The 47,800-nt window shown below is 42.8% G+C and carries 32 protein-coding genes; 19 read left to right on the top strand and 13 right to left on the bottom strand.

Annotated elements, in window-relative coordinates:
- The first annotated feature begins 46 nt into the window (after positions 1-46).
- The 5 genes from OGM63_RS09965 (at position 47) to OGM63_RS09945 (ending at position 10,986) form a co-directional block, all read left to right on the top strand.
- Positions 47-613, top strand: coding sequence for a hypothetical protein (locus OGM63_RS09965; protein WP_263745359.1), 567 nt, complete (start codon positions 47-49; stop codon positions 611-613).
- A gap of 313 nt (positions 614-926) precedes the next feature.
- On the top strand, positions 927-1,577 hold the full coding sequence (locus tag OGM63_RS09960; RefSeq protein ID WP_263745358.1) for a DivIVA domain-containing protein: 651 nt from the start codon (positions 927-929) through the stop codon (positions 1,575-1,577).
- A gap of 2,070 nt (positions 1,578-3,647) precedes the next feature.
- Positions 3,648-4,511: a DUF11 domain-containing protein gene (locus OGM63_RS09955; protein ID WP_263745356.1), complete on the top strand. Its 864-nt coding sequence runs from the start codon at positions 3,648-3,650 to the stop codon at positions 4,509-4,511.
- The gene (locus tag OGM63_RS09950; protein ID WP_263745355.1) at positions 4,508-8,599 is read left to right on the top strand and encodes a hypothetical protein; all 4,092 of its coding nucleotides are present in this window, start codon (positions 4,508-4,510) and stop codon (positions 8,597-8,599) included. The genes OGM63_RS09955 and OGM63_RS09950 overlap by 4 nt, the downstream gene beginning before the upstream one ends.
- A gap of 119 nt (positions 8,600-8,718) precedes the next feature.
- Complete coding sequence (locus OGM63_RS09945; RefSeq protein WP_263745354.1) at positions 8,719-10,986, top strand: OmpA family protein; 2,268 nt, start codon at positions 8,719-8,721, stop codon at positions 10,984-10,986.
- A gap of 145 nt (positions 10,987-11,131) precedes the next feature.
- Here OGM63_RS09945 and OGM63_RS29795 read toward each other — a convergent pair whose 3' ends face one another.
- Positions 11,132-11,383 (bottom strand): hypothetical protein, encoded by a 252-nt coding sequence (locus tag OGM63_RS29795; RefSeq protein WP_375340474.1) that lies wholly within the window; start codon positions 11,381-11,383, stop codon positions 11,132-11,134.
- A 484-nt stretch (positions 11,384-11,867) separates the two neighbouring features.
- Here OGM63_RS29795 and OGM63_RS09935 point away from each other — a divergent pair, with 484 nt between their 5' ends.
- A complete protein-coding gene (locus OGM63_RS09935) occupies positions 11,868-15,479 on the top strand; it encodes an SdrD B-like domain-containing protein (protein WP_263745352.1) in 3,612 nt (1,203 codons plus the stop codon).
- A gap of 321 nt (positions 15,480-15,800) precedes the next feature.
- Positions 15,801-16,340 (top strand): hypothetical protein, encoded by a 540-nt coding sequence (locus tag OGM63_RS09930; RefSeq protein WP_263745351.1) that lies wholly within the window; start codon positions 15,801-15,803, stop codon positions 16,338-16,340.
- Positions 16,341-16,619: 279 nt separating this feature from the next.
- Here OGM63_RS09930 and OGM63_RS09925 read toward each other — a convergent pair whose 3' ends face one another.
- Entirely contained in the window at positions 16,620-18,596 is a 1,977-nt protein-coding gene (locus OGM63_RS09925; RefSeq protein ID WP_263745350.1) for a serine/threonine protein kinase, read from the bottom strand.
- A gap of 160 nt (positions 18,597-18,756) precedes the next feature.
- Here OGM63_RS09925 and OGM63_RS09920 point away from each other — a divergent pair, with 160 nt between their 5' ends.
- The gene (locus tag OGM63_RS09920; protein WP_263745349.1) at positions 18,757-19,242 is read left to right on the top strand and encodes a hypothetical protein; all 486 of its coding nucleotides are present in this window, start codon (positions 18,757-18,759) and stop codon (positions 19,240-19,242) included.
- A gap of 352 nt (positions 19,243-19,594) precedes the next feature.
- Here the strand turns inward: OGM63_RS09920 and OGM63_RS09915 are convergent, their stop codons facing one another.
- Positions 19,595-20,539 carry a DNA cytosine methyltransferase gene (locus OGM63_RS09915; RefSeq protein WP_263745348.1) on the bottom strand — a complete coding sequence of 315 codons (945 nt, stop codon included), beginning with the start codon at positions 20,537-20,539 and terminating at the stop codon, positions 19,595-19,597.
- A gap of 816 nt (positions 20,540-21,355) precedes the next feature.
- Here OGM63_RS09915 and OGM63_RS09910 point away from each other — a divergent pair.
- On the top strand, positions 21,356-22,771 hold the full coding sequence (locus tag OGM63_RS09910; protein ID WP_263745347.1) for a DUF2252 domain-containing protein: 1,416 nt from the start codon (positions 21,356-21,358) through the stop codon (positions 22,769-22,771).
- An 83-nt stretch (positions 22,772-22,854) separates the two neighbouring features.
- On the opposite strand, the gene OGM63_RS09905 is transcribed toward OGM63_RS09910, so the two are convergent.
- Positions 22,855-23,166, bottom strand: a complete 312-nt coding sequence (locus OGM63_RS09905) for a hypothetical protein (RefSeq protein WP_263745346.1) — start codon at positions 23,164-23,166, stop codon at positions 22,855-22,857.
- A gap of 136 nt (positions 23,167-23,302) precedes the next feature.
- Here OGM63_RS09905 and OGM63_RS09900 point away from each other — a divergent pair, with 136 nt between their 5' ends.
- From OGM63_RS09900 to OGM63_RS09880, 5 genes are all read left to right on the top strand, one after another.
- On the top strand, positions 23,303-23,896 hold the full coding sequence (locus OGM63_RS09900; protein WP_263745345.1) for a hypothetical protein: 594 nt from the start codon (positions 23,303-23,305) through the stop codon (positions 23,894-23,896).
- A gap of 120 nt (positions 23,897-24,016) precedes the next feature.
- Positions 24,017-25,774, top strand: a complete 1,758-nt coding sequence (locus OGM63_RS09895) for an OmpA family protein (protein WP_263745344.1) — start codon at positions 24,017-24,019, stop codon at positions 25,772-25,774.
- Positions 25,775-25,787: 13 nt separating this feature from the next.
- The gene (locus OGM63_RS09890) at positions 25,788-26,285 is read left to right on the top strand and encodes a Rab family GTPase (protein WP_263745343.1); all 498 of its coding nucleotides are present in this window, start codon (positions 25,788-25,790) and stop codon (positions 26,283-26,285) included.
- Positions 26,286-26,660 carry a hypothetical protein gene (locus tag OGM63_RS09885; protein ID WP_263745342.1) on the top strand — a complete coding sequence of 125 codons (375 nt, stop codon included), beginning with the start codon at positions 26,286-26,288 and terminating at the stop codon, positions 26,658-26,660.
- Positions 26,661-26,790: 130 nt separating this feature from the next.
- Positions 26,791-27,921: a sensor histidine kinase gene (locus OGM63_RS09880; protein ID WP_263745341.1), complete on the top strand. Its 1,131-nt coding sequence runs from the start codon at positions 26,791-26,793 to the stop codon at positions 27,919-27,921.
- Between the two features lie 188 nt (positions 27,922-28,109).
- On the opposite strand, the gene OGM63_RS09875 is transcribed toward OGM63_RS09880, so the two are convergent.
- The 3 genes from OGM63_RS09875 to OGM63_RS09865 are packed head-to-tail and all read right to left on the bottom strand — an operon-like array spanning position 28,110 to position 28,816.
- Positions 28,110-28,313, bottom strand: coding sequence for a chlorophyll a/b-binding protein (locus OGM63_RS09875; protein ID WP_263745340.1), 204 nt, complete (start codon positions 28,311-28,313; stop codon positions 28,110-28,112).
- A gap of 43 nt (positions 28,314-28,356) precedes the next feature.
- Positions 28,357-28,560 (bottom strand): chlorophyll a/b-binding protein, encoded by a 204-nt coding sequence (locus OGM63_RS09870; protein ID WP_263745339.1) that lies wholly within the window; start codon positions 28,558-28,560, stop codon positions 28,357-28,359.
- A gap of 52 nt (positions 28,561-28,612) precedes the next feature.
- Complete coding sequence (locus OGM63_RS09865) at positions 28,613-28,816, bottom strand: chlorophyll a/b-binding protein (protein ID WP_263745338.1); 204 nt, start codon at positions 28,814-28,816, stop codon at positions 28,613-28,615.
- Positions 28,817-29,287: 471 nt separating this feature from the next.
- Between OGM63_RS09865 and OGM63_RS09860 the strand changes: the two genes are divergently transcribed.
- Positions 29,288-32,401, top strand: coding sequence for an MFS transporter (locus OGM63_RS09860; RefSeq protein WP_263745337.1), 3,114 nt, complete (start codon positions 29,288-29,290; stop codon positions 32,399-32,401).
- A 194-nt stretch (positions 32,402-32,595) separates the two neighbouring features.
- Here the strand turns inward: OGM63_RS09860 and OGM63_RS09855 are convergent, their stop codons facing one another.
- Positions 32,596-33,627: a hypothetical protein gene (locus OGM63_RS09855; RefSeq protein WP_263745336.1), complete on the bottom strand. Its 1,032-nt coding sequence runs from the start codon at positions 33,625-33,627 to the stop codon at positions 32,596-32,598.
- A gap of 530 nt (positions 33,628-34,157) precedes the next feature.
- Between OGM63_RS09855 and OGM63_RS09850 the strand changes: the two genes are divergently transcribed.
- The 3 genes from OGM63_RS09850 to moaA all read left to right on the top strand — a co-directional run bounded on the left by OGM63_RS09850 (position 34,158) and on the right by moaA (position 39,872).
- Positions 34,158-37,235 (top strand): CHAT domain-containing tetratricopeptide repeat protein, encoded by a 3,078-nt coding sequence (locus OGM63_RS09850; RefSeq protein ID WP_263745335.1) that lies wholly within the window; start codon positions 34,158-34,160, stop codon positions 37,233-37,235.
- Between the two features lie 171 nt (positions 37,236-37,406).
- Positions 37,407-38,357: a trypsin-like serine peptidase gene (locus tag OGM63_RS09845; RefSeq protein WP_263745334.1), complete on the top strand. Its 951-nt coding sequence runs from the start codon at positions 37,407-37,409 to the stop codon at positions 38,355-38,357.
- A gap of 528 nt (positions 38,358-38,885) precedes the next feature.
- On the top strand, positions 38,886-39,872 hold the full coding sequence (gene moaA / locus OGM63_RS09840) for a GTP 3',8-cyclase MoaA (RefSeq protein ID WP_263745333.1): 987 nt from the start codon (positions 38,886-38,888) through the stop codon (positions 39,870-39,872).
- Between the two features lie 248 nt (positions 39,873-40,120).
- Here moaA and rpsD read toward each other — a convergent pair whose 3' ends face one another.
- Positions 40,121-40,729, bottom strand: coding sequence for a 30S ribosomal protein S4 (gene rpsD / locus OGM63_RS09835; protein WP_263745332.1), 609 nt, complete (start codon positions 40,727-40,729; stop codon positions 40,121-40,123).
- 147 nt (positions 40,730-40,876) lie between these two features.
- Between rpsD and OGM63_RS09830 the strand changes: the two genes are divergently transcribed.
- Positions 40,877-41,536, top strand: coding sequence for a hypothetical protein (locus OGM63_RS09830; RefSeq protein WP_263745331.1), 660 nt, complete (start codon positions 40,877-40,879; stop codon positions 41,534-41,536).
- A 38-nt stretch (positions 41,537-41,574) separates the two neighbouring features.
- Here the strand turns inward: OGM63_RS09830 and hetR are convergent, their stop codons facing one another.
- The 4 genes from hetR to OGM63_RS09810 form a co-directional block, all read right to left on the bottom strand.
- Complete coding sequence (hetR, locus tag OGM63_RS09825) at positions 41,575-42,474, bottom strand: heterocyst differentiation master regulator HetR (RefSeq protein WP_263745330.1); 900 nt, start codon at positions 42,472-42,474, stop codon at positions 41,575-41,577.
- A 746-nt stretch (positions 42,475-43,220) separates the two neighbouring features.
- Positions 43,221-45,449 carry an EamA family transporter gene (locus OGM63_RS09820; RefSeq protein WP_263745329.1) on the bottom strand — a complete coding sequence of 743 codons (2,229 nt, stop codon included), beginning with the start codon at positions 45,447-45,449 and terminating at the stop codon, positions 43,221-43,223.
- A gap of 457 nt (positions 45,450-45,906) precedes the next feature.
- Complete coding sequence (locus tag OGM63_RS09815) at positions 45,907-47,100, bottom strand: RNA-guided endonuclease InsQ/TnpB family protein (protein ID WP_263745328.1); 1,194 nt, start codon at positions 47,098-47,100, stop codon at positions 45,907-45,909.
- Between the two features lie 170 nt (positions 47,101-47,270).
- On the bottom strand, positions 47,271-47,800 hold a 530-nt coding region (locus OGM63_RS09810), incomplete at its 5' end, for an inorganic phosphate transporter (RefSeq protein ID WP_263745327.1).

The following is a 47,800-nucleotide window of genomic DNA, read 5'->3' as shown; positions in this document are numbered from 1 at the left end:
ATAATACGGAGATCGGGGTAACCTAGCGTTACGTGGGCACGGAGAGGTGCATAAGAAACAGGGAAAAGGGGGACAAGGGAGACAAGGGAGACAAGGGAGACAAGGGGGACAAGGGAGACAAGGGAGACAAGGGAGACAAGGGAGACAAGGGAGACAAGGGAGACAAGGGAGACAAGGGAGACGAGGGAGACAAGGGAGACGAGGGAGACAAGGGAGACAAGGGAGACAAGGGAGACAAGGGAGACAAGGGAGACGAGGAGGCAAAGTGCCCCCAGCTTCGGCGATGGGAATTGATGTTACCTTATTGGTTGCTCCCACAAGTTCAACCCAAAGAAAATTGCGCGATCGCTCGTTCTTCTCAAGGATTTATTTATTTGGGAGCGCGTCACCGGCGTTACGGTTAAGTGCGATCGCGCTCTTCAATCAAGAGTGTCAGATTTACTTAAACAAATTCGCGGTGTTACTGACGGGAGCAAGCTCGGTGTTGGCTTTGGCATTTCCCACCAGCCCGAAGAAGCTCAAAGGCTGTGCGCTCTTTCGGGCTAGGGTGCAGCCATTGTTGGTAGCGCTTTTGTCAAACGTTTGGCAGAAGGCAACTCAAAACAGAGATTAAAGGCGATCGCGCTCGTTTTGTCAAACCCTCAAGCAAAGCATCCAGACTTCTAACAATTAGCAGCACAAATACTCCTGTTTGCTAAAATCGTTAAAAAAGTTAAAGTGCAAAGTTTTTTTGCCCAGACTTAGTAGACAATTTAACCGATATGTTCTTGAATGTTAACAGCATATATCAAGCTGTAAAAAAAATAGCTGATACATCCGCTTATGGTTTGAGTATTATGTAAACTTGAAGAGGTTATAAATAATGAGTGTGAGAGTGAGTCAGTCACAAATGGTTATAATTACGTCGCAGTTGAGGGGGAGAGGCGATGAGTGAAAGTATGGCGTTTATCGGTGGAGTTGCTGTAGCTGGTCTAGCAGCGCTCGTATTGCTCAAAGGGACAGGTACTCCAAATCTACAACCTAATATTGCTGTTGCCCCGCAAATCCCAGCTACTCTAGTCGCACCGCAAATGATGCAGCCAGGACAATATCCTCCTTATGGGCAACCATACCCGAATCCTGCGCCGATCAATCCCACCGGGACCGAAGAGTTCAGAATGCAAATGGAACGGCAAAAAAGTCAATTTGACGTGCTACAGCGAGAAAACGACCAGCTCAAACAGCAAATTCCCCAACTTCAATATCAACTCGAAAATTATAAAAACCAAGCTCAATTAAGCGTCAATAACCAAGCCGCTCAACAAGCAGCATTGAAGCAGCAGACTGAAACTCCTTGGTCGTCTTCACCCATAGTTTGGGCAGTGGCAGGTATGACTCTAACGATTGGTGGTGGTGTTGTTGTAGCTGGTGTGTTGGCTTTGTTCTCACCACAGCAGCGTTCTAGCCGGACTGTACAAGTAATTCATCCTTATAATGGTCCAACACCGCCACTGGCTCCTGTACGACGGGCTGAGTTTCTTCCCCATCGTGTAGAAACCCGACGAGTTGAAGCCACAGAATACGACGAAATGCATTGAAATTGAAGTAGTGGTAAGCACAAAGCAATACCCTATGGTAACATCGCTTTCAAGGAGCTAGGGTGAGAGTTATCTTGGGTAAAACCAATCAATTCTCGCCTGGAACTTTTGTCTATTAGTTATTTAAGCTTAACTTTAATTGGGTAAAATTTTCCTATGATAAAATGATGAGCCATAGAAAGTTTATATAGTTATTGATTACTGGGCAAAGCGATTGTTGCAAAATATTAATCAGGCGATCGCACTTTACCGAGGAGGGGGAAAGGGCTTTTTTCAGAGGAGAAAAGGGAAAGGGGAACAAGCAATTTTAAGTATTTTTACTAAGTTGAAAATAACTCCGTCCCTTTTCCCTTCTTCATGTATGGAGAAGTAAAAAATTAGCGTCCACAATTGAAACCCCTAAACTTATTTATGGGGTTTCCCTTTTCCCCTCTTTTTCATCAGTTTCCTAATTATGTCAATAAAATTACTTCAAATATTAAACTACTAGTAAGATAAATGCGTTATGAATCTAATCCTTGCAGTGTATGATTCATCATTGCAACCATACAAACCAAGACAAAAGCCCGATGGTCTTTGAGAATTGCCAGAGACTAACTGATTAGTATCATCTTTTATCAGCTTTATTATTCTCTCAAAAAATATACTGATACGTACAAAACTCCTAATAAAAAGTACTGAATAAATTTTTCATCCCTGATGAATTAAAGATGATTTGTGGGTATTATCACTTAAGTATTAGCAAAAAATAGTGATTCGGCAGCTTTCGTATATTGGCTAGTAGATTATTCATTACAAGATATTGATCGGGTAGTTCAGGTCAAAGGAGACAGGGAGACAAGGGAACAAGGGGAACAATTCTTCTTTCTCCCCATCCCCCCAGGGCAAACGTCCCTACTTTCGCGGAAATTAAGTTGCTATTGCAACTTGCCATTACTTAGTATCTATTTAGCGAATTTGCTCACTTTGCTTCATCTTCAGGTGAAGGGAAAATAAATTGAGACAGATTTTGAGCAGTTTAATGATACAGCACTTCCCGACGGTTTATATTTTGCAGCTTGATTTTCATGCAATTGCTGCATTGAGAGCATCATACGTGCGTTCAATAAACTAACCAGATTATCCAGAAATGTGAATTTATTGGCAACAACCTGGTAGAATCACAGAATCATCAGTTGTGTTTACCTATTGGCAGCAATTGCCAATACTTTTTATTCTGTTTTGAATTTGAAGTAGATATATTTAGCTTGGCAGTTACTGTAAAAGTAACAAATTTTGTTTTTAAAATTGACACAGCTTTGATAACATGCTCTAATCACAAAAAAATAGAAATGTTTTTTTAGGAGTAGTTAGCAAAGCGTAATTGTATTAGGGTGCAGTAAATACAAGCAGTTAGTAAACGGCAAGTTTTCTGGGTGCTTGCTATTGCAGTGAATTTCGGCGAAAAAGATATATAACCTACCAAAAGGAGGAAATTTTACAATATTTTGCTTCCTGAAGACTGAATTGAATTCCACTAAATCGACAACATTGCCCCGCAAGATCAAGGAAAAAAGAGCAAGCGGAGACGATACGGCTGTTTTTGCCAATTGATATTGCAAATACAGTTATGGATGGTATTTTTCATGCGTTGCACTGAAATTTGGGTAATACTTTTGTGATTTCAGTTTCACAAGTATCAGTATTGCTAATATCATCGCAGCAATAATCGCAGTTATTTAATAGTTAAATCTGAAAATAGAAACGGCGATCGCATGTCAAATCATTCATTATGTGTTTGTGAGATTGACACATTTTTCAGAATATGCTCTCATAACAAAAAAAGCTAATTTAAAGATTGTGTAAAAGGAATTGTGAAAAAACTGCAATGTATCAAAGTAAAAAGACCGTTGATAAAGATTTAGTGATACGATGCTTGCGTCTAAAAAAATTTGAAAAGTCCAGAAAAGAGTTAGATTTTTCTACAAAAACCTAACTCCATAACAATCCTCCGCTATTGCTTGATGCCTTACAATGACATCTATAAATTCATGGTTGAGGCATAAAAGCCTCTTTTTTACGTTTTCTACATTGAGTATATTTACTTACGGAATTATACCTGTTATTGCCCAAACAGGAGTAATCAGGAATACCGCAGGTGCTGGCGCAGACAATCTTCCACAAGTTCGCTCAAACGAGGTAACTTTAAGTGCCGGACAAGCAGCTTTGGAGATTATCAAAACAGGTGACAGAGCAGCAGCCGAACCGGGCGAAACACTAGTTTACCGCCTTGCCATTAGAAATGCTGGTAGGGCAGCAACAAGACAGGTATCGGTTACGGACAGACTCCCCTTAGGAGTGCGATTGATCAACAGATCGTTGAAAGGTTCTATCGGCGATCGGCAAGTCACCTTAACCGTTGACCGTGGTTCAAATCGGACAGTGACAATTAATGCGAGTGAGGGACTGCAACCAAACGAAACCTTAGTTGTAGTATATGCGGCTGAAGTAACACCAGATGCAGTTCGAGGAGATGGTAGAAACTTAGCACAAGCCAGAGCCGGAAATTTGACAAGCAACCAAACCAGCTATCGGATACGGATTCGACCGGGTATTCTCTCCGATTGTGGCACCTTAATTGGTCGCGTGTTTGTCGATAAAAACTTTGACGGCGAACAGCAACCGAACGAACCAGGAGTACCGAACGCCGTGATTTACATGGACGACGGCAATCGCATCGTCGCCGATGCCAAAGGACTCTTTTCCTTGCCAGGTGTTATATCCGGTTATCGTTCGGCAACACTGGACTTGAGTAGCTTACCAGGTTATGCTCTAGCACCTAACGCCTACTTTATTGAAAAAAATAGCCAGTCACGCATGGTGAAATTAGCACCAGGTAGTTTGGCACGAATCAATTTTGGGGTTACGCCTGCCTTTTCAGGAGGTAAGCGATGAAAACTAGAAAAACTAGAAAAAATTGTGTAAATTTTGCCAAAGATTTGGGTATGAGGCGGAATATAGGACAACTGTGCACTAGGGACTCTTTACTGGGGACTGGGAAAGAAATTCTTTTAAGATTTGGTTGGGGTCTGAATCCTCATGTAAATCTTGCCTTACCCCAGTCCCTAATCTTGCCTGTATTTTTAGCGATCGCCGCACCATTTTTCTCCAGCAGTGCTTATGCTTCCACTAACTTAGGCGAATCTTTGCGTATTGGGACATCTGCCGAAACCTCGACCGCAGTCGAGGAAACAGGAGGACAAGAGGACTCCTTGGGAGACAAGGAAGACAAGGGAGACAAGGGAGACAAGGGAGACAAGGGAGACAAGGGAGACAAGGGAGACAAGGAAGACAAGGAAGACAAGGAAGACAAGGAAGACAAGGAAGACAAGGGAGACAAGGGAGACAAGGGAGACAAGGGAGACAAGGGAGATAAGGGAGACAAGGGAGACAAGGGAGACAAGGGAGACAAGGGAGAATTTACTTCTTCATCTGGGTCATCTTCACAGACTCCTCTACTCCTCCTTGGACCGACTCCTCGACTCCTCCCATCCCTAATCTCGCAAATTTCTCAACTTTCCCCAGAACCAGGCGGATTTCCTCAAGATCCGGCAACTCAGTTTCAACAAAATCCGGCTTCCCCAATTCAACAGACAGTTCCTCCACCGTCGCAACAAACACCGCTAGAAGCACCCCCAACGACTCAGGAAGTCTTACCGAGCAGTACACCGCAGACTATTGGTGATCGCAAAGCACAGATTGAAATTACACCTGTAGGCGATCCGCGAGTTCAAGCTGATGGACGCTCTACCATCAAATTTTCTGGGCAAATTACCGACGATAAAGGTCAACTCATCACCAAAGACGTGATGGTGACATTGACCACCACGGCAGGTAAATTTGTTGGGGCAGACCAAGACAAAGACCAACCAGGATTTCAAGTTCGGGCGATCGGTGGTGAATTCGTCGCCACTTTGCAATCAGATATCAAACCCCAACAAGTCCGGATACGGGCAGGGGTAGATAAAATTAAGACCCGAAATCGTTTTAGACAGCTACCACCCCAAGCGATCGGGCAACCATCAATCCCGTATACAGGTGAAACCAATACAACCGGCGAAAGCCAACCATTTCCCCAACAAAACGATAGCTCTTTATTTGAACTAATTGGCAGCCAGCCATTAGAAGCTTATACCCAAATTGAATTCACAACTTATCTGCGCCCATCGTTGGTGACAGGGGTAATCAATTTGCGGATTGGACAGCGGGGAACTGATTATTTCGGTAGTTATAGCGATTTTCTCGCACCAGGTCGGACTGGCGGCACTCAAGTTGATTTCTATAGTGCGGTGTTTGCCACAGGTAAAGTGGGAGATTGGTTATTTACCGGCGCGTATAACAGTCAACGTCCGCTCAATCAAGATTGCGAAGGCAGAAATCGCCTCTTTGGTGGAATTCAATTTTGCGAACAACAATATCCCGTCTACGGTGATAGTTCCACTTTCACCTCCACTGCCCCCTCCATAGATAGCTTCTACGCCCGCTTTGAGCGCAGTTCTTCAGTGCCTGGGGCAGAGCCAGACTACTTCATGTGGGGGGACTACAACACCCAGGAATTCAACCGCTCCTCGCAGTTGTATACGGCAACCTCGCGCCAATTACACGGCTTTAAGGCTAACTACAACTTTGGCAACTTACAAGTAACTGGTTTGTATGCCAATAACATTGAGGGTTTCCAGCGCGATACCTTCGTCCCCAACGGAACTAGTGGAAATTATTTCCTCTCCAAACGGTTGATTGTTCCGGGAAGTGAAATTGTTTATGTAGAAGCAGAGGAAATTAATCGCCCAGGTACAGTAGTTCAGCGCCAACAGTTGTATCGCGGACAAGATTATGAAATAGAGTACGATCGCGGAACACTTTTGTTTCGCCGTCCCATCCTCTCAACAGACCTGAATCCCTTTGGGGCAACTTTGGTTAGACGAGTCGTCGTCACCTACCAAAATGATGGCGGTCAAGATTCCAAGCTTTACGGGGGACGACTGCAATATAATCTCTCTAATGATTTGGAAAGCAAGACTTACATTGCTGGTTCTTATTTAAGAGAAGACCAAGGCGCCCAAAATTTTCAGTTGTATGGAGCAGATTTCTTAGTTTCCTTGGGGAATTCAGGTAGGATTGTTGGGGAATTTGCCCGTTCTAACAACGATTTGCTTACCGGGCAAGAAGCCACAGGTAATGCTTATCGCTTAGAAGCATTTGGTAATATTGCCCAGAGAATCAGCGCGAGTGCTTATTATCGAGGAGTTGACCCAAACTTCGCAAACAACGCTACCTTTAGTTTTTCACCAGGACAAACACGTTATGGTGGGTCGTTGTTGGCAAGGGTGACTGATACCACCAGCTTTACTGTTGGTTACGACTTTGAAGAAAACTATGGTAGGTCTGCTGGCAGGATTGTAGACTTTTTTGACTTATTCGATCCGCAGCCACAAACCCGTTCTGGGGACAGAGTTAGTAATGAGTTGAGAACCTTCCGCGCCGGCATTTTGCAAAGATTGGGAACGGCGGATCTGAGTGTAGAGTATGTGAACCGATCGCGTGAAGATAGGGTGAGCAATCGCTTTAGTGGCAATGCGAATCAGTTAGTATCTCGCCTAAAATTACCTCTAACTCAATCATTGACCTTTCAGGCGCAAAATGAACTGAATATAAATGGCTCTGACCCACTTTATCCCAACCGCACTACCTTAGGCTTTGATTGGAAGGCTTTACAAGGCGTGACAGTGCGACTTGCTCACCAATTCTATGATGATAGCGAGTTACTTCGTGGTAACTCCTTCACCACGTTGGATACGATTTTTGATCGCAAGTTAGCAGAAGATACGGCAATTACAGGTCGCTATTCGGTACTATCTGGTTTTAATGGCTTCCAAGGTCAGGGAGCCGTAGGATTAGATCAGGGCTTTCGGGTTGCCCCCGGATTAAAGGTGAATGTTGGATACCAGTACATATTTAGAAATGTCTTTAACGCCACCGCTGCCGGAAACCGCAACGAACAGTATTACGCTGTTGGTCAAACTGCTTCTTCACTGGGACTGTTCGCTGGGTCAGTGTATAGTTTAGGATTTGAATATACTGATAATCCTGATTTAAAAGCAAGCACTAGATTTGAATATCGTGATGGCGACGAAGGCAACAATCTAGTTATTTCCGCCGCTGCTTCTGGCAAACTTACACCCGCTTTAACTGCACTGGTTCGCTTTCAACAAGCAGGTGAGGCAAACGTCTTTCTGCCTTCAAATGCTGGTATTGTCAGCAATGGAGTCAGATTTCAAGAACTTGGCGACACGGCGAACTTGAGATTTGGTATAGCTTACCGCGACCCCAGCAACGATAAATTCAACGCCTTGCTCAAATATGAGTGGCGGCAAAACTTTGACTCAATTCCGGAAGCGCAATTGACCGGCACCACCGCCACAGGGCATATCTTCTCTGCTGAAGCTATTTATGCCCCAAACTGGCGCTGGGAGTTTTATGGCAAATTCGCTCTACGTAATGGTGTCACTTACTTAAATGGGGATAGATACGACGGTACAGTTAACTTGGCGCAGATGCGGGCAAGTTACAGACTCGGTTATCGCACTGATTTGGCAGTAGAAGGACGCTGGATTGGGCAAAACTCCAATAGCGGCACTGATTACGATGAATTTGGCGTAGCTGTGGAAACTGGGTATTATTTAACACCTGACTTGCGGGTGGGTCTGGGCTACAGCTTTGGTAGCATCGATGACCGGGACTTCACCGGCTATAGGTCTCAGGGCGGTATTTATGTCAATATCAGCTTGAAGTTGAATGAACTTTTGGGCGGTTTTGGATTGCAAAAACCCGTACCCAAACAGCAACAAGAGTCGGAAGTCGGACCTACGGCTAGCAAAAATAATAATTCTCAAAGCAAGTTGATTAACCGTCTGAGGCAGACTCAAGCGCAAAAATCACCCGAAAGTAAGCTGGTTAGCCGTCTCAAGGGACGCTTGGATTAGGGACGCTTGGATTAGAGGCAGATAAAGTAGATGGGGAAGACAAGGGAGAAACTTTTCCTTGTCCCCTTCCAGTCCCCAGTTTCCATTTGCGAGGTGTACAGGAGTGAGTAATGTCTGTTATGAAATTTCGTTTATTGTTGCTGATTAGTCGTATGGCTTTAGTTGTGAGTCAAAAATTCTCCCAACCCCGAATCAATAATCATCAATTAACAATTCTTTCTGTTTTATCTTTTAGCTATTGTCTTTTAACTTCAGGGGTTGCATTGAGTCAAACAGCAACTCCACCTTCCTCTTTGCGGGTGGTGGTGAATAGTAACTCTGATGGGAATATTCAGGCTGATCAACAATTGACATTGCGAGAAGCGATCGCTCTAGTTAATGGTACGCTATCAGTCGAACAACTCAGCAGTAGCGAAAAAGCTTTAGTTCAACCAGAAACTAGCGGCACTTCGCGCATTGAGTTTAATTTGCCCAATGGCGCAACAACGATTCAATTGCAGCAACAATTACCCGATTTGTCAAGTCCGGGATTGATAATTGATGGTGCGACGCAACCGGGATATGATGCTGCGACTTCAGCCACAGCAGAAATTGCCATTCCGGTGCCGGTAGTGACAATAACTCCAGCGACAGATAAAGAAATATTTCGCGGCTTGACTATTGTTGCCGATGGTATAACAATTCGCGGCTTAAGTATTTATGGTTTTAATGCTAGTCCGGTTAAGCAGCAGTTAGGCAACTTATTAATTTATGATGGGATTCCCAAGCCGGTGACGCTGACGACACCACCGGGGGATATTGTTATTTCCCATCGCTTTCCACCTCCCAATACCAAACGACAGCAACCACCTAATAGTAGTTTTCCTTTTTATGACCGAGATGTCCCACCCAAGAATGTTGTCATTGAAAACAACTGGTTGGGACTGACAACTGATGAAAAGATGCCACCAATTACATCCGCTTTTGGGGTTTATGTTTTTAATTCCCAAGGAGCGACAATTCGCAAAAACCGAATTTACTATCATGATGGGAGCGCCATTATTACCTCAGTTCGTGGTGAAAATACGGTAGTTGAACAAAACATCATCGTGGGGAATGGCATCGACGGTATGCCCGATGCCTTGCGGTTTGAGGGTGTGGTTACAAAGTCGCAGATTATAGGTAACTTGATTTGTGCCAACGATGGGGCAGGGGTGTATTTATTTAAACCAGAAGGTGATGTGTTATTACAAAATAACAAAATCACTTATAACGGTAGACGATTGCGACGGGCAGCGGTTTATGTGATGGGAAGCAATCATCAAATAATTGGTAACGAGATTGACCATCAAACAGGCCCTGGGGTAGTGGTGTCAGCGTTTCCTGATACTGAACGGAATATCATCCAAGATAACTTATTTACGGCTCTGGAAGGTTTGAGTATTGACCTCAACACAAGAAGAAATCTTGATGTCAGCGACTTTCAACGGGGAGATGGTCCCAACCCCAAGCGCGATTCAGGCAATCGACGCCGCGATACAGGAAATGGAGCGATTAATGCACCAGAATTTACCGCAAGGGCATTTTTACCGAGTGGTAACGGTGTGACTTTGCAAGGGAAAGCTGACCCAGGTTCACAAGTAACAATATATCGTTTAGGAGATTATCAAAGAGGAAAAAAAGCGCTTTATGAACCAGGTTATGGAGCGTTGAGTCAGGTGTTGGCGACGGTGCCTGTAGACAACAAAGGCAATTTTAGTGTGACGGCGACAAACTTGCAAGCCGGAGAAATGGTGAGTGCGATCGCCACCGATCCGAAATATGGGACATCGGAACCTGCGATCGCTGCCGTAATTGGCACTCCTGGGACACCAACCAACCTGACACCATCTTCTCAACCAACGCCGGTGCAGCCACCCCAGTGTACATCAAGACCGACGCCACCCCCACCACCAGAACCCCCAGCACCACCACCAGAAACACCACCAGAACCGTTACGGATACGTGTACCGCGCAACGTTCACTTTGCCTTAGATAAATCCTTTATTAGTCCAGCGAGTGCGCTGGTTTTGGATCGGGTAACGCAGGTGTTGAAGCAATATCCGGTGATTGTGATTGAAATAATTGGTCACACCGACCCCCGTGCTAGTGACGCCTATAACCAAGCATTGGGTAGACGACGGGCATTAGCTACGAGAAATTACTTATTGCAGCAAGGTATCGCTCCAGAACGCATGACCATTCGTTCTCAGGGTGAAAGCCAGCGTGTAAGTGATGGTAGTGGTCGGGTGGATTATGCACGCGATCGCCGTGCGGAAATTATTTTCAGAGACATTAGAGGGATCGACATCATTATTGAAGGACAAGAACAAGACTTACAAATCGAACCATCTAGAGGTAGAAGGTAACGCAAAAGCATGAAGTATGAAGTATGAAATTAAATCATCAATAAAGCGATCGTGCGTCAAGTCTGGGGGGGGGAAATTTTTCTGTCAGACTTGACTTGACCCTCTCAGGTCTCTTGACACTGAGAGTGTCAAGAGATTTTCACTCTTAAAGGTTAGCCAAAAGCCCACTAGCGAGTCCTCCTAAGACTCTCTGGTTACTTTTACGAAGAATGTTTGCTGCACCATTGCAATCTGCATTAACTAAGAAACCATGTTGAGTAGGATACAAACCACGCTTAACCCGTTTTCCACAGAAGTGATGTTCTTGAAGATTATCGGCATTAAAGACAGGGATAGTATCACCATCAAGAAAACTAGCCTTACTGGTGTAAAATTCTTTTTGCTCAACGTACTTAATCCCATACAGTTCACAGAGAGCTTTGAGTTGAAACCTAAAGCTCCTGTGGGGAATTTGGACAAAGTTTTAATTGTTACCAGAGCCAATATTGATTTCCGGCTTCATGCCAACATTAAAGCCTACTACCAGCTGATCAATTCCCGGCTTCATGCAATGGTTGATAATCTATCGAGCGGCTTTGCTCAGGTAGTCCCTAACTTTGACGTTGGGATTAATCAGCAGCCTACCTTACTGTATACCCTAGGTTGCAAAGGTTTTTGCTCAGTCTGCACAGCTTTTTCAAGGCTTCAAACTTACTGGCTTTAAGTCCCCGTATTTGATTTTTTTTTAGTCAGATACATGGTACTTTCGCTGTAACTATCGCTACTATAGCGAACTCTCGCACTCTTGGCAAACATTTTCTCGCTTGCGGTTAAAACCGCACTCCTTCGTTTCCCTAGTCAGGGCTAAAGCCGCACTCGTTTCCCACTTACCGAGTTATTTTATGAAACCTTTATTTAAGCGTTTACCAGCAATCACCCACTCTCAAATATTTCAACCTTTAAAACTGACACTTTTGACACTGCTGTTTACAGTGCCGCAAGTTCCCATACAATATCCATTGCTAAAAAGCATTTCATCGGGTGGGAAGGCTTTGGCACAAGCACAAACAAGTTGTCCAGCTGGGACATCACCCACAACTTTAGAGTGGAATCCTACCACCAACCTGCAAGATTTTTTAAGTCAGAATTTGAGCGTTGCCGGCATTAGTACTACCTTCCGCTTCACTGAAAGTAGCCCTGGAGTCATCGACGCAGGGGAAACACGTATTGAGCCAGAAGTATACGGTGGTATTCCCGGACCAAATCTCAGGTTTAATATCGGAGGAAATTCGCTACCTGGACAACCTCGAGATGATAATCCGGCAGAAGTTGGAACCAGTGCCACACTCACCATCACTTTTGCACAACCAGTCACCCTAGCATCCCCCCTCACTTTTTTAGACATTGACCGAAATGGTACGCGAGACGTAGGAAGAATCTTCCAAGATAGAGTGACAATCAGAGCAGTTAATGGAACTACACCAGTTGGTGTGACAGGCACGGCATTAGGTGCAAATACTAGAGTCACTAATCAAGGTAATAGTGTTCTGGCAGAAGGTATAAACGAGAATGCCCAAACCACTGAAAACGCTGGCAACATTCAAGTTACGCCAGCTGGGGCAATTACCCAAATTCAAGTTTTATACCAGCCAGGAACAGAATACGGTGCTCCTGGGCAGGATGAAACTATCGGTCTTGCCCGGTTAAATATTTGTACGCCTATTCCTGGCACAGGCTCGCTTGGCGATACAGTTTATAATGATACCAACGGCAACAGCACCCAAGACACAGGCGAAACCGGCATCAGCGGCGTTCCTGTCAATTTAGCCGGGGCAGGACCTGATGGTGTATTTAACACGCCAGACGACATTACCCGCACCACTACTACTGATAGTAATGGTAAATACAGCTTTCCCGGTTTGCCTGCGGGTAGTTACAGAGTCACAGTTAATAATCCTGCTGGTTTAACACCCACTCAAACTCAACCAAATGCCGTCGGTTTGGGTGCAGGTCAAACGATTGATACACTTGATTTTGGCTTCACTGGGCAACGAGGCTCCATTGGCGATACTGTTTATAATGACACCAACGGGAATAACACTCAAGACACAGGGGAAACCGGCATCAGCGGCGTTCCTGTCAATTTAGCAGGGGCAGGACCTGATGGTGTATTTAACACGCCAGACGACATTACCCGCACTACAACTACCGATAGTAATGGTAAATACAGCTTTACTGGGTTGCCTGGGGGTAATTACAGAGTCACAGTTAATAATCCGGCTGGTTTAACACCAACTCAAACTCAACCGAATGCGATCGCCCTCGCCAACAATCAAAATATTGAGACAGTTGATTTTGGTTTCACCCAGCAACCATCAGGTGTATCCTCCATTGGCGATATTGTTTTCAATGACACCAACGGCAACGGTGTCCAAGACGAAGGCGAACCGGGAATTAGCGGCGTTACCATCAACCTGAGAGATAGTAGCGGTAACATTGTTGCTACCACCACTACTAACAGCAGCGGTAATTACAGTTTCCCCAATCTCGCACCAGGTAATTACACTGTATCTGTTCCCAACCCTCCAGCCGGCTTTACCCCAACTCTCGTACCCTCATCCATCAGCTTACAACCCGGTCAAAATGTGAATACGGCTGATTTTGGCTTCACTCAGCAGCCACGCGGCACAATTGGCGATACTGTATTCAGCGATACTAACGGCAACAATACTCAAGAACCTGGTGAACCAGGAATCGGCGGTCTGACTGTGGTTGTCAGAGATAGCAGCGGTAACACAGTTGCCACCACTAACACTGATGCTAACGGCAAATACAGTGTTAACGTGCCACCTGGTAGTTACACAGTTGCAGTCACCAACCCCCCTCAAGGCTTCACCCCGACTTTAACCCAGCCGAATCCGATCAACGTCGGCAGCGGTCAGAATATCGATACAGTTGATTTTGGCTTCCGTCCGACCTCACAAGGTTCCATTGGTGATACGGTTTTCCAAGACCTCAACGGTAACGGTGTTCAAGATTCTAATGATGTGGGACTTGGCGGAGTTAGGGTGAGATTGTTTGGTCCAGGACCAGATGGTATTATTAACACCCCCGACGACAACCAAATCGCGGAACAATTCACCGATAACACCCCAAATATAGTTATTGGTGGCAGAGGTAATTATACCTTTAATAATTTACCGCCAGGAATTTATAGAGTAGAATCTGATACTCCCCCAGGTAATCCACCGAACGATCGCGCTTTTCTCACCACCGGTCGAAATCCGATCATTGTCAATCTCGCGGCTAATCAAAATTTCCTGAACGCCGATTTTGGCTTTAACATGACAGGATTCACCGGTAATAATCCTGGTTCAATTGGTGATACGGTATTTAACGATCGCAATGGTAACGGAATTCAAGATCAAGGCGAACCCGGAGTTCCTAATGTCCCCCTCACCTTGACTCTTCCCGGACCCGACGGTCAATTAGGTACTCCTGACGACACTACGCAAACGACTACCACCAATAGCAACGGTAATTACGGCTTTAATAATTTGCCGCCCGGATCTTACAGAGTCACAATTACCCAGCCTTTCGACTTTCCCCAAATTACCACTGGTAGTCCGCAAGTAGATGTAAATCTCCAATCAGGTCAGACGCTAAATAACGTTGATTTTGGCTTGCTGCGTCCACCTGGAGGTTCAATTGGTGATTTTGTCTTTAATGATAGAAATGGCGATCGCACTCCTAGCCCAGGCGAAACCGGAATTCCCAATGCGATTCTGACTCTCAGAAACTCTAGCAATCAAATAGTTGCTACCACTACAACTAATAACAACGGTAACTACATTTTCACCGGCTTGCCACTAGGCAATTACACTGTAGAGGTCACAAGACCGGGCAGTGGCTTAAACCCAACCACTAACACAACTTTGACAGCTAACCTAACTGAAGCCAATCCAGATAACCTGAACATTGACTTCGGTTTCCGTGGTGGTGTTGTCGGTGCGGCAAATACTGGTCTGCGCTTGGTAAAACGAATTACCAACGTGTTTAGAAGTGGTCAGCCTGTCAACATTGCCAACTTCAACTCCTTTGTCGATGACTCCAACGATAATAACGACAATATCTTACAGCAAGCCGGACGCCCACCTGCTGGCGTTACCCAAATAGAAACGGCTTTGCAAAGCGGTGATGAAGTGGAGTACACAATTTATTACCTTGCTGAAGGTGATCAAGACTTGCAAAATGTCAGCTTCTGCGATTTAATTCCACCGGAAACAAGTTATAGTTCCGGGGAAATTTCCGTCAATCGAACTGGTACAAATAGTTTACTAACTAACGCTCAAGATAGCGACCAAGGAGCATTTTTCACTCCCTTACAACCGTTACCTCAGCCCAATCAATGTCTGAGTCAAACAAATACTAAGGGTGCTGTGATTGTCAATTTGGGCACTATCACCCCTGATAGAAACTTCGGTTTCTTGCGCTTCCGCGTCAGAATCGATTAAAACTCTCTTTTTAGTTACCAGATTTATGTCTCAATATTGGTGTTAAGCCCCAAATCCTCGTAGAGACGTAGCATTGCTACGTCTCTACATACCATACAATGCTACGTCTCTACATACCATACAATGCTACGTCTCTACATACCATACAATGCTACGTCTCTACATACCATTTTTTACCACTAATTTCTTAACACCAACTATATTGGCTTATGTCTGGTAACTAATTTCTGTTGGCTCTGTATAATAAAAATTTGACAGTAAATTAGGTATTATTGTTGAGGCTTTTACTTATCAGCTTAAATATTAAAGTTTCCACTCCCAATGCAAAAAACTAAGTTTATTAGCTTAATTATCACGAGTGCAGTGCTATTATCTACCTTCATTTTGGAGGGAAAAATTGCCCAAGCAGTGCCTCGTCCCGTTCCTATGCAGAGAGCTAAATGTGTTAGCAGTGGACTTGGCACTTACCGTGAGCAAAATCTTGATGTTTCTATCGGCAAAGCAGTTTATACAAGTCAGTTTTATTTAGGAGCAGGCAACCGCTCGGCTTCGTTAACTTGTAAAATTAAACCAGATAATCGCCCAGAATCTGCTTTTCAAACTCTCAATTTGGGATTTGGAATACGTGACAATGATACAACAACTCCAAATGTGGTAGTTAAGGTTTACTTAGATGGTCAACAAGCTGAAAGCCGAACTGTAATTGCAACACAGCTAGTTTCATTATCACTTGATGTGAGCAATGTTAGTAACGTTGCGATCGAGGCTGTTTGCTCTCGCTCAAACCAATATTGCGATAGAGTTTACTTTTATAAGGCTGATTTAGAACGCAAAATTGCCTCTCCACAACCGAGAAAGTAAATTTGTTGTTTGTTAGGAGTTAGGAGTTAGGAGTTAGGAGTTAGGAGTTTGGAGTTAGGAGTTAGGAGTTTGGAGTTTGGAGTTAGGAGTTAGGAGTTAGGAGTTAGGAGTTAGGAGTTAGGAGTTAAGAGTTAGTGCTTAAGAGTTAGGAGTATAGACGCGAAATTTCGCGTTTTTACAGGAGTTAGTAGCACTTTTTAACAACTAACTACCAACAACTAACTACCAACAACTAACTACCAACAACTAACTACCAACAACTAACTACCAACAATTAACCTAAAAAGCATTTTCACTTCTTTTCGTTGTAGTTTCACTATCTATATTGTCCGATTCTTCAGTAGAGAGGTTCCTCTGGAACGTCTCTACTTGATGTATGCGATGATTTTGAGGATGGGGTTTACCTATTTTTGGCAATTCCTGTTTTGCTAAATTATCGGCTGCTTGCTTAAATAATGGGTCTATTTTTTCTCGCCAATATTGAATATTTGGCAACTTTTCTGGATGGTCTTTATAAGCTAAAACTTTATCCCATTGACCGTTATCAAGTGCTTGATTGATTTCATTAGATAAAGCTTCGGCTTTTGCCCAATCTTGCTGCCATTGGGTGACTGTTTCTGCTGTTTGGTTCCAAGTGGAAGAAGCATTTGCCGGCAGAGATTTGAGTAGTGCGATCGCTCCCCCTAAATCTCCATTATCATACTTCTCTCTTGCTTGTTCTACAACTTGAGAATTGTTTTCTTTCGCAGTTGATTTATCTAATTTTCCATCAGCAGTGAATGGTTCAGCACGAAATGGATCTGGTTTTTCTAACTTTAGCAATTCTGGTAATTCTTGCTTTGGCAATGAAGTTGCAGCAACTGGTTTTGGTATGATTTGGGGAATCGGTCGAGCCGCAATTAAATCACTATCATTTACTGTCTTAATAGCAATACTTTTGTCTCGCAAACAAGATACCCATTGTTCTGAATTAGCTATTACATGAGAGTTTGCCCAAGCAGACTTGCCAGAATCAAGTTTAACTTGCACCCAACCGAGTTTTGTCCGCTTGCCAGTTACCTCAAAACTAGTGTTCTCGCTAAGTGTTTGTACAATATTATCAGAATTAATTGCACTCGGCTCAGAACGAATATTAGAATTACCTGTAACAACAGCCTCGCAGATATTTGCGGAAGCCGCACCATTACTAGCAAAATTCAAACCGAGATTTTTCGCACTTCCAACTAGATTAGTCGCAACAGCAGCTGCACCACCTGCCAATAATGCGGCAATGACTAGCGGCAATAAGTCGGGTCTGTTATCTTTACGGGCTGGTTTTGCCGTATGATTTGCTGGTGCTAGGGCGATCGTCTGCTGCCCAGACATTTGAGAAGTTGGTTTGATTGTTTGGTAGTTGCTAGCAGTTTTCGCGTATTCTTGAGGCTTTGCGGGTACAGAAGAAAGCAATTGCAATGATAGCAGTGCTTGCATGACGCTGTTATAGCGGTCTTTGAAGTGATAGCGCACCATCTTGCTTAAGACTACCACCAATTCTGGACTTACAGGTGCTAAGTGTTGCCAAATAATTTCACCTGTATCGGGGTCTTCTTGAAAATCCATTGGCTCTACTCCCGTCAGGGCTTGAATTGCGATGATACCTAAAGAGTAGATATCACTATTGGGACGGGGTTTGCCTTGTCCTTGTTCTGTGGGCATATAACCGGGAGTGCCAATCGCTACTGTAGCGGTGGTTTGCCCAGCAAAAGTGAGATTAGGCGATCGCAGTTGTTTAACGGCTCCAAAGTCTACTAAAACTAATTTATGATCACAAGTACGACGAATAATATTATCTGGCTTGATATCGCGGTGAATTACGCCTTCACGGTGGACAAATTCTAAGATGTTCAAAACTTCTAGCAACATCTGAATGACTTCGCTTTCACTCCAACGCTGACTCGGTACAAGTTCTTCGCTGAGGGTATGTCCTTCAATAAATTCTTGGACTAAATAAAATTCTTTATTTTCGTCAAAGTATGCTAATAGTCTGGGTATTTGGTCATGATTCCCCAGTTTTTCTAAAGTTTCCGCTTCTGATTGAAACAAGCGCTTGGCAGTTTCAAAAACTTTCGGATCTGAGTTTGCCCCTTTGAGGTGCTTGACAACGCAGATGGGGTTGCCCGGACGCCTAGTATCTTGGGCAATGTATGTTTCCCCAAATCCCCCCGTCGCAAGGACTCTAACTACCTGATAACGATGGTCTAACAGCTTGCCGATCATATTCCCTCCCCAGTTTTAACACCCATTTTCCGGATGGTAATAAATATCTCCAAGTTTTCTTTGATGAAATCCGCTATCTTGAGAAAAGATTTAGGCAGAAAACACAATTTTTTCACAAAAACGTTGTTAATTTTTATTTCAATATTGCTTTGAATTTACCATGCTACCTAGAATAACTAATTCACAGACGTGGCAGCAGGCTGAACTTCTGATGCAACCTGCTTTCATTCGCGTTGTTGATAACATTCGCAAGCAACTGGATGAATCTGCTTGGAAGGGAACTTACAAGGATGTATTGGTTTGGGCTGCTGAGACAAGTGACGAAACTAAAGCGATCGTTACCCAGCTGTTGCAAGAAATGGAAGGGGCAACACCGGAACAAAGCGATTTAATCAGACAGTCTCTTGCCAATTTACCAACGCCCCATCCAGGATATCATCTATGTTTGCAGCGTCAAGATCAACATGTGACGGTTGATTTGTGGGAACTGTGTTATCAAGTGTGTTTTCTTGACTACGGCACAGGTGATAAGTCAGTAAATATCGACACTGATTTGATTGATGAAACGGGTGATGTAAATTGGCTGCCCTTGGAAGCGAAGACTAAGGAGTTAGTTGAGCAAGTGTTTGCAAGTTTACCAGAGTAGTAATATAGTGCCCTGACGAAGGTCATTCGCGGCTACACAAACGAAGCCCACCTGCGTGGGCTAATATGATGACAGGCTTATTACATATATTGTAGAGACGTTCCGCGCCCTACGTCTTTACGAGGGTTACGAAGGTCATTCGCGGCGTTGTGCGATCGCGAGCTTACCTGCGTGGGCTAATATCATGACAGGCTTATTACATATATTGTAGAGACGTAGGGCGCGGAATGTCTTTACGAGGGTTACGATGTTTTTATTAGTATTAATTAACCGGACATGATATTAAGAGACGATCGCTTTGTGTCTCAGGTAGTAAGGGCTTCAGCCCTTAATTTGAGCGGTAAACCGCTCACTACGTATGAACGAGGACATTTTGCTGCATATACTCATAAAGGCATTTAGCAACATACTCAGCTAATTTGACGGGAACTGCATTACCGATCATTTGTTCTAAGTCAGTTTTGCAACTTTCAAAAATAAAATTAGGTGGAAATGTTTGTATATAGCTGCGTTCAATAGTAGTTAAAGGTCGTAATTGCGGCGTTAGGGGTGCAGCATCACCAGGATGGATTTTATAATTTTTAGGAATCGGTCTATTAACACCTCTAATTGTCGGACTTGGTTCGTCAATACTAAATATTGCTCTTCTTTTATAGCTTCTCGGATGTCGATAATAATACTCAATGTCTAAATCGCTTAAGTATTCTCTAATTGTGGTCGATCGCGCTGCTAAATTAGCTTCTAAATAAGATTCTAAAATTTTATCTTCACCGTTAAATTCACCTAGACAAAAAAATCGTTTCCGCTTCTGTGGTACACCACACAAACTCGCATCTAATCTCTTCTCAGTGAGTCCGTATCCAGCTTGTTTAAAAATATCTCTAGCTATTTTATACTTGGCGCTTTTCGCTAACCTATCTACATTTTCCATGACAAACCATTTGGGTTTGACACTAGCGACTATTTCCGCAAATACAATAGTTAAATCACCTCTTCCTAAGTTTTCATCGCGTTTGCCAGCGCTAGAAAAATCTTGACATGGTGGACCGCCAATAATTATATCGGGATTGAGATTTTTGATAATGTCAAAATTATCTAAAGCGGCAATATCACATAATATGACATCGTGATGAAAGTTGTTTTGATAAACTTTGATAGCGGTTTTCCAGTTATCAAAGGCTGCAACTATTTGAAATCCGGCATTTTGAAATCCTAGAGATAAACCGCCACATCCGGCAAATAAATCTATGACTTTTAAGGATGAATGCAATTCTAATTTTTGATTTTCTTTCACCATCACATTTATATAGTCTTAATCAATAATATAGCCCTCAGAATGGAATTCTGGGGCTATACGAACGAAGCCCACCTGCGTGGGCTAAGAGGAAGCGTTTTCAGCTAGTCTGGGTTAGGGGAATTGTGTAGCCGGCTACTTGATTGTTTACATTGGCTTCCAACTATGCAAGGATGCTTTAATTGTGGTCAATTCATGTAAGTATTCATTTACAGCAATTTTCATCTATTTGAACCACACATCAAAAACCAAAACCTATGTAGAGACGTTACATGTAACGTCTCTACAATAAGGGTCTATTTACTCGAAAATTGCTGTAATTGTGCTTTTTGGATTTCAAGCATTTCACGAATGCGATCGCCTTCAACTTCCTTTGTCTCGCGTTCTTTCAGCAAGCGGTCAAAATCATCTTGAAACCTTTGAATATAGTCGTTGATTTGCGGCTCTGCATTTCCGAGGTTATAAATATGTTGAGGAAACTATAAAACTCATAAGCGGAAAAACCAGACCCAATTTTTCTCGCAAATATTTTCCACAGAGTTACCAATCTAGGACGCATCCACCCTGCCGATCCTTGTTCTAGCAGTTCATAAATTTGGCGAAGGTATTGTATATGGATAGCAATTAAGTTGAAGAAAAGACCCGCTGAGGTGCGATCGCACCCTCTCATATTCCTTTGTCATGAATAGTTGTTGCATTCTGCTTTAAGTCACTTTCTAAACCCTTCCTTAAGGTGGTAAAAGCAAGAATAGGATCGGGCAATTGTTTTTACACAATAGTCGCGATCGCCTCAATTTATTTCCAGCCTAAGGGACTGCCATGCTTAAAAAAATATCCGTAATCCTAGCCATCTTCACTTTGACTTTGGTTTTGACATTCAGCGCTCAAGCCGCAAGCAAGCGTTCGAGTTGGGTGGAGAATGAAATTTACCAATACAACCATTTGTTTGCCAGCCAGTTGCCTCAGGAACTAGCAACGAAAATGCAAAAAATGACGGTTAGTCCTTTTGCCTTTTATCGAGGGACAAATCATATCTTCTACCGCGATACTTTGACCTTACCAAGTTCTGGATTTGTTAATTCCTTTACATCAGCCATCTGGTTAGAGGGAGATATGCACATGCAAAATCTTGGGGGGATAAGGGATAGCAATGGTAACAACGTCTTTGATACCACCGACTTTGACGAAGGCTATCTCGGTCCTTATGTTTGGGACTTGCGACGGATGGCAGTCTCAATTCTTCTGGCAGCTAAACAAAACGGTTTAAACTCCAGCGATTCCCAAGATATAGTCCGGAATTTCCTGGATGCTTACCTGAACAAAATGAGCGACTTTAAGGGGACTAACGATGAATTGTCCTACCGTCTCGAATCTAGCAATACAAGCGGTATCGTGAAGGATTTAATTCAAACTACAGCAGGTAAAAGCCGCTCTAATTTTCTCAAAAAATACACGCAAATTAATACTAGTGGCAATCGAGTTTTTCAGACAACCCCTAAACTCCAGCCTGTATCCAGCAGCACCTCTAATGCCATTACTACTGCCATGAGCAGTTATATCACCTCAATTTCTAGCAGTAAGCGCTATAGCAATAGTTACTACACTCTGAAGGACATTCGCCTCAAATTAGGTTCAGGTACTGGTAGTCTTGGTAGGTATCGCTATTATTTGCTGATTGAAGGTTCAAGTTCAGCAAGCGATGACGATCAGATTTTAGAGATGAAGCAAGAAACCAGTAGCGCAGTTGCGATCGCGCAAGCGACTCCCCTAAGGAGTATCGCGCAAGCGACTCCCCTAGGGAGTATCGCACATCCTGGTCTTCACTATGGGAATCATCATGGGGCAAGGGTGACGACGGCGACCAAAGCGATGCTCTCCAACACTGACCCTTTAATTGGTTACACTACGGTTAGTGGCATCTCCTTCATGCTGCATGAAAAATCTCCTTATCAGGAGGACTTTGACTACACGTTGCTAACCACCAAGTCAAAATTTCTGGATGCGATGGCGTATGCAGGTAAGATTGTTGCCAAGAACCATGCAATCTCTGATCACGACTACAATGCTTCGATTGTTCCCTATAGCGTTGATAAAGAAGTAACCGACGTTGTTAGTAGCAATAAGTCTGCATTCAAAGATGAGATTGTCAACTTCGCAGTGAACTATACTACTCAAGTTGAGTATGACTACGCAAGCTTTGTAGACGCTTATAATCGAAAAGTGCCGCTTTATTAAAAATAATCAGTCCTAGAGTGCTTCTGACTGCCAATATAATAGACATCTCCAGAGTCATACGTAGAGACGTAGCACAGAATCGTCTAATCAAGGGTTTCGGGCAACGCATAATTAATTTCTACCAGACGTCTAATAGCAACGATAAAACAGCCTATTTGCAAAACTGTTTTATCGTCTCTATAAGATACTCGGTTCGATGCCCTTAATGTGCGTTGTAGACCGATGTAACCGAAACTCCTATTTTTTCCGATGATGCTTGATGTCTTGACAGAAAATACCAAAGATGTCCTATGGATTTCAGGCATTAAACCTTGATTTTTCGACACTTTTTCGGCGATATCTACGCTATTTATCAAAGTCGGAAACAACGTATTTTCCTGAATGCACAAGATCATAAATTTGTACAGTCTGTAAGTCCTAAATTATATGTAAATCATAGTGTAAAGATTATAAACATATTAGCTAGATGTGTGCTAAAACTCTAAAAGAAAAATATATTCAAAACTCAAAATAGATTAAAGGCTTAAAGGTATGAACCCCCACGAAGAATACATCGCTCAGAATAATTCCGAATCAACGCAAAAGTTGTCAATCCCAGATATTAACAAATCTCAATTTAATAATCTCAGCGAAATTAATAGCTTAGATAAAGTTAGAGATATTCTTGTCGGTAATCAGATGCGGGATGTCGAAAGAAAATTTGCCCGCTTAGAAGAACGTCTTCTTAAAGAGTGTACCAACTTACGAGATGAGACGAAAAAACGTTTAGATTCCTTAGAAAGCTATTTTAAAACAGAGATTGAGTCATTAGCCAAGCAGGTAAATAACGAGCAAGCAGAACGCGGTAAAGCATTGAAAACACTTGCCGAACAACATCAAAATATGACTGTCTCTTTAGAAAACAAACTTGCTCAATTTGATGAAAAAACTACTAATAATCAGCGGGAGATGCGAGAGCAGATTCTCAACCAATCAAAAAATTTACACGATGATATTCGCCAAAAATATGAAGAAATCTTAGCGGCTTTAGAACGGGATACTCAAGAACTTCGTCAAGACAAAACTGACCGTTCTGCCTTGGCACAGTTATTTACAGAATTAGCGATTCGACTAAACCAACAATAGACACCAGATGAACAAGATAAAAGTCAAAAAAAATAAGTTTTTTTGACTTGCTTTTTACTTTGTCAGTTATAACGACATCATAGAACTTAATTATCAATTATAAATTAGGGGATATTGGCAATGAGTGACTATTCCACAAATGAAATAGCAAAAGAATCCCCAAATAATGCCACCAGCGATGACCTAAGTGAACTTCGCAGTTTACTTCTTGGTCTTGAACCTACCAAAGTTAACAAACTTTATAAACTACTAGACGACGTTCAAGTCCAAGCTGAAGATATCAGTCGCTTGCTTCCAGAAGCGATTATCTTGCGGTCAATGCAAGATAAAAATCTGAGTGAAGCAATAGTATCGACCATCGAAGATGCGATTGAATACTCTGTTAAAAAAGATTTAAATATTCTTTCAGAAACGATTTTTCCCGTCATCGGACCAGCTACCCGCAAGGCTATGTCCACAGCTCTTGACGAGATGGTTCAATCTTTAAATCAAACTTTGGAACATAGCTTATCACCACAAAGCCTGAAATGGCGATTAGAAGCACAACGTACAGGAAAATCATTCGCGGAAATTGTGCTGCTTCGCACTATGGTTTACCGTGTAGAACAGATTTTTCTAATTCATAAAAAAACGGGATTGTTGCTGCAACATATTTTAGCACCACAAGTAGCCGCTCAAGATCCGGATTTGGTTTCCGCAATGTTGACCGCTATCCAAGATTTTATCAAAGACTCTTTCAGTGTGCAAAAAGGCGAATCGTTGCAAAGTTTGAGGTTTGGAGAACTGACTATTTGGATTGAAGAGGGACCCCAAGGGATATTAGCAGGAATTATTCGAGGGAGAGCGCGTCAAGAATTAAGGTTAGTTTTTCAAGAAGCAATAGAAAAAATTCACCTGAAGTTAAATAAAGAATTTGCGGAATTTGAAGGAGAAACAGAGCCTTTTCAAGCAAGTAAGCCTTATTTAGAAGCTTGTTTAGAAGTTCAATATAAATCTTCGCGCAAACAGAATTCTACTTATGCGTGGACATTTTTAGGTATAATAGCGATCGCATGCGGGATTTGGAGCTTTTTTACGATTAGAGATCAACTTCGCTGGGACGCTTATCTAGACAAACTTAACTCTCAACCAGGAATTGTAGTCACCAAAGCAAGTTCACGACACGGTAAATATTTCCTTTCAGGAATGCGTGATCCGTTAGCGGTAGATCCAAAAGCGCTAATGGAAGAAGTAAACATACCTCCCAAAAAAGTCATCAGTAACTGGGAACCTTACATGTCTTTACAACCACAATTTACCGCAAAAAGAGCCGCAGAATTACTTCAATCTCCAGAAACTGTATCATTAAATGTTGACGAAAATGGCATTCTTCATGCCACAGGTTCTGCTCCTCGGCAATGGATTTTGTCAGCACAAAAAATATGGCATTTTATTCCCGGAGTCACTCAATTTGAATACAATAATCTTTTAAATCCCGAATTCAAAAAACTCAATTCATATAAGAAGCAAATAGAAGAAAATATGCTCTTTTTTTTAGAAGGCACAGCAGAGCTTTTACCTGGTGAAGAGAATAAAATGCAGAATTTACTAGTAAAAATGCAAAAGCTACTGAATACTGCAAAATATCTGCATCAGGATGTACGTATTCAAATAATCGGACATGAGAATGCAGTTAAAAAAGAAAAAGACATAACATTTAGTCAAGCCCGTGCTAACAAAATCTTATCTTATATAACCGTTTCCGGAATTCATGCCAGCAATTTTCAAACCGTAGCAGTGGGTTTTAACCACCCATTAGACATAAAATCGATAAAACAAGAACAAAAATCTAATTCTAGGGTATCTTTCAAGGTATTTTTATCTGATAACCCTAAATAAGTGATCATTTTTTATGCTTCAAAAAAAAATATGTATGGTAGGTGCTTTTGCCACAGGTAAAACCAGTTTAGTCGCCAAATTCGTTTATAGCATATTTTCGGAAAACTATCAAAGTACTGTGGGTGTAAAAATTGACAAAAAGAAAGTGAATATTCAAGAGAAAGAGTTAAATTTTATTCTTTGGGATCTCTACGGTGAGGACGAATTTCAAAAGGTGCGACTGTCTTATTTACGGGGTTCATCTGGCTATTTATTGGTAGTAGATGGAACTCGACACAACACTCTTGAAAAAGCCTTTAGTCTGCAAACAAGAGTAGAAGAAACCATTGGAGAAGTTCCGTTTATTCTTGTACTTAACAAATCAGACCTGCTAGATGAATGGGAAATTGAAACGGCAGAAATCGATGCAATTATACAGCGTGGCTGGACTGTAATTCAAACCAGTGCTAAAACTGGTCTGGGTGTAGAAGAAATTTTTCAAACTCTTGCTAATCAAATATTGGAGGTATAGATGCTAGATGTCCCTCCTGCTGTTGTTGCTGATATTCTTACTTTCATGCTAGAACAACTTTCTTTGGCTTATCTTTTAGTAAACAAAGATGGTTGTTTGTCAGCTTCGGGGGGTAAGCTGGCAGTATACGGAGTTACGAATCTAGAAAAAGAGACTAATGTAGGAGAGCAAATTTTTTTTCTCGAAGGGTTACTGCCATTGGATGATTTTCCCTTATTTATACCTCGGATGAAAACTGAATATGGCATTTGTGCAGATGTCCATATCTTCCCGACAAAAGAAGGAGATTGGGTGCTGATGTTAGATGCTACGAAAGATGAACTACAACTCTCAGTTATTCAACAACAAGTAAATGACTCTAGCTTGTTTCAATAAAAATTATTAAAATTTTTTCATCAGTAATTTACACTTAATAGAGTAAGCGAAGCAATACATTTTAAGTTTTCCTGTCTGCAAATTTAATTTTAATAAATAAAAAGTTAATTTATTGTATTTAGTTAAAATTATGAGCCATTCTATTACGGCAGACGTTTTTGCCGCTTTGAAAATCTTAGTATTAGAAAGACTTAATGTAGGTTCTTTTAGAGTCACTGGAACTGTACCAAATTGGTTGGGGTCTTTTTGTCGTCGTCCTGTGATATCGGGGATGCAAATATTAATCCCTGAAGAAGAGTTTCTATTTTTAGAAAACTTTTTGATTGATGCGGAAGAATTCTGGCAAAGCAATAATGAAGATAAACTAAAATCAGGTTTATGGACTCAGATAGATTTAACTGGTCAAGAATATCACTTTGAAGCTTCAGCAATTTGTATAAATCATCAAAAAATCTTATTAATCGAATCATTAGATGGTGAATACAAAGAGATGCAATCTATTATCCAGAAAGCTAGAGAAAATGAATTAACTTATCAACAGTTCTTAAAAGAAAATCAAAAAAAAGAAGTTTTAATTCACTGCATTATACATGATATAGCAGGTCAATTAAGCGGGATTAATTGCTGCTTGGCATTGCTAGAATTTGAAAATTTGACACCAAAGGGCAAAGAACGTTTGGAAATTGGTCGAAAACAATCTGTGAAGCAAGAAATGTTGATTCGGCAAATATTAGATGCTTTTTTGGCAGAAGTACAGTCACTGGAAGCTTTTAGTGTTGATGTTGATAAAGCTCCAGATGCTTTGATTTCTACACAAGAACTTATCGAAATTTTAACTCCTACTTTTACGCTGAACAAAATGCGGTTACTGCTTGCTCCTAATGTTGACTTGACCGCAGACTGGAAGGTCGTTGGTGATAAATCGCGTTTGGATAGAGTGATTTCAAATCTGACAGAAAATGCTTTGCGTCACAGTCCTGGGGGGTCTGTTGTGACTATTGATTTGCAACAAGATGGGGAATATGTTCTCGTAATTGTCAACGATCAAGGTTCTGGTGTAGCACCGGAAATGGCACAAAATTTATTTCAAAAGTTTTCTCAAGGAAAAGATAGATCCGGTCGAGTCGGTTTGGGACTTTATTTTTGTCGGATTACTGTTGAACGTTGGGGAGGGGAGATTGGTTATTCACCTCGTCCGGAAGGTGGTTCGCGTTTTTGGCTTCGCTTGCCAAAAGTGGGAAGAGTTAGGAGAATGGAGTAGGAGTTGTAGAGTCTTTGAAATACGAAGTCTCTACAGGAGCAGCGGAGTTATATTATATCCGCACTTATTAATAGTAATAAATATACCTAAAAAGTCGTAGAGATGCCTCTGAGTGGAACCTCTCTACAATATGTGGGAAACCGATTATTAAATAAGGGCAGTAAAACCCTGCCCTAACCAAGTTACAATTAATAACCGACGATGTGCAATACATTACGAACGACGCTGTATCCAGCTAAATCCCAAGCTAAATAGGCAACAAAGCCAATCATTGCCAAGCGACCATTCCATAATTCGGCTTGAGGATTGAAGCCAAAAAGAAATGCGTTTCTGTCTGCACCGTTGTAAGCTTTAGCAACTGGTGGTAAGTCGGTAGAAGGACGATTTTGCATTGTTTTTCTCCTTAATCTGTGTATTTTTTGTGTTTTCTAATTTTTAGTAACCGACGATATGCAATACATCACGAACGACGCTGTATCCAGCTAAATCCCAAGCTAAATAGGCAACAAAGCCAATCATTGCCAAGCGACCATTCCATAATTCGGCTTGAGGATTGAAGCCAAAAAGAAATGCGTTTCTGTCTACACCGTTATATTCGGTAGCAACTGGTGGTAAGTCGGTAGAAGGACGATTTTGCATTGTTTTTCTCCTAAAAAAAGTAGTTTTTTCTGTATTTGTAGATATTTAATTTTTAGTAACCAATGAAATGTAGCACGTCACGAAGAACACTATATCCAGCTACATCCCAAAGTAAATAAGCAAGAAAACCAATCATCGCAAAACGACCGTTCCACAATTCAGCTTGAGGATTAAAGCCAAATAAAAAGGCATTGCGGTCTTTGCCGTTATATTCAGTCGCAATTGGTCGTAAATCAGTAGAAGGACGAGATTCCATTTTTATGTCCTGAACTTTTTGCTTGATAACTTTAATGTAGCTAGATATAACTAATATGTTTTCTGTCTATGGGCACAATGTCTGAATATTGTTTTGCACGAATAAATCCACCTTGAGAGGGTGATAAAATCGAAATTTGTAAATAAATGTTACAAACGGATAACAAAACCAGATTTAATTCAATATATTCGCTGTTAATATTTCATCAAAAATTAAATAATGGAATTATATTTCTGAGTCAGACTAATCAAATTATCTGCTACCAAAAGAAATGCAGATTATTCGTGTGCGATCGCTATCTGCATTCAGAAATTCTCAAAATTCTATCCAGCGCTGTAGACAAGATTCAAACCTGAGAGAGATGCTGATAACGCCTACATTCGACGATTCTGAGATTTACACCAGTTGGGTGATTTATTCTCACGTAATCTTTAAATTTCTAGTGAATTAAATGATTAAGAAGGAAATATCATGTTTGAAAGTACACAAATAATGCTAGGACTTTACAAGCCGCTCTTTTGGGTGGCACAGGTTTCAGTAGACCCCTCAATAATTACCCCAGCACAGGCATCTGTTGCTTTTGCAGGACCGCGCTTTTTTGTGGCTTTGATTGCCGGGGTGATTTTAGCCTTTGCCATCCAATTAGTCTTAACAAACCTCTCGGTAGCGGCAGGTATTACTTACCTGGGACACCAACCAGACTCGGATTCTAGCTCAAATCATGATAGTATAGGCGGCACAATCCGCAAAATTGGGACTGCGGTAGGGATTTGGACGTTAGTCACCGTAACGATCGCTCTTTTGATTGCCAGTTTCTTAGCGGTAAAATTGAGCCTCTTGACTTTGAGTCCGGGATTGGGAGCGATTTTAGGGTTAGTAATTTGGGGTGCGTACTTTTTGCTGTTGGTGTGGGTGAGTTCAACTACGGTAGGTTCCTTAGTAGGCTCAGTCGTAAATACGGCAACATCTGGCTTTCAGGCGATTATGGGGACGGCTACCGCCGCATTGGGGGCGAAAGCGATCAATAATCAAGTTGTTGCCACCGCAGAAGCCGCAGCAGCCGCTGTGCGTCGAGAAATCGGCAGTGCGATTGACCCAAGTAGTATCCGAGAGAATATCGAAGATTACTTAGAAATGGTGCGTCCCCCAGAATTAGATTTATCGAAGATTCGGGGTGAGTTTGAAAAATTGCTGAACAATCCGCAATTAAAAGCATTAGCGGGTACTCCAGATTTACGCAACATTGACCGGGATAAGTTTGTTAGTTTGGTAAGCGATCGCACTGACCTTTCCAAACGAGATATTAACCGTGTTGCCGACACATTATATAATGTTTGGCAACAAGTCGTCAGCACCAAATCGGCTCCAGACCGCATGGGTGAGTTGATGGAATATCTCAAATCTGTGCAACCAGGACAAACCAAGACAGATGAACTGAACCGCAAAGTGGATCAGTTAATGTCTGAGATGCCTGCTTCTAAGGGTTCTGACCAAAAAGCAACCCCAAATCTAATTCAGCAAACTCTCCAACAGGGAATCACCGCGCTGACTGGTATAGTGATGGGACGCACGGATTTATCAGATTTGGATGTAGAAAAAATCTTAGGTAGTCTTTCTACTGCCAAAGATAAAGTAACTGATAAAGCTGATAAATTAGGACTTCCCACACCAAAGCAGCCTTTCAGCCCGATTCGTGCTGATGTCGAAAACTACCTGCACAACACTTATGCTTGGCAACTAAGTCGCGAAAAAATCGCTGAAGAATTTCATCATGTACTCTACGATCCAGCAGCCGATCCGGCAACAGTCAAGCGGGAGGTTGAGCGACTTTCCAAGCAAGATTTTGCGAATATTCTCCAAGAACGGGGACTGTTAACGCAAACAGAAATTCAACGGATTGTCGAGCAACTCGAAATTATCCGGCAAGATGTGCTGGTGAAAGTCACCGCAGCGGAAGAAAGGGAAATCGTATTAGACTTGCAACGCAAAGTTGAAAGTTATTTACTAGTTACACCTCCATCGGATCTCACCCCAGAAGCAATTCAGCAGAATTTCACACCACTGCTGGAAGACTCTGACGCAGATTATGAAACTTTATCTCGACGTTTGTCTCAATTTGACCGTCAAGAGATGCGAGATCTATTGCTGCAACGCAATGATATTCAGCCATACGAAGCAGACAGAATTCTTGACCAGTTAGAAAATCAGCGCGATCAAGCTTTGATTTCGTCCAAAGGATTGGCAGAACAAGCAAAATATCAAGCGGAAACGCTGTGGTTGAATTTAGAGTCATATCTGCGTAACACCGGGAAAGCCGAACTTAATCCGGATGCGATTCGGGCAGATTTGAAAACGCTTTTGGACGATCCCCAAGCAGGAATTTCCTCAATTCGGGCGCGTTTGTCTCGCTTTGATCGCGATACGCTGGTACAATTGTTGAGTCAGCGAAAAGATTTGAGCGAAGACCAAGTGAATCAAGCAATTGATGCTGTTGACCAATCTTGGAGCAATGTTCGTCACGCACCACAAGCTTTAGCCGATAAAGCTAAAGAGCAATACGACTCAGCGACGAGTGCGATCGCCGATTATCTGCGAAATACTGGCAAACAAGAACTCAACCCCGAAGGAATTCAACGCGATTTAAATCGATTGTTTGAAAATCCCCAAGAGGGTGCGATCGCATTACGGCGAAGATTGTCGCAACTTGACAGAGATACGCTAGTGAAATTACTGAGCCAGCGTCAAGATTTGAGCGAAGAACAAGTCAATCAGGTAATCGATTCTGTACAAACCTCAATTCGCGATATTGTCCGTGCACCGCGTCGTTTAGCTACCAGAACTCAGCAAAGAGTGGAAACTTTCCAAGCTTATTTGCAAGAGTATCTGCGGCAAACGGGGAAAGAAGAACTTAATCCTGAAGGTATCAAACGCGACTTGCAATTGATGTTGCACGATCCGCGAGTGGGGATGGAAAGTATAACTGAACGGCTTTCCCAATTTGACCGCTCGACAATCATCGCGTTGCTGAAAATTCGCGAAGATATTACCGATGAAGAAGCCGCACAAATTGCTGATAATATGATATCGGTGCAGGAGCAGTTTGTCGAACAAGTGCGGGGTATCCAACGGCAGATTCAAGGTGTAGTGGATGGTGTTTTTGGCAGCATTCGCAACTACCTCAATGCGTTGGAACGTCCCGAATTGAATTATGATGGTATCAAGCGCGATGTTCGCAAGATGTTCGACGATCCGCAAGCGGGATTTGAAGCAATGCGCGATCGCTTGTCTTCTTTCAACCGTGAAACCTTGGTAGCGGTTATGAGTTCTCGTGAGGATATCTCCGAAGAAGACGCTAACCGAATTATCGACCAAATCGAAGGAGCGCGTAACAAAGTACTACAACGCGCTGAACGCATTCAACAAGAAGCACAGCGACGCTTGGAAGAAGTGAAACACCAAGCGCAACGACAAGCAGAAGAAACCCGCAAAGCCGCAGCATCAGCAGCTTGGTGGCTGTTTGCAACCGCGACAGTATCCGCAATTTTTGCCGCACTTGGAGGAGCGATCGCTGTTATGCTTGCTTAATTGAAAAAGTTGTCTCCGCTAAACTTTTTTAGCCTCTCGACATCGGGAGGCTTTTTTTATTCGTTCGTAGTGAGCGATTAATCGCTCATTATATCATGTCCGAGAAATCACACATATTATTGTAGAGACCTTCCGCGCCCTACGTCTCTATGAAGGTTGGATTGAGCGCTTCAGCGCTCACTACGAATAAGACGCTAATTTGTTTCTTGGATTTGCAAGCGGATAGTCTTCTCCATTGCCCCACCAAGTTTTATTTCCATCACTTCACCACCGAAGGGTTCTAAACAATCGAGGAGCGATCGCAAGTTTGGTGTAGAAGCACCGGTATCTACATACAAGCGATCGGCTAGATTGTTGATGCGCTTCCAAGTCATGTATAATTTGGCGATGGTTTGTTCGATTTGGGATGATTGATTAACTAAATCGGCAGCTATATTCAAACAGCCGACCCTTTGGGCTTCTTCTAAAGCCGTTTCGATATCAACTTGTCCTTCCTCCAAAGCTTGAACTTGTGCCGCAGATTTGAGATATTTGGCTAAGTTACGCGCTTCTGTGGTGACTTGTTTGAGAGTATCGACATCAGGATTTGCGGCTATTTCTTTCTGTAGCGATTTTTGGTGCGATTCCGGCAGTTTTTCCATTTCCTTGACCAAAGGCGCGAGGTAGCGCGGAGGAAGGGTATTATCTGCGGCTTTTTGCCTCACTTCTTCCGGTAGCAAATCAGAAGACATCGCCGTCCATTCGTCGTTGATTTGCCGAACTTCGCGACGGGTGATGCGATCGCCTTTTTCGGCAGCTTCACTCACCATTTGTTGCACTTCTGGTGCTGCTTTGGAAGTTTCCACAAAAGCGCGTTTGCTGAAGTTTTTGATAGCGCTGGGCTGAAGTTTACCATCTTCTAGAAGTGTATCAGCACTGTTTGCGAGTTGAATCCAACCGTAAGCTTGACTTTTGGTGATTTCTCGTTCTTTCAGCCAGTTGAGAAAGCCCGTACCGCGTCCTTCACCACCTCTTTTTTCTCTGTCACGCACTGCACGTAAAATTCGACCCCGCCAAATTTCGGTTTGCAAATCAAAGCGATCGCATACCTGCCAAGCTACATCTAGCTGTTCTAAAAAATCTGACTCTGGAATCTCTTCATCTTCCGGATCGGGCAGTTCAAAAGTCAAATCTGCTGGCTGTTGTAAGGCAGCAGCCAAATCATCGATATTATCCGTTGATTGCACGGTAGGGAAAGTGGTAGTGTATGCGATCGGCTTATTATGCCACAATCTGGTGCAACTGTAACCGATGATTTTTTTGAGCTTACGGATTGAAATACGCCCTCAGGCAATTTCTTATGTTATACTCGTAAATCCTGCAATACAAGCATCATGAGAGAACAATCGCGTGTTTTTGCCATAGCGTAGACGCATTCGCGGCTTTTCGTCATCGTCTGTGAGATTCCCTGTCATCCCGACTTCGCATTTATTTATTTATTGCGAATCTGACTAAATACAGCATTTCCTTACAATGCGATCGCATCCCCCTACATTTAAAAATGCGATCGCTTCTCAGGTCAGATCCCCGACAACTTTTACGAAGTCGGGGATCTTCTATATGCGTATATCCCCCACCTCGTTACAAAATCAGAAACGGATCGCATATCTATTTCAGAATGCCTGTAAGATAACAATGAAACTTCAGAGAAATCACTGAAGTAAATTAAATCATTTGCTTATAGTGCCAAACTGAAGAATATTACTAAGGCTGAAGAATGAACAAACGTGTAAAATCTCAGCGGACTTTCTGGTGCTTGCTACCCAGTTTTACCCGAAGAAGTTTAATTTTATTACTTAGTGCCGTCTTTTTGTCATCGGTGGCAGCAACTCGCAGCATGAGTGTGCAGATAGCACAAAAACCGGAAACTGCTTCAACTCAAGCAACTCGCGCAGTGGCTCTAGTCCTCTCTAATGAGGGTTTAGAACTACTTAAGCAAGGCACAGCAGAGTCTAAGCGACAGGCACTTGAGAAATGGAAACAAGCACTACCATTGTGGCAGCAATTAGACGACAAAAAGTTTGAAGCTGTTACCCTCAACGGTATTGGTATAATCTACAGGGATTTGGGCGACAAGCAACAAGCCCTTAACTACCTCAATCAGGCACTACCCTTATGGCGGAAATTAGACCAGAAGGCGCGTGAAGCTGGTACATTTGAGTCTATTGCCTTACTCTACGAGAGTTTAGGCGACAAGCAACAAGCTCTCAAATTCTACAATTCTTCACTAGCGCTGTGGCGGCAAATCGACAAGAAGGAGGAAGCTAGGACTCTTAACACTATTGGCGGAGTCTATGATAGTTTAGGCGAAAAGCAACAAGCCCTCAACTACTTAAATCAGGCACTACTGTTGTCGCAGCAGCTACAAGACAACGTTGGGCAAGCTCGCAACCTTGTTGTTTTTGGCAATGTCTACAATAGCTTAGGTGAGAAACAACAAGCCCTCAACAAGTACAATTCTGCATTATCCTTGTACCAGCAACTAGGCGATAAGCTGCAACAAGCTCTCACCCTCAACAATATTGGCTTAGTCTACGCTAGTTTAGGTGACAAACAACAAGCTCTCAACAAGTACAATTCTTCGCTTGCATTGTCGGAGCAAGTGGACAACAAGGGGTTAAAAGCTACCACCCTCAACAATATTGGCTCAGTATATTACGATTTGGACGATAAGCAACAAGCACTCAAGTCCCTCAGTAAGGCACTATTGTTGTCGCGACAAGTACAAGACAAACCGCAGGAAGCTACAACCCTCAGCAATCTTGGGGCTGTCCACGACGCTTTAGGCAACAATCAACAAGCCCTCAACTTGTACAATCAGTCACTTCCTTTAAGACGGCAAGTGAGCGATAAAGCGGGGGAAGCTACTACTCTCAACAATATTGGCAAAGTCTACGATAGTTTAGGCGACAAGCAACAAGCCCTCAAATACTTCAATCAGTCACTACCCTTATCGCGGCAAGTGGGCGATAAAGCACAGGAAGCTCGCACTCTTTATAATATCGCTTCTGTAAAACGCGACAAAGGCAACCTCCAACAAGCGCTAACCCAAATCCAAACAGCGATCAAAATCATCGAAGACTTACGCACCAAAGTTGATAGAAAAGACCTGCGAACTTCTTACTTTGCCTCTAAACAGGACGTTTACAAATTCTACATCGACTTGTTGATGCAACTGCACAAAAAAGACCCTTCCATAGGATACAACGCTTTATCACTCCACGCAAGTGAAAGTTCTCGCGCCCGTGTTTTAATTGAACTATTAACTGAAGCTAGAGCAAATATCCGCTCATATGTTGACCCGAAACTTTTAGCAGAAGAAAAGCGCTTACAACAGTTAATTGATGCGAGAGGAAAACTATTACAAGAGGCATCTGGCAAACCAGCACAAGAAAAGCTTCAAAAAGAAGTCGAAAATCTCCTCACTCAACAGAAAGAATTAGAAACCAAAATCCGCACTACTAGCCCAAAATACGCAGCGCTGCAATATCCCCAACCATTGACTCTACCGCAAATTCAGCAACAACTTGATAAAGACACGCTGCTGTTAGAGTATTCTTTGGGTGATAAACACAGCTATCTTTGGGCTGTAACTCCCAACTCCATCGACACCTACGAACTCCCCAAACGCGAAGAGATAGAGAAAGCAGTTACTCCATTTAGAGAAACTTTAATTAAATGTCAAAAAATAAGAATATGTAACCAATTCTCCCCAGAAGAAAAAGCTCAAGCTCTCAAAAATACGGCTTCTTCTGCAACTAAACTGAGTCAAATCATCCTTGCACCTGTAGCTGAGAAGTTAGGCAAAAAGCGTTTGGTGATTGTCGCTGATGGGGAATTACAGAAGATTCCTTTTGCGGCATTAAATGACCTAACCCCCCAACACCCGAACCTACTAGCGTTGGGGGAGCAAGATAAACTCCCCTCCCCTCGCAGGGGAGGGGTTGGGGGAGAGGTCAGTTATCAACCGCTAATAATCAATCATGAAATAGTTAATTTGCCTTCGGTTACAGCGATCGCTACTCATAGACTTGACCTCAAAGGACGCAAAACCGCACCCCTCACCCTCGCAGTACTTGCCGACCCAGTATTTGAAGCAACCGATATGCGAATCACTGGCAAACCTGAAAGTATCGTTGATAACTCCGATTTTCGCGGTCAAATAGAACAATCTGACTTGAAGCGAGGAGCAAAAAATCTTAATCGCAATGGCTGGGAAAGACTTAAAGCTACACGCACTGAAGCGATCGCAATTTTAAATATCATACCCAATTCTAATAATCTCCAAGCTTTTGATTTTGATGCTAACTACAACTGGGTAACAAATAAGCAACTTTCACAATATCGCTTTTTACATTTTGCTACCCACGGCTTTGCTGACCCCAAAAATCCAGAACTATCAGGAATCATTTTATCTCTTGTAGACAAACAAGGTAAACCCGCTGATAGAGGTTATTTACAATTAGGTGATATTTTTAACCTTGACTTTGGAGCCGATTTAATTGTACTTAGTGCTTGTGAAACCGGTTTAGGCAAAGATGTCAATGGTGAAGGTTTAGTAGGCTTGACAAGAGGATTAATGTATGCCGGGGCGGAACGTGTGGGTGTGTCTCTTTGGCAAGTTGATGATGCGGGGACGGCAGAATTAATGCAAGAATTTTATACACAAATGTTGAAGCAGGGGAAATTACCTACAGTTGCTTTGCGTGGGGCACAATTGAAATTATGGGAAAATTCGAGTTGGAAAAATCCTTATTATTGGTCTGCCTTCACTTTACAGGGTGAGTGGCGATGACAGAAACCTAACCCCCCAACCCCCTTCCCTTCAAGGGAAGGGGGAGTAAGAAGGGGGGTAACTAATCATGTTCCCCTCCCCTCTCTTCTCCTGTCGGAGACGCTGCCCGAACGTAGGGGAGGGGTTGGGGGAGAGGTCAGAATTTCAACTATTTAACTTAGGAGTAATAAAATGACTAAACAATCTTTCGCACTATTTCTATCAGCAATTCTCGGTGTTGGAACCTTGGGCTATTGGACATCAATGCAAGCACAAGCACAGACACAAGGACAACAAACTACCCCACCGAAGTTTACCAGCTTTAAAGATGCAGGTAAATTACGCATCCAAGGTAATAATAAACCTTTTATGCCATCTGGTCTTGGTCAGTCGGCAAAACCGAATGAAGGTGGTACACGGGGTATTCCTGACCAGATAGACGATCGCATCCCGATGTTGAGCAGAAAATATCCTTGGTCAACTATTGGACGAGTCCAAGGTACTACGGCAGATGCTGGAAGTTATCATTGCACGGGAGCTTTAATTGCCGAAGATATTATTTTGACTAATGCTCATTGCGTCATCGACCCGGAAAATGGTAAGTTAAGCCAAAAAATTAAATTTTTGCCAAATGTGATTGATGGTCAAGTACAAGATACACGGGATGTGGCAGAAGTGGTGGATGTTGTCTATGGCACAAATTTCAAAGATGGTGCCAAACTGGATGCAAATGACTGGGCTGTAATGAAAATTAACAAGCCTCTTGGTCGCAAGTATGGCTATTTAGGAGTGAAATCTGTTGCCTCTGCAACTCTGGTTCGCAATCAGAAAAAATACTTTTTCGTCGGCTATTCTGGGGATTTTCCCAGCGCTAAATATCAACAATATTTCAGTGCTGGTGCTGGATGGACTGCAAGTTTTCAAGCTGGTTGCAGCATTCTAAAAGAGGAAGCCAATTTCTTGTTACATGATTGCGATACTGCGGGGGGTTCTTCTGGTGGACCAATTATCGCAATGGTTGATGGTGAACCGTATGTTGTTGCTTTGAATGAGGGTGAGGTTAAAAGCTCAAGCACTAAGCGAGATTTATTCAATGTGGCAGTGAAAATTGATTTTTTAGATAAGTTGAGTGTGAGAAATTAGTCTACATTTTGCACTACTCTCAATTAGCTTTCAATCCCGCCTAGGACTGCAAGTCCTAGGCTAATAGCCCAAGTCCATTAAAATGGACTGAAATTCATATGGTAGCTACTATTTAGTCCTATTTATAGGACTTTTGCTTTTAACCATTCGGCTTATAACCCAATACACTTGGTGTTAAGGATTTTTAGTACTGATTTTAGACCTGTAGAGACGTGAAATTTCACGTCTCTACACTCGCAATACGGTTCGGTTAAGAATATTTGTGAACCCAAAACCCTTGTAGAGACGTTGCACTTGCTAGTCTCTACATACGTTAACACCAACGGTATTGTCTACACTCGGACGATCGCGCTTAACACCAACTCTATTGGTTTATAACCTATGGTGGATTGTGTTATGTCAAATCCACAATCAAGCTAAATTCACGTTAGCTTAAAAGCATGTAAAGAAAATTTATCAATCAAGCTATTATCACTTGACAAAAATCGCGTCTTGTACATCAAGACTAGAAGATAAATCTCTAAAATTATGAACCAGGTAGATTACCTCCGGATAAGTTTAATCGATCGCTGTAATTTTCGCTGTCAATACTGTATGCCGGAAGGGGCAGAATTAGACTATATCCTCAAGCAACAGCTATTAACTGATGCGGAACTACTCACCCTAATTGAAGAGGTGTTTATCCCCGTTGGTTTTACTCGGTTTCGCTTAACTGGGGGGGAACCGCTGTTACGTCCGCATGTGGTGGATTTGGTGAAAGCGATCGCATCTCTTCCCCAAACTCAAGACCTCTCAATGACAACCAACGGCTTTTTACTCGCGTCAATGGCGCAAAACCTTTACGATGCAGGTCTGCGACGGATTAATATTAGCCTAGATTCTCTCGAAGAAGATATATTTGACCAAATTATCGGCAATCGCGGACGCTCTCGATGGCAAAATGTATGGGAAGGCATTCAACAAGCATACCATGTAGGATTTGACCCGCTCAAACTCAATGTAGTCATAATTCCCGGCGTTAATGACCACGAAGTTCTCGATCTTGCTGCCTTGAGTATTGACAAACAATGGCACGTTAGATTTATTGAATTTATGCCGATTGGCAATTCGCAATTATTTGGCGATCGCGGTTGGGTTTCTTCGGCTCAGTTACGCCAACAAATCCGCGAACGTTGGGGTTTGACAGAATCGCAAGTTTGTGGTAATGGTCCTGCTGATGTATTTCAAATTCCGGGTGCGAAGGGGACACTGGGATTTATCAGTCAGATGTCAGAATGTTTTTGCGATCGCTGTAACCGGATGCGTTTGAGCGCAGATGGCTGGCTCCGTCCTTGTTTATTAAATGAAAGTGAGCAACTTGATTTGAAAACTGCTCTGCGTGCTGGTGTCAGCACCGCAAAATTGCGAGAGCAGGTTAGACATTTATTGGCAATCAAGCCAGAAATCAACTTTAAAGGACGCGACACGGGAACAACGGGTGTTTATTCTCGCACCATGTCGCAAATTGGCGGATGAAACAAGTTAGGAGTTAGGAGTTATGAGTTATGAGTTGAAAGATATTAACTTTTAACTCCTAACTCCTAACTCCTAACTCCTAACTCCCAACTCCCAACTCCCAACTCCCAACTCCCAACTCCTAACTCCTAACTCCCAACTCCTAACTCCTAACTCCCAACTCCCAACTCCCAACTCCCAACTCCTAACTCCTAACTCCTAACTCCCAACTCCCAACTCCTAACTCCTAACTCCTAACTCCTAACTCCTTAAGCTTGTCGTGAGTAGTACTCAACCACAAGCAATTCATTAACTTGTAATGCCACCCATTCACGCTCAATCAGACCGTTAACCTTGCCTTGCATCTTGTTTTTATCAAACTCTAGATGATTGGGAAGGTTAGCTAAACCGGGATATTGCAAATTAGCTTCTACCAACTTCTTCGATTGTTCGCGGTTTCTGACGGCAATTTCTTCACCGGGACGGCACTGGTAGCTGGCAATATTCACGGGACGACCGTTAACAGTTACGTGACCGTGATTTACCAACTGACGAGCAGCTGGAATGGTGGGAGCCATACCCATGCGAAAAACGGTGTTATCCAAGCGCATTTCTAGCAATTGGAGCAGCACTTGTCCGGTAGAACCGGTAACACGTCTAGCTTTGCGTACATAACGTAGCAATTGCTTTTCGGTCAGACCGTAGTTGAAGCGGAGCTTTTGCTTTTCCTCTAGACGGATAGCATACTCAGAGCGCTTCTTGCGGTTCTGACCATGCTGACCTGGTGGATAAGCGCGTCTAGCGGTTTTACGAGTTAATCCTGGTAAGTCACCTAAGCGGCGAGTAATTCTGAGGCGTGGTCCTCTATATCGGGACATGTGTTTCCTTAATCTAAATCCTGTTTAATTTTACCCAGACATTTTATTATAAAAGGGGAAAGGGGAAAGGGGAAAGGGGAAAGGGAAATAATTATTACCAATACCCGATGCCCCATGCCCATTGCCGGAATTTGAGATAACATATGCTTGGGTGTTTGGAGAATGGCAATGTTAGCGATCGCAAAAAAAAACATTACGAATAAATACGGATTTTATGCCTTTTTAATGTTAAAAAAGGAAATAATTCGCTTGTTCGTACCAGCTTTGGCTGTGGCTGGATGGATGGGAAGTCCCTTACCTGGTATGGCTATCACCGCCACTTACGCGAATGATTACCGTGTTTGTGCTGGTCGCCTTTTAAGTGTCGGGGTAACTCCTGACGCGGCATCTGTTGGTTGTGCAAACGCACTGCGTCCAAAAGAGTTATCTTTGTGCGTGTCGAGAATTCAGAAACAAACGCAAATTGCGGCGACGGATGCACTCGCGTCTTGCAAGCAAGCAAGGCGTCCGGAAGATTTAGCCGCTTGTGTAGTGGGTATTAGTGCAAATGCTAAAGAGGCTGTAAACCCAGCAGCTTTAAATTACTGTAGTCGCAGTTTGTTGCCAGTGCGTTTCGCTGAATGTGTTGTGGGTTTGCGTGCCGAAACAGACTCTGCTCCTGTGCAAGCGATGGATAATTGTATTGATGCGAGTGACCGAGCGGTGAGCGGTTATTTACCTTCGTTTATACCGGCAACGCGATCGCAACAAAATATCCAACCAGTTTTTGAGAGCACCCCAATTCCCACCAATCCCCCTAGAAATTAAAGCGATTAGCAATTCGTTGCGCTAATCGCTATTGATTATCAGTCTTCTTTGTTACCAAAGACCATCTGTAAAATCATTGGAACTCCACCCTCTTGGTGATATCTATCCGCCCAAGCGCGGATAACTTCGTCCAATTCTGATAGAGCCTGTTCTAATCGCTCTGGTGGCACATCCATAGTTTCCAAGACTCGCATCGAATTTGGTCGTCGTTCTGCCCAATCTTTCATCAAGCGAAAATACCGAGCGGTATCTTCGACCATGATGTATGTACGCTCTTGATCGTCAGCAGGAGCGTAAAAAGAACGGGTCAGAGCATAGAAAGGCATTCCCCAAGGAGAATCAATCCTTGTGACGGTGCCTGAGTATAGCAGACGGCGTTTGATATGCTCCGCTAAAGCTTCACTCAAACCCATACGGTGTTCTTCGGGCATGTCTTCCTGCGATCGCTTATGCAAAAATTCAATCAAGTCTAAAAACTCAAAAGAACTGACTAATTGGGCATCCGGAAGGTTAGGCGGCAGTTTTTGTTCAATTTGCCTTTTTTCGTCACTCGTCAGACTTGTACCGGGAATGCGCGATCGCCCCGGTCGCCAAGGATACTTTTCCATCCACACATAAGGCAATTGAATTAGATAGCGCGGTTCTTGGGAACCAAGCATCTTCAACAGCTTGCCCTCTGTCAGCGCAAGTCTTACTTCTTCAACAATGATTTTCACCCGCTTCGGCTCAAGGTGGTGCAAATGTCCTGTCATTCGCAGGTTTTGTCCCTGCTCCAGATAGGTCATGTAAATCGCACACTTTGCTGCCGTTGCTGCCGCATCTAAAAACGCCCCATGCCGATGCCCACTAGTCCGCATGGCACTAAAAGCTAGATAAAGCATGATCTGATCCATCGCACTCGGACCAAGACGTTTGATCAGATCTATGTCGTTACTCATATTACAGACAGTTGAATAGCACGTTTACACAGTTATCAGCTAAAGGAAAGTAAGTAGTATACACCCGACTGAAGGCAATATCTTCACTTCAGATTATTTAATTATGCGTTATTTATGAGTATTCTTGGTAATATGACGGAAAATTATCCGTACTTTCTAATACACAAATACAACTATTAATCTTAGTATAGTCACTCTTGCATCTTACTTTAACTTCAAGAACATCCGCAAATCTTAATCCGGTCGATTTGATCCCCAGGAAAAAATTATGTGGCGTTAAAGAGCAATATACGGGGTTTTTAAGGTTGTCTCACTGATGCCGCACTTACCACTAATTGCACTTTGCCATGAGAGCGAATGGTCTACCTAGGAGCTTCTTACTTGAAAAGTCACTACAGATGCTTCTAGCATTTAGTATACAGCAGTTTGTCAATTAGCTGTGTTGTGAATGAAGTATAGCTTTGTCAAAAAAAGCTGATTTTTCTTCAGTTGTGAAAACGGCATAGGGCAATTTGGGGAGGGGGAAATGGTTAAGACCCCTTTTTTCATGAAGCCCTTTCACCCAAACACATTGGTGAGGTAGCCCCCGTCTTAGCGGTTCCCGTCGATGGGGGACTACCGAACCCGAAGGGTCTTGGTGTCGGACGAAGTAGAGCATCTGTCTATGATTGGGGAAAGGGGAAGAAAAAAGAAATATTTGTCAAGAACTCTCCCCATCCCAAGAACTCTCCCCATGTCCCCAGTCCCTAGGATCTGCGTATTCTTTCTAAGCTAAATGCGGCTGCACCAAAGGTAATTAGCAAGACTCCTAAACCCTGAACCATTGATAAGGTTTCCTGAATAATTAAAAAAGCCAAAATCACGGTTAAAACTGGAACACTGGCTCCGAATATCGCTGCACGGGTTGCACTAACTTTGCTAATTCCAACGTTATTCAACACATAAGATGCCAGGGTCATTACGCCCAAAATAAAAGCGCTTAAGATAAGTTCTAATAACCGATTGGGATCAACGATCAAACTTGAGCTAGTTGGTAAAGGCAACATCAAGCCGATGAAGCACAAGCATAGCATAGTCGCGAAGTTAATTAAAGTAAATGTGACAGGATGCAATTTAGCAGCACAAATCCGCGTCAGAATTACGTAAATAGCGAAACTCACTCCAGAAGCGATCGCACTCATGCTTCCAGAAGAGCTATTACCAATACCGGCATTACCTTCCCCGCTCAACATCAACAATTCACCGATAAAAATCATGGCGATCGCACCGATCCGAAATAATGTTGGTTGATCGCGGAACAAAAACCAAGACAACAGTCCGCTAATCATCGGATAAATAAAGAAAAGTGCGATCGCCATCCCCGTTGGTGCTTGTCCAATCGCCAAGTATATCAACAACTGAGACAAAAACAAAAAGCATCCACTCACAAGCGACAATATCAACACCTGTCGCGTACTTGCTTTCGAGGGAGTTGAATTTCCCCGTACTGAGTCAGCTAAGGAATGCAAATCTTGCCACACTCGCTGATGCATCATCGGCGCCAAAACTAACATTAGTGGTACAACCACTATCATCCTCAGCATCAAAATTAACAGACAATTTCCCAACGTCGGCGATATCAACTGCTCAACTTGAAACGCACCCAAAATAAGGGAATTTGGCTGAAAAATTGTTTTAATAGCGACGTTGTAAAGGGACGACAACACCGTTGACAATACAATCAGCAATAAACCCATTTTCATGGCTGGTAAGGCTCCAGCGCCACGGGACGGTCGTTGTGGCTGACGAGAACCAGATGATGTAGTCTCGCTCAGTTCCCTAGAAAGAACAGAAACTGGCTCTTTCGGGTCTTTTTTGACCTCTTTTGGTTTTACCTTGATTTCTGGCGGAGGGGACGGGGGTAATGTAGTGTCGCTTAGTTCTCTGGAAAGTACAGAAATTGGCTCTTTCGGGTCTTTTTTTACCTCTGGTGGCAATGCCTTCGTGTTATTTTCTGCTGGCATTGAAGACGCAGATAATGTAGTTCCGTTGGTCGATGTTTCTTTGTTGGGAATAACAGAACTTGGTTCGGGGGGTTTCTTAATCTCTGGCACAGGCAAAGAAGACTGAGATAATGTAGTTCCGTTGGTCGATGTTTCTTTGTTGGGAATAACAGAACTTGGTTCGGGGGGTTTGTTGACTTCTTTGCCTGGTACAGAAGACGCAGATAATGTAGTTCCGTTGGTCGATGTTTCCGATTGAACAACAGAAATTGGTTCGGGGGGTTTGTTGACTTCTTTGGCTGGAGAAGTGTTTTTGACATTCTCCTGTTTTTGCTCGTTTGGTGTCAACTCAACAGACTTCGTTGGAGTAACTGGTGTAAGAATTTTTTTTTCCAGTTCCTTGTTGAGCCGATTGGTTAATTCTGCCAACATTGCTTCCCCTTGCTGCTGTCGGCTTTGCATCCGAGACAACTGTTGAGAAATACCACTTTGATGGTTATTTAACTCTTGTTGCAGTAACTTCAAGGTGATAGTTAGGGTATCATCAAGAGCGCCAATCAGTTGCTCAGTATTTTTATTAATTTCTGTAACAATATTACTGTTAGCCTCATGTGACGCGATACCTGCGGCGATCGCATTTTCTTGGTGTAAATCGCGCTCGATTGCTTGATTAGCTAAAGCCGAAAGCGAAGATTGTAATTGAGAAGATATGTGATTTGCTAAAACTTGTGCCAACTGACGTACCAAAGCTTGTTGCTCAGTTATTTGCTTGGTTTGTTGTAGCTGTTCTTTTTCGCTTTGCAGCTGTTTAATCTCATCAGCTAAGTGTTTCTTGTCTGACTCCAGCCGATTTATATCTTCTTGTAAGGATTTGAGCAAATTCTGCTGGAGGCTTTGCAAATCCTCAACTACACCCCACAAGGCAGTTTCTACTGCCCTAGATATTTCGCCTCTTGCACGCGGGTTTTCTGGTCGGTTCTCAAATCGCCCCATTAGTCTCTAACCTCTGACACCTTGACGATAATGCTGCTTCAAATTGTGAAATTGCTTTTTGCTCATAGTATTTCCTGTATTTTGTCAGATAAACTAAAAATTTTAACAGGACTTACGCGTTTTAACTTAATTGCGTGATGCTGAAGACAGCGTTATCAAACCGGATAATTTCCTTTACTGTTTTGGTACTTGATTGGTGGAGATTTCCTTTGATTGGTGCATCACAAACAACTATTCTGTAAGTTATACTTAAATCAGCTATCATCAAGTGATATTTTTATCCGGATAAAATATCATCAAAAATAGATATCTATTCTTTTAACGGCAATAGCAATTATCAATTACTTACCGATTTCTGCGTTTTTTACCTTTGGCTTAATGCAATTGTCGCAATTCTCAAACCATCTGTAAATTTGTGTAGAATTTGACACTCTCCGCCCTATAAGTGCGGAGATTCTTACTTCACAGATTCAGCTTGCTGAAATAGGTTTGCACCTAAAATAGTAGAGGCTAAATCTCCCGAAGCGTTCGGATCGCAGATCCAAGTTCCCGTATGACCTACGGTACTCAAGGCTCGATTCAAGATATTGATTGCTGCGTTCCAATCTCGGTCTAGCACAAATCCGCATTGACAAATATGCGTTCTGGTAGATAAAGATTTTTTCACCTTATAAGAGCAGCTAGAACAATTTTGAGAAGTATAAGCAGGATTCACCGCAACGGTTATCCTGCCAAACTTGATCCCAAAATACTCTATCCATTTCCTAAACTGATACCAACCTGCATCATTAATGGATTTGGCAAGACAATGATTTTTAACTAAATTTTTAATCCTCAAATCTTCATAAGCAACCAGATCGTGAGACTGGATTACGCAACGTGCCGTTCTTTTGGCATGTTCTTCACGCTGCCTACTTATTTTGAGGTGTACTCGTCCTAATTTATTAATGGCTTTCTTACGGTTGGCAGAGCCTTTCTTCTTGCGATAAACACGACCTTGCTTAAACCTTAGCCGTTGTTCTCCTGCTTGATAAAATTTCGGATTGGGTTCGGTATTTCCATTACTATCGGTGTAAAATTCTTTGATTCCCACGTCTAAACCAATAGTTTTACCAGTAGGCTGTACATCCACTTTATTCTCGACTTTAACCAAGAACTGGACGTAATAACCATCAACCCTACGTACTAATCTAACTCGTTTTATTTGGTCTAATTGGTAGAAGTTTAAGTCCCATGTTCCTTTTAGTTTTAGCTTGCCAATTTCTTTCTTATCAGTAAAAGTGATTTGTTTCCTAGTAGAAGATAATGCCCAGTCGGACGTTTTGTACTCCACTGAACGACAGTTTTTCTTAAACTTCGGATACCCTTTCAAGCCTGGAATAGATTTACGACAGTTGTCGAAGAACCGAGCAATTGAGTTGTACGCTCTTTCTACTGCTGCTTGACAAGCATGAGAATTTAAAGCTTTGACAAAGGGAAATTCGGCTCTCAGTACTGTATTGTGGCGATAAAGCTCTTTTTGTCCCACACCTCGGCTATCCATCCAATATCGAATGGACTGGTTGCGGACGAATTGAGCGGTTCTAATCGCCTTGTTTATGGCACTATATTGAGTTGTTTTTCCTTTAGCTTTAAACTCTAAAAGAATCATTTGACGTGGAAAAACTTTACGTCAAAATTCTAGCACATAAAAGCCGTCAAGCTGATGACGGGGCTTGTATCCCCTGCGTTTGGGTCAATTGCGTTACAGACACAGAACATGGGAAACATCTTTCCCCCCATCTCAAGAACTCACCCCCTCCCCCCCTCTCCCTCATCTACCTACCAGAAAGCACTCAGAACCGTAAAAATGGCAGCGCTGAGGGCTGCACTGAGGGGGACTGTGATGAGCCATGCAGCGGCGATTCCTTGGAGAGTTTTGAATTGAATCGACTTGAGATTTTGCACTAGTCCGATGCCAACCACGCCGCCAACGAGGGCATGGGAGGTGGAAACGGGTAAACCCAGCCGGGAGGCAAGTAAGATGGTGGTGGCTGTGGCGAGTTCGGCGCAGAATCCGCTGCTAGGTTGTAGGGAAATGATGCTTTCGCCAATCGTAGCGATAACTTTTTTGCCCCAAATCGCTAAACCAGCGACAATACCAACACCGCCAAGTATTAAAATCCAGATGGGGATCGTAATGCCATTTATGGGAACTGCCCCAGTACTATTAATGTAGACGATCGCAGCCAAAGGAGCGATCGCATTCCCCACATCATTAGAACCATGAGCAAATGCCACAAAGCAAGCGCTAATTAGTTGAAATTTACCGAATAAGCGTTCGGTGGGATTGGGGAATGGGGAATGGGGAG

Source organism: Plectonema radiosum NIES-515, from assembly GCF_025753815.1.
Taxonomy (GTDB): Bacteria; Cyanobacteriota; Cyanobacteriia; order Cyanobacteriales; family Nostocaceae; genus Hassallia; species Hassallia radiosum_A.
This window is presented reverse-complemented; position numbering and strand designations above follow the sequence as displayed.

Coding starts and splice junctions, on each gene's coding strand:
- OGM63_RS09960 (WP_263745358.1), top strand. CDS start 927: ATGAGTGAAAGTATGGCGTTTATCGGTGGAGTTGCTGTAGCTGGTCTA.
- OGM63_RS09950 (WP_263745355.1), top strand. CDS start 4,508: ATGAAAACTAGAAAAACTAGAAAAAATTGTGTAAATTTTGCCAAAGAT.
- OGM63_RS09945 (WP_263745354.1), top strand. CDS start 8,719: ATGAAATTTCGTTTATTGTTGCTGATTAGTCGTATGGCTTTAGTTGTG.
- OGM63_RS09935 (WP_263745352.1), top strand. CDS start 11,868: ATGAAACCTTTATTTAAGCGTTTACCAGCAATCACCCACTCTCAAATA.
- OGM63_RS09930 (WP_263745351.1), top strand. CDS start 15,801: ATGCAAAAAACTAAGTTTATTAGCTTAATTATCACGAGTGCAGTGCTA.
- OGM63_RS09925 (WP_263745350.1), bottom strand. CDS start 18,596: ATGATCGGCAAGCTGTTAGACCATCGTTATCAGGTAGTTAGAGTCCTT.
- OGM63_RS09920 (WP_263745349.1), top strand. CDS start 18,757: ATGCTACCTAGAATAACTAATTCACAGACGTGGCAGCAGGCTGAACTT.
- OGM63_RS09915 (WP_263745348.1), bottom strand. CDS start 20,539: ATGGTGAAAGAAAATCAAAAATTAGAATTGCATTCATCCTTAAAAGTC.
- OGM63_RS09910 (WP_263745347.1), top strand. CDS start 21,356: ATGCTTAAAAAAATATCCGTAATCCTAGCCATCTTCACTTTGACTTTG.
- OGM63_RS09905 (WP_263745346.1), bottom strand. CDS start 23,166: ATGATCTTGTGCATTCAGGAAAATACGTTGTTTCCGACTTTGATAAAT.
- OGM63_RS09900 (WP_263745345.1), top strand. CDS start 23,303: ATGAACCCCCACGAAGAATACATCGCTCAGAATAATTCCGAATCAACG.
- OGM63_RS09895 (WP_263745344.1), top strand. CDS start 24,017: ATGAGTGACTATTCCACAAATGAAATAGCAAAAGAATCCCCAAATAAT.
- OGM63_RS09890 (WP_263745343.1), top strand. CDS start 25,788: ATGCTTCAAAAAAAAATATGTATGGTAGGTGCTTTTGCCACAGGTAAA.
- OGM63_RS09885 (WP_263745342.1), top strand. CDS start 26,286: ATGCTAGATGTCCCTCCTGCTGTTGTTGCTGATATTCTTACTTTCATG.
- OGM63_RS09880 (WP_263745341.1), top strand. CDS start 26,791: ATGAGCCATTCTATTACGGCAGACGTTTTTGCCGCTTTGAAAATCTTA.
- OGM63_RS09875 (WP_263745340.1), bottom strand. CDS start 28,313: ATGCAAAATCGTCCTTCTACCGACTTACCACCAGTTGCTAAAGCTTAC.
- OGM63_RS09870 (WP_263745339.1), bottom strand. CDS start 28,560: ATGCAAAATCGTCCTTCTACCGACTTACCACCAGTTGCTACCGAATAT.
- OGM63_RS09865 (WP_263745338.1), bottom strand. CDS start 28,816: ATGGAATCTCGTCCTTCTACTGATTTACGACCAATTGCGACTGAATAT.
- OGM63_RS09860 (WP_263745337.1), top strand. CDS start 29,288: ATGTTTGAAAGTACACAAATAATGCTAGGACTTTACAAGCCGCTCTTT.
- OGM63_RS09850 (WP_263745335.1), top strand. CDS start 34,158: ATGAACAAACGTGTAAAATCTCAGCGGACTTTCTGGTGCTTGCTACCC.
- OGM63_RS09845 (WP_263745334.1), top strand. CDS start 37,407: ATGACTAAACAATCTTTCGCACTATTTCTATCAGCAATTCTCGGTGTT.
- moaA (WP_263745333.1), top strand. CDS start 38,886: ATGAACCAGGTAGATTACCTCCGGATAAGTTTAATCGATCGCTGTAAT.
- rpsD (WP_263745332.1), bottom strand. CDS start 40,729: ATGTCCCGATATAGAGGACCACGCCTCAGAATTACTCGCCGCTTAGGT.
- hetR (WP_263745330.1), bottom strand. CDS start 42,474: ATGAGTAACGACATAGATCTGATCAAACGTCTTGGTCCGAGTGCGATG.
- OGM63_RS09820 (WP_263745329.1), bottom strand. CDS start 45,449: ATGGGGCGATTTGAGAACCGACCAGAAAACCCGCGTGCAAGAGGCGAA.
- OGM63_RS09815 (WP_263745328.1), bottom strand. CDS start 47,100: ATGATTCTTTTAGAGTTTAAAGCTAAAGGAAAAACAACTCAATATAGT.